Below are 55418 nucleotides of genomic sequence, written 5' to 3'. Positions count from 1 at the left end.
AAGACGATCACCGACATGGCAAAGACCACGACAACTGCCTGTGCCAACCGGGTTACAAAATAGCTGAGCATTCGACCTCGCCCATCAGACTTAGAAAATGGAGGCGCCCGCCGGCAAGCAGCGGGCGCCCGGGATGTTATCGCAGCTTATTCGACCGGGGTGATCGCATAGGCGCGGGTTTCCTGATCGACGCGGGGCGTCATGTTCAGCGTCCCGGCATCGGCGGCCCAGACAGTCTGCAGGATCACCGTCGGGATCAGCGCGCGGTCTTCCATCGCGATGAAGGAGGCCTCTTCATAGAGCTTCTTGCGCGCTTCCGGGTCGAGGGTCTGGGCGCCTTCGCCGAAGACCTTGTCGAACTCGGGGTTGGAATAGCCCGCGCGGTTGAAGTTGCCGAAGCCCTTCTCGGGGTCCTTGGTGTGCACCAGCGCGCCGTAGGTATAGGCGGCCTCGCCGGTGAGCGTGCCCCATGCGGACATGGTCATGGTGTATTCCTCACGCGCGGCGGCGGGGAAGAAGACCGTGCCGTTAAGCGCCTGTGCGTTCACCTTCAGACCCAGACGCGACCACATCTGCGCCAGCGCCTCGCAGACCACGGCATCGCCGGGCACGCGGTTGTTGGTGCAGGTGAAATCGATCTCAAAACCCTCGGGGTAGCCGGCCTCGGCCAGCAGCTCCTTGGCTTTCTCGATGTCATATTCGCGCTCGCCCAGTTCCGGGCTGTAGCCAAAGAAACCTTCGGGCATCAGCTGATTGGCGGGCGTGCCCAGACCTTCGAGCACCACGTTCACGAGCACGTCGCGGTTGATCGCCAGGTCCAGCGCCTTGCGCACGCGCAGATCCTGCAGCGGATTGCCCTCGACCTCTTCGCCGTTGACCTTGATCGGCTGCGGCTCTTCGTCCTTCACCGACGGCGCGATGTTCAGGATATAGACCGAGTCAGAGACGAATGTTTCGATGTCGCCATCGTTCTTCATCGCGAGGTAGTCGGAGGCGGGAACGTAGTTGATTAGGTCAACCTCCCCCGAACGCAGGGCCGCAACGCGCGAAGTGTCCTCGGGGATCTCGCGGCGGGTGACAGTCTCCCACGCGGCCTGACCGCCCCAGTAGTCATCGAAACGCTCGAGCACCAGATCGCCTTTCGGCTGCCAGGACACGAAGGTGTAGGGGCCAGTGCCGATTGCCTTCTCGCCCGAGTTGAACTCCTCGTTGCCCGCTTCCATGCCGGTCTCAGAGGGCACGACGAAGAGACGGGTGAAGTCGTTCGGCAGCGAAGGCGCCATGCCCTTGGTCTTCACGCGCAGGGTGTAGTCGTCGACCACTTCGACGCTGTCGACATATTTTGTGTAAAGGGTCATCGGCATTGGGCCGGTCACCTGCGGGATACGCTCGATCGAGAATTTCGCGTCCTCGGCGGTGAAGTCGGTGCCATCATGGAACTTCACGCCCTCGCGCATCTTGAATTCCCATGTGGTGTCGTCGATCGGCTCCCAGCTGACGGCGAGGCCGGGCTTGAGCTGCAGCTTCTCGTCAACGTCCACCAGCGTGTCGAAGACGTGACGCAGGGCTTCGGCCTGCGAGCCCAAGGTCGACCAATGCGGGTCAATCGAATCCGGGCCGGCGCGCAGGCCGATCACCAGATCGGCGGCCATCGCTGCTGGCGCGGCAGCGATCAGCGCCAATGCGGCGACGGCGGATTTCAGGGTAAGCTTCTTCATTGGTCAAAAACCTCCATGTGTTATATCTTGCAGTTACACTAGACAGCTATAATTGTGACGGTCAACACAAATATGTAACATTGCAACCTTCGCATGCCGTATAAGCCCAATATATAAGCTTGTCGCGCCACGGCTTTTGAGGCAGTGTTACAGACATGAGTGACAAACAGGCAAAATTTGAACGGGCAATGGATCGAATCGTACAGGCGATGGATCGCAGCTCGTCCGTATCTCTTTCCGTTCAGCTCCGCGGAGCGCTGGAATTCGGGATCGCGTCGGGCGAGTTGCCTTCCGACGCGCGCCTGCCCTCGGTCCGCGCTTTGGCCGCGCGGATGAAGATTTCCCCGGTCACGGTCAGCAATGTCTACGCCGCGCTGCAATCCTCGGGGTTGGTCGAGGGGCGCGTCGGCTCGGGTACATTCGTCAGCGGCGGTGGTAGCCGCGCCCACGACGGGCGCTTTCGTCAGCTTGATCAACAGATCGCTGAACTGTTGAGCCTCGCGAAATCCTGTGGCGTCAGCGCGTCGGAACTGGCTGTGCGCATTTCCATGGCCAGCAGCGCCAGCCCGCGCCCGCTGCGCATTCTGATGGTCGGCAATTTCATCGACGCGACCCGCGCTTATGCCGATGAACTGCGCCAGCATCTGCCCGAGGGCGATGAGATCGACGCCGCCGTTCTGGATGAGATCGCACCCAATCCGCCCAAGGACATCGACCTGATTATCGCGCCCAAAACCCTGCTGTCCAAAACGCGAGAAATCTTGCCGAATGTCGAAGTGCTGGGCCTGACACTCATCCCCAATGAAGCGACCCGCGTGGCGCTGGCCTCGATCCCGCCCGACGCCAAGACGCTCGCTTACTCCTATTTTCCCGGCTTCGTTACGATCATGAAAGCGGGCATCCTGCGGTTTGCCCCCCATGTCACGCAGTTGACCATGAAGGTTCGTGACGAGAATGGCCTGTCATCGGCCATGCGCGAGGCAGATGTGGTCATCTATGCCACCGGTGCCGACTACCTTCGTGGCGCGTTGCGCCCCGAGCAGACCGCTTTTGAATACCGTCACACCCCGGACGTGCACGCCATCCGTTCAGAAATCCTGCCCGCCATTGAGACATGCCGGGCCTCTCTCAAATCCGCAAAGGCCGCCGAAGAATGAAGATATCCGAAAGCAATTGGTTCGAGATCGAAGAATACCTCAAGACCGACGACCGCTGCGTCCTCCCCTTGGGCAGCACCGAGCAGCACGCCTACCTCAGCCTCTCGGTCGATTCGATCCTGTCGGAGAAGGTCGCCGCCGATGCCGCCGAACCTCTGGGCGTTCCGGTGTTTCCGGCCGTGGCCTATGGTCTGACGCCCTATTTCATGGGCTTCCCCGGCTCGGTCTCGCTGAAGCTTTCGACCTATGCAGCACTCCTGCGCGACATTCTCGACAGTCTCTACGCCACCGGATTCCGCCGCGTGCTGATCGTCAACGGCCATGGCGGCAACAGCCCCGTGCAGCCCGTCACGATGGAGTGGATGGAGGCCAACGAAGGCGCCCGCTGTCGCTTCCATGACTGGTGGCGCGCGCCCGAAACGTGGAACTGCGTGCAGGAGATCGACCCCGTCGCCTCTCACGCGTCCTGGATGGAGAACTTCCCCTGGACCCGCCTGCCCGGTCGTGAGCTTCCGGACGAGCAGAAACCCTTCGTCGATTTCGACCGCCTGCGGGACCGCAACGCCGCCGGCGTGCGCGCGCTCATCGGGGACGGCAACTACGGCGGCGTCTACCAGAAACCCGACGCCGACACCGCCCGCCTGTGGGAGATCGCCGTGCGCGAGACCCGCGCGCAGCTCGAGGGGGACTGGGCATGAGCGAGACCCCGATCCTGATCTGGGGCGCCGGTGCCATCGGCGGCATCCTCGGCGCCTATTTCGCCCGCGCGGGTCATGCCGTGCATATGGTCGATGTCGTGGAAGAGCATGTCGAAGCAATGCGCAGCAGCGGGCTGCGCATTGAAGGCCCCGTCGAAGCATTTACCCAAATCCTCCCGGCCAGCACGCCGGACGAACTGACTGGCCAATACGACCGCATTTTCCTCTGCGTGAAGGCGCACCATACCGCCGCCGCTTTGGAGATGCTTGCCCCCCATCTCGCGCCGGGCGGCTATGTCGTCTCGGCCCAGAACGGGCTCAACGAAAAGGTCATCGCCGCGCGCATCGGGGCCGAGAACACGGTCGGCTGTTTCGTCAACTACGGCGCCGACTGGTTGGAGCCGGGCCGCATCCTTTTCGGCAACCGCGCCGCCGTAGCTGTGGGGGAACTCGACGGGCGCATGAGCGACCGCGTGGCTGAGGTGCATCGCCTCTTGCAACTGGTCGAACCCGAAGCCGTCGCCACCGACAACATCTGGGGCTACCTCTGGGGTAAGATGGGCTACGGTGCGCTGCTCTTTTGTACTGCCCTCACCCCCGACAGCATGTCCGACGCCATGGCGCGCGACGAGCACCGCGCCGCCTACCGCGCGCTTGGCCACGAGGTGATGACACTGGCCGCGCATGAGGGCGTGTCCCCCCTCGGGTTCAACGGGTTCGACCCGGAAGCCTTCCGCGAGAACGACACCGCCGCCATCGACGCCGCGATGGAGAAGATGATCGCCCACAACCGCAAGACCGCCAAGACCCATTCGGGCATCTGGCGCGACCTCGCGGTGCGCAAGCGTAAGACCGAAGTCGACGCACAGATCGGTGTCATGGTCGAGTTGGGCCGGGAGGCAGGCATCGCGGTGCCGACACTGGCGCGCATGGTCGAGCTTATCCACGACATCGAGGACGGCAAGCGCGAACAATCCGCCGACCTCGTCGACCTGTTGGTGGCGGCATGAAGATCGATTTGACCGGCAAGGTCTTTGCCGTGACCGGCGCAGCACAGGGCATCGGCGCCGCGATCCTGTCCGAACTGCGCGCCGCCGGGGCCACCGTGGCCGCGATGGACATCGACGCCGCGGGCCTCGCCCCGCTGGAGGCCGAGGGCGTGACGCTGCATAGCGGCGATCTGGGCAACCGCGAAACAACCCTCGCGCTCTGCGCCGAGATCGTCGAACGGCACGGACGGATCGACGGGCTGGTGACCTCCGCCGGCGGCGTGCGCGGTCAGGTCGGACGCCCGCTGGAGGAGATCGGCGAGGCCGACTGGCAGGCGATCTTTCAAGCCAATGTCGATGCCGCCATGTGGTGTGCGCAAGGTTTCGCGCCCGCGATGAAGAGCGCGGGATCGGGCCGGATCGTCACCATCTCCTCCGGCGCGGGGCTGAAGCCCAGCCTTACCGGCATCCAAGCCTATGCGGCGGCGAAACACGCGCTTGTGGGTCTCACCAAGCAGCTGGCGCTGGAGCTTGGGCCGCAGGGCATCACCGTGAATTCCGTGGCCCCCGGCTTCGTCCTGTCGAACCCCTCGACAGAAAAGCAATGGGACGCCTTCGGCCCCGAGCGGCAGAAGCAGATCATCGGCGGCATCCACATGCGCCGCTTGGGCCGCGCGCAGGACATCGCGGATGCGGTCACCTTCCTCTGCTCCGACCGCGCCGGTTGGATCACGGGGCAAATCCTTTCCGTCGACGGAGGCCACGCATGAGCGAGCCGCATGAATGGGACGAGCCGCATTGGCGCGGGCTGGTCGAACAGGTCCGCGCCGGCCAAAACCTGCTGCCCAAATGCTGGCCGGGCGGTGCGCGCTGTGCCGTGGCGCTGAGTTTCGACAGCGATCACGAAACCAACGAGCTGCGCGACGGCGGCACAAGCATTGCCCGTCTCGGCTGGGGCGAATACGGCGCACGGCGCGGCATTCCGCGCATCCGCAAGGTACTGGATCGGCATGGGGTAAAGGCAAGCTTCTTCGTGCCCGCCGTCTCAGCCCTCCTGCACCCCGAAGAGCAGCGCAGCCTTGCCGAGGAGGGCCACGAGATCGGCCTTCACGGCTGGATCCACGAGCGCAATACGCAGGTCCCGCCGGAGGCTGAACGCGATCTGATGCTGCGCGCCTCGGACACGCTGGAGAAGATCACCGGCACCCGCCCCGTCGGCATGCGCACGCCGTCCTGGGACTACAGTGCCCACACGCTCTCGATCGCCCGCGAGATGGGGCTTCTCTACGACAGCTCCCTGTTCTCTGACGACGACCCCTATGAGATCGTGGAGAAAGGCGAAGCGACCGGGATCGTGGAACTGCCGGTGGAGTGGATTCGCGACGACGCCGTCTATTTCATGATGAACCGTTTCGGCGCGCAGCGGCCCTATACGCCGCCCGCGGACGTGCTCGACATTTTCCGGCGCGAGTTCGACGGCGCTTATGACGAGGGCGGGCTCTTCCTCTTGACCATGCACCCGCATGTGACAGGCTACCGCTCGCGCATCTTCATCCTCGACGAGCTGATCGACCACATCAAATCCCGCGGCGATTGCTGGATCGCCACCCATGCCGAGATCGCCGCCTATTGCGCCAAACAGGCCGGATTGAAAGGACACACATGACCTATTCCCTTGCCATTCACGGTGGTGCCGGAACCATCCTCAAGGAAAGCATGACGCCCGAGAAGGAGGCCGCCTATCACGACGCCCTCGCCCGTGCGCTGGAAGCCGGCGAAGCGCTGCTGCGCGACGGCGGCAGCGCGATGGACGCGGTGGTGGCCGCGGTCTCAGCGCTGGAGGACGAGCCGCTGTTCAACGCAGGGCGCGGCGCGGTCTATACTTCCGAAGGAGTGCAGGAGATGGACGCCGCCGTGATGGACGGCGCCGACCGGCGCGCGGGCTCGGTCGCCGGTGTTTTCGGGCCGAAGAACCCGGTGAAACTGGCGCGCGCCGTCATGGAACGGACCGAGCATGTCACCCTCATCGGCCCCAACGCGCTGGAGATCGCGCGGCAGGCGGGGCTCGAGTTCGCCGACCGTGACTATTTCTTCACCCAGTCACGCTGGGATGCCTTGCAGGAGACGCTCGAGATGCGCGCCCGGGGCGAGGTCTCCGACGATCCGGCGCGGCGGCATGGCACCGTGGGGGCCGTGGCGCGCGACGCGGCGGGCAACATTGCCGCCGCCACCTCAACGGGGGGCATGACCGCCAAGGCCCCGGGCCGGGTTGGCGACACGCCGATGATCGGCGCGGGCACCTTTGCCGACAACGCGACCTGCGCGGTCTCGGCCACCGGCCATGGCGAGATTTTCATCCGCTGGAACGCCGCCGGGGAGATCGCCGCGCGGATGCGCCACGCGGGCGAGGATCTGGCCACCGCCGCCGAACATGTGGTGATGCAGGATCTGGCACCCAACGACGGCTCGGGCGGGGTGATCGCGGTGGATGCGGCGGGCAATATCGCGATGCCCTTCAACTCGCAGGGGATGTACCGCGGCATGGTCCGCAAGGGCCGCGCGCCCGAAACCAGTATCTACTGAGCGGAAAGTACCTTCGGTTGCCTTCCTGCCACGGGAAGGGGACAAATGCAGCCGTTGTGAGCGGCCCGCCATCTAAATCTTGACATTTTGCCCCCTCCCTTTGATTGACGTTCAAACGAACTTGACGGGAGAGGGGACAAGGTGCGTTTTTTAGCAGCAATTGCCAGGGTGATCTGCGCGGTGAACTTGGTCATCGGCAATCTCTTCTCATGGCTCGCACTCGGCATCGTGTTGGTCTGTTTCACCGTGGTTGTGCAGCGCTATGTCTTCGCAATCAGCTTCGTTTGGATGCAAGACCTTTATATCTGGCTTAACGGTGCGATGTTCACGGCCGTGGCCGGTTTTGCGCTGCTGCGCGATGACCATGTGCGCGTCGACATCTTCTACCGCCCCGCCACCATGGCCCGCCGCGCGCTCATTGACCTGATCGGCGTCATCGTCTTTCTGCTGCCCTTCTGCTGGATCGTCTACACCTATTCGATCCCCTTCGTGATCCGCGCTTGGGGCTATCAGGAAGGGTCGGCCAATGTGGGCGGCATGCCGGGGCTTTACATTCTCAAAGCCTTCATCATCGGATTCGCATTTCTACTCGCAATTCAAGGGATTGCATGGATCATCCGCTCCATCCTCGTGCTCAGCGGAAATCCTGAGCTGGTGCCCAAATCCATGCAATACAGCCGGGACCAAATCCCCGCAGACCATCCGCAGGGAGCCGTTTGATGGATCCGATTTTCATTGGCGAGATGCTCGCCGCGCTCATGTTCTTTGGCGTGATCGGCTTTTTGCTGCTCGGCTTTCCGGTGGCTTTCACCCTTGCGGGCGTGTCGCTGCTGTTCGGCGCCGTGGGCATGGGCTTCGGCGTGTTCGATCCCTCGAACTTTGGCTCGCTGCCGAACCGCTATATCGGCTTCATGACCAACGAGGTGCTGGTCGCCGTGCCGCTCTTTATCTTCATGGGGGTGATGCTGGAACGCAGCCAGATCGCCGAGCAGCTTTTGCTCACCATGGGCAAGCTTTTCGGAAATATGCGCGGCGGTCTGGGGATTTCGGTCGTGCTCGTGGGCGCAATGCTCGCGGCATCCACGGGCGTCGTGGGGGCCACGGTTGTCACCATGGGCCTGATCTCTCTGCCCGCGATGTTGCGGGCGGGCTATGACCCCAAGCTTGCCACTGGCGTCATCTGCGCCAGCGGCACTTTGGGGCAGATCATTCCGCCCTCCACCGTGTTGATCTTCATGGGCGACATGCTTTCCGGCATTAACTCTCAGGTGCAGATGGCCAAGGGCAACTTTGCCCCCACGCCCGTCTCTGTGGGGGATCTCTTCGCCGGGGCGCTGTTACCGGGGATTTTGCTCGTCTCGCTTTATCTCAGCTACGTTCTATTCAAAGCCGCGACCGCGCCAGCCTCCTGCCCCGCGACGCCGGTTCCGGCGGATGAGAAAAGCCAACTGGTGCGGGATTTCTTTGTCGCCCTGATGCCGCCGCTCTTGCTGATCCTCGCCGTGCTGGGGTCGATCCTCGGCGGCATCGCGACCCCGACCGAGGCCGCCTCTGTCGGTGCTGTGGGGGCGATGGTGCTTGCGGCCATGCGCTGGCGGCTGTCCTTCCGCATCTTGCGGGAGACGATGATCGCGACGGCCACGATCACCAGCATGGTCTTTGTCATTCTGTTGGGGGCTTCGGTCTTTTCCATCGTGTTCCGCATGATGGGCGGCGACAATCTGGTGCATGAGTTCCTCAGCAACCTGCCCGGCGGCCCCTTGGCGGCGGTAGCGGTGGTGATGATCATCATGTTCTTCTTGGGCTTCATCCTCGATACCTTTGAGATCATCTTTATCGTGATCCCGATCACCGCGCCGGTGCTGCTGATGCTGGACATCGATCCGATCTGGCTGGGTGTCTTGGTCGGGGTCAACTTGCAGACATCCTTCCTGACGCCGCCCTTCGGCTTTGCGCTGTTCTATCTGCGCGGGGTGGCCCCGGCAGATCTGCCGACCAGCGCGATTTACAAGGGTATCCTGCCCTTCGTGATGTTGCAGGTGGTGGCGATTGCGATCCTCTTTGCCTTCCCGCAGATCGTGACTTGGTTGCCTAAGGTGATCGCGGGGTGAGATAGCCCCCCCGACGTTCAAAGGCCCGGCAGCAATGCCGGGCCTTTTTGGTTGAGCGGTAAGGACATCACCCTCCCTGGTGGGCGATCGAACCCGTGAAAGGGGCTGCGCCGGTGCCCATCTCGCCAACCGATCCGGCGCGGGCTACGTCGCAAAATCGCCCTCCGGGGGGAGGGAGGGCGATGCCCGGTGTGCCACCGGGCGGACAGATTTCTTAGGATTCACCCATGAAAAAGACCCGGCGTTTCCACCGGGCCTTTCCAATCACATTCAGCGCGAAGCTCAGTACTTCAGGAATTTCTGACGCGCCTGCACATAGGGGCTGTCGATGTTCTCGGTCCGGGTACGGACGAGGTTCAGCGCTTCGACAAAGCTTTCGGCGGTCTTCTTGACCAGCGGGTCGTCGCTGTTGCGCAGTTCTTCGACCACCTCGACCGAGGCTTTGGCACCGGCTTCCATGATGTCGTCGGGGAAGTTGCGCACGGTCACGCCATGCTCTTCCTGCAGGGTCTTCAGTGCGCGCGGATCGTTGGCGTAGAAGTCCGCAGCTACCTGATCGTATTCCGCTTGGCTGACGTCACGGATGATCGCCTGCAGGTTCTCGGGCAGTTCCTGATACTTCTTCTTGTCGACGACAAGCTCGGTCGCCAGACCCGATTCCACGAAGGACGGCATGTAGTAGTTCTTGGCCACCTGATGGAAGCCGAGCGCCAGATCGTTGTAGGGGCCGACGAATTCCGCAGCGTCGAGCGTGCCCGACTGCAGCGCTTGGAAGATCTCGCCCGCGGCCATGTTGGTCACGGTCGCGCCCAGTTTCTCCCACACGCGGCCACCAAGGCCCGGGGTCCGGAAGCGCACGCCTTTGACGTCATCGAGGCTCTTCAGCTCATCGCGGAACCAGCCGCCGGTCTGGGTGCCGGTGTTGCCCGACAGGAAGCCCTGAACGCCGAACTGGTCATAGATCTCGTCCCAGATCTCCTGACCGCCCATGTAGCGCATCCATGCCGTCAGTTCCGGCGTGGTCATGCCGTAGGGCACGCCGGTGAAGAAGGACAGCGCAGGGGACTTGTTCTGCCAGTAGTAGGCGGCGCCATGGCTCATCTCGGCGGTGCCGTCGATCACGGCGTCAAGCGATTGCAGCGGCGGCACCATCTCACCGGCCGAGAATACCTGAATGGTCAGCTCGCCACCCGAGGCAGCGGTGATCCGGTCGGCCAGACGCTGTGCGCCGACACCCAGACCGGGGAAGTTCTTGGGCCATGTGGTAACCATGCGCCATGTGATGTTGCCCTGCGCAATAGCGGGCGCTGCAAGTGTCGTGGCGGCGGCACCTGCCCCCATCACACCGGCTTTGCGGATAAATGAACGACGATCCATGTTTTTCCTCCCAAACGGATATTTGCTTAGCTTCCCCCGACGTCGACGCGGAGGGCCATGCGCAGCAGATAATCGTCGCTTTTCGAAAATGTCCATGGCTTAGGCAAATTGAAATCTCACCTTCTGGACAATCCCGCCCCAAGCCGCATACGTAGTGCTACTTAAAGCAGCATTATTAATGGTCTTTTGCCTTGTTTTCGGCAGAAAGGCCAATAATGTGCGAGCTGCCAGGGAGGGCTCAGATCTTGATAAAATTCATCGACCAGATGAACGAATTCGTCGGGCGCATCGTGTCGGTCGTCGCCGTCATTTTCGCCGCAATCATCATCTATGACGTCTTCATGCGCTATGCGCTGAATGACCCGACCCGCTGGGCCTTTGACGTCACGAAACAACTTTATGGCTTCTATTTCGTGATGCTGGGCGGCTATGCGCTGCGCCATCAGGCCCATGTGCGGGTCGATCTGATCACCGAAACCCTCGGCCCCAGCCTGCGCCGTTGGGTCGAAGCGGCGGGCTATGTGATCTTTTTCTTCCCCTTCGCGTGGATCTTCACCACCCGCTCTTATGAATTCGCCATGCGCTCCTATGCCCAAGGTGAGACGACATATGGCTCGGTCCAGCTGCCGGTCTATCCGCTGAAAATGGCCATGGCCCTCGCTGCCGGTCTTTTGCTGCTGCAAGGTGTGTCGGAATTTTTGAAACTCGTACTTAACCGTCAGGAACTGCCCCGTGACGCCTGAACTCATTGCTCTCACCATGTTCGGCCTGCTTTTGCTGGGCCTTTTCATGGGCCACCCGCTGGCCTTCGTTCTGGGCGGCACCGCCGTTTTGGGCGCTGTCATCGCCGGCAAACCGATGGTGCTGGGCATCGTCATCAACCGGATTTTCGGCGATGTGCTGGACAACTTCACGCTGATCGCAATTCCCCTTTTCATCTTGATGGCAAGGTTCCTGTCCGATTCGGGCGTGACGGATAAGATGTTCGAATCACTGCGGCTTTTGATGTCGAACATCCGCGGCGGTCTGGCGCTGGCGGTGGTTTTCATTTCGATCCTGCTCGCCGCGACCACGGGTATCATCGGCGCCTCGATCACCGTGATGGGCGTGATGGCCCTGCGCCCCATGCTGCAATATGGCTATAGCCCGACCCTGACCACCGGGGTCATCGCGGCATCAGGCTGTTTGGGCATTCTGATCCCGCCGTCGATCATGTTGATCCTCATGGCCTCTTATTCCCCTCTCTCGGTGGGAGAGCTTTTCGCGGGCGCCATGGTGCCGGGCGTGGTGCTGGGGCTGCTCTATGCGGTCTGGGTTTTCGTCGTCGCCGTGGTCCGGCCCGACATGGCCCCCGCCGTCGAGCCGGATGAGAAAATCTCGAAACCCGCCCTCCTGCGTATGCTGCTCATCGAAGCCGTGCCGCCGCTCGTGCTGATCCTCGGCATTCTGGGCTCCCTGCTCGCGGGCATCGCCACGGCGACCGAAGCCTCCGCCATCGGTGCGGCGCTGGCACTGGTGATCGTTATCATGCGCGGCAAGTTCAGCTGGGCCTCCTTCTACGGCGCGATGTTGGAGACCGGGCGCACCTCAGCAATGATCCTGTTTATCGTCGTTGGCGCCACCGCCTTTACGGGCGTGTTCAACATCACCGGGGGTCTGCGCGCCACGCAGGAGATCATCCGCAACCTCGACATGGCGCCTTGGCTCTTGCTTGCGATGATGATGTTCATCGTCTTCATCCTCGGGGCCTTCCTCGACTGGACTGGCATCGTGCTACTGTCCTTTCCGATCTTCCTGCCGATCGTGCAGGAGATGGACGTGAGCCTGCTGTGGTTCGTCGTCCTAATGTCGGTGGTTCTGCAAACGTCCTTTTTGACCCCGCCCTTTGGATATGCGCTCTTCTACCTGCGCGCCATCGCCCCGCGTGAGGTCAAGACGTCGCATATCATCGTCGGCGTGCTGCCTTTCATCGGTCTGATCCTGATGATGTGTGTGGCCATCGCCCTGTTCCCGCAGCTTGTCACCTGGCTGCCGGAAACGCTCTATACAAAATAATCAACGGAGGAGAGAGATTATGAAATTGAAATCAACCCTTGCCGGTCTGGCACTCTGCGCGGGCGTTGCCACGCAGGCCGCGGCCCAAGACAGCTGGACCATGACCACCACATGGCCCACTTCGCTGGAACTGATCGAGATCGACAAGCATTTCGTCGATCTGGCCAACAAGCTGACCGGCGACGACCTGACAATCGAATTCTTCGAAGGTGGCTCCCTCGTGCCCGCGGGCGAAGTGTTCGGCGCGGTTGAATCCAACACCGTACAGGCTGGCGCCGACTGGCCCGGTTACTGGGCGGGCCGCAACTCTGCCTTCTCGCCGCTGGCGACCACGGCGAGCCTGTTCAACGCGGTCGACTACGTCAACTGGATCGAGCAATGGGGCGGCAAAGAGCTTTATAACGAGATCTACGGCAAGTTCGGCATGGTCTATCTGCCCTACGGCGTGACCAACAACGAATCCGGCTTCCGCACCAACGAACAGATCGTCACGCTGGAGGACCTCAAGGGCAAGCGTCTGCGTCTGTCGGGTCTGGAGCAGGGCCGTCTGTTGGAAAAACTGGGCGGTTCGCAGGTCTCCATGGCTGGCGGCGAAATCTATCAGTCGCTCGAGCGCGGCGTGATCGATGGCGCGGAATTCTCGACCCCGAACGTCGACTTCTCGGGCGGTTTCCAGCAGGTCACCAAATACTGGGCGACACCGGGCTGGCACCAGTCCGCCTCGATCTTCGGTGTGATGATCAACAAAGGCGCATGGGACGCCCTGTCGGACGAGACCCGCGAAGCGCTTGAGATTGCAGCGCAGGCCAACCTCGTTTGGTCGCTGTCTTTCACCGAGAAGCGCGCGACCGAAGCCTACCAGCAGTTCCTCGACGCTGGCATCGAAATCAACCGCTACGATGACGAGACGCTGACCAAGGTTCAAGAGATGGCGAACGAGACCATCGAAGAGACCGCCTGCGAGAACCCCGATTCCGCTAAGGTTTACCTGAGCCAGCTGGAGTATCTGAACGACTACGCCAAATGGCGTGACGCGTCGGCTCCGTTCAACCTGGGCCGCACGCCGAATGGACCGGACATCGAGAAGATCCGCGCCTGCGCGGAGTGATTTGAGCCATCAGGTTTAAACGGAAAGGCCCGCCAAATGGCGGGCCTTTTTGCGTTTGGGGAAGAAGATCGACGGCCATCGCCTGCCCGCGGGTCGGCGATCAAACGCTAGATGCTGCCACTTTATCCCTCAGCCATGAAGTGCTTTCGCGAGGTTGCACCCAGCCTCACCAAATCGCCTACCCGGGGGGCGGGCAGGCGATGGCCCGGCGCCTGCGGCTTGATGCCGGCCCCGGTGGCAAAATCACCCTACCCCTCGACCCGTTTCAAGAACTTCTGCAACCGCGCATCCTTCGGCGCGCCGAAGATCTCCGACGGCGCACCGCTCTCAACAATCTTCCCGCCGTCCATAAAAATCACCCGATCCGCGATCTCCCGCGCGAACTGCATTTCATGGGTCACGATCAGCATGGTCTGCTTCCGCTCTGCCACCGCGCGCATCAGGTCGAGCACCTCCCCCACCCATTCAGGGTCGAGTGCCGAGGTCGGCTCGTCGAACAACATCAGTTCCGCCCCGAGCGCCATGGCACGACCAATGCCAACACGCTGTTGCTGCCCGCCAGACAACGCCGCCGGGAAACTGTCGGCCTTATCGGCCAAGCCGGTCTCAGCCAGAACCGAGAGCGCGCGTTCTTCGGCCTCGGCCTTGGGCCGTTTCTGCACCGTGACGAGCGCTTCCATGATGCTCTCTTTCGCCGTCTTATTGGCGAAAAGCGCGTAGTTCTGGAACACCATCGCCGTCCGGCGGCGCAGCGCTAGAATATCCGCCTTGCGCGCCTTGGCGGCATCGACAGTCACATCGCCAATGCGAATGACCCCCTCTTGCGGCACGTCGAGGAAATTGAGGCAGCGCAGCAGGGTCGACTTGCCGGTGCCGGAGGGGCCGATCACGACCACCCGCTCGCCCTCGGCAATCTGCAAATCAATGCCGTCCAGAACCGGCGCGCCGCCGAAATCTTTGGTCAGGCCAGTGATATCAATCATCGCACGAACGCCTTATTCAGATAGGTTTCAAGCCGCTTTTGCACTTGGCTCAGCGCTTCGACGATGACCCAATAGATCATGGCCACCACGAGATAGGCCTCGAAATAAAGGAAGCTCCCTGCGGCTTCTTTCTGCGCGGCGCCCATCATCTCGGTCACGCCGAGGGTAAAGGCGAGCGAGGTGCCTTTGATCATGTCGATAAAATAATTCACCAACGTCGGCGCGGCGATCCGGGCGGCCTGTGGCAGGATGATCCGCCACATCATCTGACCTTGGGTCATGCCGATGGACTGGGCGGCCTCCCATTGGCTGCGGTCCACCCCCATGATCGCGGCGCGGATGCTTTCGGCCATATAGGCGGCAAAATGCAGGGTCAGCCCCATGATGGCGGCAGTCACACCGCTGATATTGGTCAGGAACGACAGCACCTGCGGCAGACCGAAGTAAAAGAGGAACAGTTGCACCAGTAGCGGCGTGCCGCGGAAGAAGCTGATGAAAACGATCACGAACCAGTCGAGCACGGGCACTTTCACAACCCGTTCGACCGCCAAAAGCGAGGCGAGGATGAGTGCGAACGCCATCCCCGCCACCGCCATGAACAAGGTCAGCGGTACGTAGCCCAATATGACGGGCACCAGCCCCAGCATGTAGTCAAGGTCTAGCGCCCGCATGGGTTACTCCGCTTTGGTGATGTCTGTGCCGAACCACTTGTCCGAGATTTCGGCCAGTGTACCGTCTTCGCGCAGGGATTCCAGCGCGGTGTCGACACGGTCACGCAGCGCGCGGCCTTCGTCATTGTCTTGGAACGGCAGGGCGTTGCGGATCTCAGAGAAAGGCTTGCCCGCCAGTTGCAGCGGCAGGGGGCTTTCCTGAATGAGCTGCGCCGAGGAAACCCGGTCCATCACAAAGGCATCGACCCGGCCAAGCGCGGTATCTTGGGCGATGTTGGACTCATAGGTCTTGATCTCGATCTCATCCGCGAAGGCGAGTTCGTTCAAAAGCTGCTCGAAGTTCGACCCAAGGTTCACCGCAACGGTCTTGCCGCGCAGGTCTTCGACGCCGCCGATCTCTTCGTTGCCCTCTTTGGTCACGACCTGCGCACCGTCAAAGACATAAGGCGCGGTAAAGGCGAACTTTTCCCGACGCTCGGGCGTGATGGTGATTTGGTTGGCAATCGTGTCGATCCGGCCTGCGTCCAGCGCGCCGATCAGGCCGGAGAACGCCATAGTCTCGAACTCGACCTCAAAACCTGCCTCTTCGCCAACGGCGTTCATGACATCGACCTCAAACCCCTGAAGCACATCCTGCTTCACAAAGGTGAAGGGGAAATAGCCGCCCGACATGCCGACGCGGAGCGTGTCATTGTCTTGGGCAAAGGCTGCGGTGCCGGTGACCGCGGCGAGCGCGGTGGCGGTAACGATCTGTTTCAGCATTGAATTTACTCCTTTAACGCTTGCGCTTCAGATGTCACCGGGGGCCGCCCGCTTCAACACCATCGCTGAAACAGGAACGTTTGGCGGGTAGGATCGGTTCAGATGGAATAACGGGTCTAGGGAAACGCCTGCGGCAGGATAATCTTCTTAGATCAATACCCAGAACAGACTGATATTCCACGAAACCGACGCAGATTCCCCACACGTGGAACGGATATGCGCGTTTCGCATAGCTTTATCAGGGTCAAAGCGCCTCGATATCCAACCCTTCGGCGGCCCAAGCGGCGAGCTTGCGGTCGACGGTTTTGCGCGACACGCCCAAGCGGCGCGCGGCCTCGGCCCGGTTGCCGTTCGACAGATCAAGGATGTGCAGCATATGGCGCTGCGTGACCAGTTCGAGGTCTTCGATCGCCCGCGGCCCATCGACCGCGCCATGGCCCGCAAAGGCTTCGGGCAGGCTGCCAAGGATCACCGAGCGTTCGATCAGATTGCGCAATTCGCGCACATTCCCCGGCCAGTCGTAACGGCGCAGTTTCAGCAAAGTCTCCGCGTCCAAGCGCAGCGCGGGCATGCCGAGCGCGGTCGAAAACTGCTGCATGAACATCGCCGCCAGTTCGACGATATCCTCGGACCGGTCCTTGAGCGGCGGCATCGCGACCTCGACCACATTCATGCGGTGATAGAGGTCGGCGCGGAAACGCCCCTCTTCCACCGCCTTGGGCAGGTCGGCGTTGGTGGCGAACAGGAACCGCAGGTTCAGCGGAATCTCCCGCTCTGCCCCGTCGGGCCGGATGCGCTGGTCTTCCAACACCCGCAAAAGCGCCGCCTGTAGCTGCTCCGGCATCTGCGCCACTTCGTCAAGAAACAACGTGCCGCCGTCGGCCAAAAGGAACAGCCCCGGTTGCAGGGTCTCATTTCCCTCCACCGCGCCAAAGAGTTCGGGCGCGATCCGGTCCGGCGTGATGGCGGCGCAATTCACCGCGACGAAGGGATTATCGGCGCGGTCGGACATCTGGTGCAACTGCCGCGCGGCCAACTCCTTGCCCGTGCCGCTGGGACCGGTGAACAGCACCGGCGTCGGCACCGGGGCAAGACGGTTGAGCATGCCGCGGACCTTCGACAGCGCCTCGGACTTGCCGAGCATCTGCACCGCCGCGCCACCCTGCAACTCGCGCCTGAGCAGGGTGTTGTCGCGGCGCAGGTTCTTGCGGTCCAATGTGCGCGACACCGCGCCGAGGATTTGGTTCGCCCGGAAAGGTTTCAGCACGAAATCACTGACGCCTGCCCGCAGCGCGGCAATGGCAGTTTCAAGATCTGCATAGGCGGTGATCAGGACCGTGTCGGCGTAGAACCCCTTGCGGCGCTGTTCGACGACCCATTCCAGACCGGTCTTGCCGGGCATGACATTGTCCAGCACGACCACATCGAAATGCGCCTCGTCCAAGAGCTTGGTGGCCTCCGCAGGAGAAGCCGCTTGGGCCACGCGTTTGACGCGCGGCTCCAATATCTTGGTGAGGAAATGGCGCATCCCCGGTTCGTCGTCGATCACAAGGATCGACGCGCCTTCGAGCGTGCCGCCGTATTCATCGCCTGCCGCCATGATATGCCTCTTTGGTGTCAGTCCAGCCGGACGTTTTCACCTGAATAGACCTCGGCGGAGGAAAAGCCTATCTCATGCAGCCCGAAATAGGCCACGACGCCGATCACCGCGACGCCCAGAAACCCTGCCAACATGGCTTTCATCGCGCGACTCCTTTGATTTGAACGCCGCCGCCCGTCATTCTGCGGGGGTCCGTTTGTCTTGTTTGACCTCATCGAGCCAGAGCGAATGGTGCTGTTCGGCCCAACGCTCATCGACCTCGCCATTGCCCATGGCGTCAAAAGCGCCTTCCATGCCGAGCGTCCCGATGTAGATATGGCCCAAGATCACCGCCATCATCAGAAAGCCAATGATCGCGTGCCACAGCTGGGCATATTGCATTTCGGCGTGCGGCGTCAGATCGCCCTGAAGCGGACCAAAGCCTGCGGCCTCGGCCATGCCGATGTCATTGATGATGTTGAACGTATGCCCGAAAAGCTGGATCTCGAAGGGAAAGAGCAGCGACAGCCCCGAGAGCGAGACCGAGAAGCCCAGCAGGATCACGGCCCAGAAGACGATCTTTTGGCCGAAGTTGAACTTCTTGGCGGGCGGGTGTTTGTCACCGATGAAACCGCCGCCCTGTTTGATCCAGACCCAATCGGTCTTGTTCGGGATATTGTGCCAAATCCACATGACGAAGACCATGACGAGCGCAATCATGAAGGCCCATGAGACGTTGTTGTGGATGAACTTCGACCCGGTCAACAGGGTCGAGTTGAACTCATGCCCCAGCAAAGGGATGACGACCTTGCGGCCAAAGAGCGTGGCCAAGCCCGTCAGCGCGAGCAGGATGAACGAGCCCGCCAGCATCCAATGCGCGAAACGCTCAATGGCTTTGAAGCGGGTGACGGTGCGCCCGACCTTGCCGCCCTCGATGCGGATCCGGCCCCGCAAAAGGTAAAAGAGCAGCAGAACGGCCAGCGTCCCGGCGAGCAGCCAAGCGCCATAGGTCGCAAGTGGGCCTTCGCGGAATTGCTGCCACCACATCCCGTTGTCTTGAACAAGGACGCGGCCCGTCTTGTTCATCGTGCTCACGCGCACGGGCAATTCGTTATAGCGGATGCCGCGCCAGAGGTCGGGGTCGGAGCGTCCGCCGAGCGGGCCAAGGCTTGGCACCGTGGCCGCATCGCCGCCCAGATTGTTGCGCCGGAACCCATCGTCGATCTCTGCGCCGTTCTGACGCCGTTCGATATCGGCCAAGTTCTGCGCGCCGCCGGTGCTAGCGCGGTCGATGGCCGAGGGGGTCGCGTTCTCAGGCAGGCGCACGTCCTGCGCCGTGACGCTGACCGGCAGCGCGGCCAAGGCGAGAATGAAAAGAGCCATCAGGTGGCGCAGCATGGGAAATCCCCCGGCTAGACAGATATGGAGAAAAGGGACGGCCCGATCAGGCCGCCCCCGAAAGCCGTTACTGGCCCTTTTGCTCGTAAGCCGTGCCCCAGCCCCAAGCGCCGGAGCCGAAGCCGCGTGCGACCACGCGCTCGCGGTAGATGTCGGAGACCATGTCCCCGTCACCGGCCAGCAGCGCCTTGGTCGAGCACATTTCGGCGCAGATCGGCAGCTTGCCTTCCGCGATCCGGTTGCGACCGTACTTCTGGAACTCAGCCTGAGAGTGGTTCTCTTCGGGGCCACCGGCGCAGAAGGTACATTTGTCCATCTTGCCGCGCGACCCGAAGTTGCCAGCCTGCGGGTACTGCGGCGCGCCGAAGGGGCAGGCGTAGAAGCAGTAGCCGCAGCCGATGCAGAGGTCTTTGGAGTGCAGCACGATGCCGTCGTCGGTCTGGTAGAAACAATCCACCGGGCAGACCGCCATGCAGGGCGCGTCTGAGCAGTGCATGCAGGCGACCGAAATCGAGCGTTCGCCCGGCTGGCCGTCCTGAATGGTCACCACGCGGCGGCGATTGATGCCCCAAGGCACCTCGTGTTCGTTCTTACAAGCCGTGACGCAGGCGTTGCATTCGATGCAGCGCTCGGCATCGCAGAGAAACTTCGCTCTTGCCATTCTCTTGTCTCCTTACGCTGGCATGATCTTGCAGAGAGTCGCTTTGGTCTCCTGCATTTGCGTGACTGAATCGTAGCCGTAGGTCTGCACGGTGTTGGTGCTTTCGCCCAGCACGATCGGGTCGGCCCCGTCGGGGTATTTGTCGCGCAGGCTGACGCCGCCCATGTGCCCGCCGAAGTGGAAGGGCATGAAGGCCACGCCCTCGCCCACCCGTTCGGTGACCAAGGCCATCACCTTGATCTTGCCGCCCTCCGGGCCTTCGACCCAGACATCGGACCCGTCGCGCACGCCGAGGTTGTTGGCGTCACGGGTGTTGATCTCGATGAACATGTTCTGTTGCAGCTCGGCCAGCCATGGGTTCGACCGGGTCTCATCCCCGCCGCCCTCATATTCGACCAGACGGCCAGAGGTGAGGATGATCGGGAATTCCTGCGAGAAGTCGTTCTTTTGGATCGACGCATAGAGCGTCGGCACCCGCCAGAAGGTCTTGTCGTCATAGGTCGGATAATCCGCCACCAGATCGCGCCGGTTCGAGTAGAGCGGCTCGCGGTGTTTCGGCACCGGATCGGGGAAGGTCCAGACCACGCAGCGGGCCTTGGCGTTGCCGAAGGGGGCGCAGCCATGCGCGATCGCCACCCGCTGGATGCCGCCCGACAGGTCGGTCTTCCAGTTGATGCCGCCGACTTGGGCCACATAATCGGAATCGATCTCACCCTGTTGCGAGGTTTCACCGACCTCCGCCTGCCCGTCATCGGCGTTTTGCGGCGCTTCATAACCGGCGACGGCTTCGATGATGCGACGCTCATCCGCTGTCAGATCACTGTCCCAACCCAAGTCAATCAGCATCTGCATGGTGAACTCGGGATAGCCGTCCTTGATCTCGGACCCTTTGGAATAGACGCCCTCGGCCAGCAGGTTTTCACCATCACGCTCCACGCCGAAACGCGCGCGGAAGGTCAGGCCACCATCGGCCACCGGCAGCGACATGTCGTAGAGGTTCGCGGTGCCCGGGTGCTTCATCTCGGGCGTGCCCCAGCAGGGCCATGGCATGCCGTAGTAATCGCCATCCGCCGGGCCACCAACGGCACGCAGGGTGGTTTTGTCGAAAGTATGCTGGTTCTGCATGTGCATCTTCATCCGCTCTGGCGACTGCCCGGTGTAGCCGATGGTCCACATGCCTTTGTTGAACTCGCGCGTCAGGTCTTCGATGAGCGGCTCTTCACCATTCACCTCGATGTTGCGGAACATGCGATCTTCAAAGCCGAACTTCTTGGCGAACTTATAGAGGATCGTGTGGTCGGGCAGGCTTTCGAACAGTGGCTCCACGACCTTTTCGCGCCACTGGAGCGAGCGGTTGGATGCGGTGACCGAGCCAGAGGTTTCAAACTGCGTACAGGCCGGCAGAAGATAGGTGTCTTCGGTGCGGTCATGCAGAACGGCGGAAACGGTGGGGTATGGGTCGACCACAACCAAGAGGTCGAGTTTCTCCATCGCTGTTTTCATCTCGCCCTGACGGGTTTGCGAGTTCGGCGCGTGGCCCCAGAGCACCATCGCTTTGGTGTTGTCGGGCTGTTCGAGGTTCTCACGATCCTCAAGCACGCCGTCGATCCAACGCGACACCGGGATGCCGGTGAGGTTGATCATGCGCTGCTCTTCGCCTGCGCCATCGGTCCAAGCGGCGAAACGGCTCTGGATCCACTCTAGATCCTCGCCCCAAACGCGCGCCCAATGCGCCCAAGAGCCATCGGACAGACCGTAGTAGCCCGGCAGCGTGTCGGCCAGAACGCCAAGGTCGGTGGCACCCTGCACGTTGTCGTGGCCGCGGAAGATGTTGGTGCCACCGCCCGCGGTGCCCATGTTGCCAAGGGCCAGCTGCAGAATGCAGTAGGCACGGGTGTTGTTGTTGCCATTGGTGTGCTGCGTGCCGCCCATGCACCAGATCACGGTGCCGGGACGGTGGTTGGCCAGCGTGCGCGCGACGCGCTCAAGCTGGGAGCCGGGCACGCCGGTGACGCGCTCGACCTCGTCGGGCGTCCAGTTGGCGACTTCCTTGCGGATCTCATCCATGCCCCAGACACGGGTACGGATGAATTCCTCATCCTCCCAACCGTTCTCGAAGATGTGGTAGAGAAGGCCCCAAACCAGTGCCACGTCCGAACCGGGGCGCATCCGCACATACTCATCCGCGTGGGCTGCGGTGCGGGTGAAGCGCGGGTCGCAGACGATGAGCGGCGCGTTGTTTTCTTCCTTCGCCTTCAGCACGTGCTGAAGCGAGACCGGGTGCGCCTCGGCTGGGTTGCCGCCGATGATGAAGATCGCACGCGACTTGTGGATGTCGTTGTAGCTGTTGGTCATGGCGCCGTAGCCCCATGTGTTCGCCACGCCCGCCACGGTGGTGGAGTGGCAGATCCGTGCCTGATGGTCGACGTTGTTGGTGCCCCAGTAGGCCGCGAACTTGCGGAACAGATAGGCCTGTTCGTTGGAGTGTTTCGCCGAGCCCAGCCAGTAAACCGAATCCGGGCCAGAGGTGTCACGGATCGACAGCATCTTGTCGCCGATCTCGTTGATCGCCTGATCCCAAGAGATCCGCTGCCATTCGCCGCCGACCTTTTTCATCGGGTACTTCAGGCGGCGCTCGCCATGGGCGTGCTCACGGACCGAGGCGCCCTTGGCGCAGTGTGCACCGAGGTTGAAGGGGCTGTCCCAACCGGGTTCCTGACCCAGCCAAACACCGTCCGACACTTCGGCGATGACGGTGCAACCGACCGAGCAATGGGTGCAGACGGATTTCTTGACTTCCATCTTGCCGCTGACGGCGGCGGTGGCGGCGCTGGCCTGTTGCACGCTGCCCGCGGTGCCCGCGATTGCGGCAAGTCCACCGATGGCAAGGCCCGAGCCGCGCAGGAACGCGCGCCGGTCAATACCGCTGCGCGCCACATCGGACAAGATGCCTGTCCGCTGCGCAGACCGGGCGACCCCATTGGTCTTTTTCCTCAACATATCTTCACTCCCTATGCGCGGGCTGGCCCCGCCTGAGGTGGCTATTGAACGGCGGGCGTTGTCGCCCTGCCAATTTTCGGGGCCGCGCCCCGGTTATCTGGTCAGAACCGCGCAGCGGCGTAATAGGCCCGCGTGTGTTCGGTGTCTTGGATACGGTCCGAAGACAGGTCGGGCGCCTTGGCCGCTTCGGCCTCGGTCCCGGTGGTGGCCACGGCGACGGCGGCCAAAGGCGCGGCGCTGCCCGCGAATTTCAGGAAGTCGCGCCGATCCTTGCGAACGGCTGTGTCGGTGGATCCCTCTGGCTTGCGTGTCATCTTCTCTCTCCTGTTACGTCTCTTGTTCAGGGGCGCGCGGCCCCGCCTGTCTCATCCCGCTTGGTCTAGTCGTCTTTGCTCAGCCGGAAGGCTTCGGCCTCGATCTGCATGAAGGCGCGGCCGATCTTGCCCACCGGGGCGTAGAAGACCGAGTTTTTCGCGCCTTCGAGGTCGGCAAAGAAATGCCCGGCCCAAGGCGCGATATGCCGGTTAAAGAATGTCTTTTGCTGCGCCACCGTGGCGGGGGCCGAGAAACGGCCTGCGATCATCGCGCCCATCATCTCCATCAATGAGGCGATGTTGTCTTCGGGCTCGAACACATTCGCTGCACGCTCCAACCCGCGCGCGACCATGTCCTGGCGCAGTGCCGCCAGCGGCTTTTCGTTAAGAAAGCCGGTGAGGTAGAAGCTGGCATAGGGCAACAGTTCGCCCCGCCCCAAACCGATAAAGAGCCGGTTGAACTCGCTCTCGGCCCCCGCGGGTTTGGTCTTGGTGGCCAGTTTGGAGAGCGCTTTAAACCCCTGCCCCAATTCGCTGTCATCGCCCGACAGGGCGGCACATTGATCCAGCAGGATCTGATCCGGCGGGCCGGAAAGGATCAGCCCCATGAAGTTGTAGAGGTCCGCGCGCAGGCGGTCTTCTTCGGGCAGGGGCGTCGCGGCCAATTGGGTCATGCGCTGCTACCTTCCATGTCCTGTGCCAGATCGCTGGCGAAGTGAAACCGCATGCGGCGGTGGGTTGGCGCAGGCTGCGCCTCGGCGTCTTCTTCGGGGGTCACCGTCTGCGCCTCGTAAGGTGCGTCTTGAGCCAGAGCCGTTTCGGTCCGGCGTGGGCCCGGCACGACGACATCATGGGTCGGTGCCAGCGCGGGCGCTTCTGCCTCAGCCACCTCTTCCGGCGCGTCGCCCTCGGCGGTCAGCACCTCTTCGACCTTCGCGACCATGCCCCGGCCCACTTTGTAGATCGTATTGACCGGCTTTCCAGCGGTGGCTGCCGCTGAGTAATCGTCGTCATAGTCGTTCAACCCGTCGAGGCAGGCGAGCACCGGATTGGTTTTCCAAAAACTGCGCAGCGCACGGGTCTTGAGCCGTTGCGGCAGTTGCGCCTTGAGAAAGGCACGTAGCTGTTCGCCGCTCACCAGATCCTCAGGCGCGGGCAGGTCGAACTCGGCCAAGAGATCATCATCGCTGCGCTCAGCCAGCGCGGCCTCTTCGGCGGCAGCGGCGCGGGCTTCGTGAAGCCGCGCTTCGGCCTCCGCCTCGGCGGCGACGGCGGCGCGGCGCTTTTGCCAGAAACCGCTCATGCCAGACGCTTTCGCTTTAACGCGGGCGAGGCGTAGATGTCAGCGGGCTTTTCGATGCGCGGGTCGCCGATACCGTCTTGCTTGCGATCGGTGCGCAGACGATCCCGGCGGCGTTTGACGAAGGCTTCCTCTTGATGGAACTCTTCGACGAATGCCTGCACCCATGCGATCAACCCCGGCGTCATCGCGACCTTTTCCACGACCTCTTCGGCGCTGTCGCAATAGTCCTGCGCCTCATAGGGCGATGCGGTCACAAGGGCGAGTTTGAAGGGTCGGTCCGTCGCGCCGGGGATGGGGCGCATGACGACATAAACACACGGCACATCCGCGCCCAGCCCGTGCACATAGGCTTCGGTCTCGGCGCCGTGGAGCTCCAGCTTGAGGGTCGCGGCGTGGTATTCGACAGTCTCACCCTCGCGGCGCAGCTCACGCCAATCCGCTTTTTCAGCACCGGGCAGCACGGCGGTCGCTTTCCAGCTCCACTTGGCCCAACGGGTCACACCCGGCGCGCGCCGCAGCACAATGCCCAAGGGCATCGTCCGATACATTGTCGGGTTGTGAATCAAGTCGCTCCTCCGTTTCGAAGACCTTCGCCGGAAAGCCCGGTCCGGGGGAAGCGCTAATCCGCGCCGAGGCCCGAAAAACCCGGCTTTCGAGACAAGATGGCCCGCCGGTTCTGCCCGTCAATGGTGCCTCGGCCTATTTGTCTAACTTGAGTATTTTGATCGGAAAACAGGCAAATCGCCGATATCGAATCACCCGGGCGGCAAGGAGCCGCGCCGCCCCGCCGATCGCCCCTGTCGCGACGCGGTCGCGGGGCGAATTTCGGTTGTAGGGGGTGGCAAATCCCGTCTAGCTTGGGGCCTCAGCCGCCGCCGGAGAGGCTGCGGATTGACGGGCGAGATAAGGGAAAATTCATGGCCAAGACATTGATAACATGCGATTGCGCAGGGTCGCAGCGTATCGATTCCGATGCATTGGCCGAGCGTAGCGGTTTGGCGGTCTCCCCCCCCTGTTCGGCCCTTTGCACCACCCAGATCGACCGCGCGGCCAAGGCGCTCACCGCTGGCGATGCGATTTTATGCTGCACCCAAGAAGAGCGGGTCTTTACCGAATTGGCCGAGGAATTGGGCCTGCCCCCTGCCCCCCTATTGGACCTCCGCGACAGGGCCGGATGGTCCGATGACCCCCGGGACAAACTACCCAAAATGTCCGCCCTCGCGACGGAAGCGCTGTTGGACGTTCCGGCTGAAAAAACCATCGACGTCGCCTCGGAAGGTCTTTGCCTGATCGTCGGGCGTGGCCCGGCGGCTCTGGAAGCGGCGGCGCAACTCAAGGACCACCTCAGCGTCACGCTGTTGATGGACGACGCGGTGACCGAGGCTGACGACAGCCTGCCCGAGGTTCGCGATTTTGATCTGATCTCCGGCAAGCTGCGCCGCGCCAAGGGTGCGCTTGGCCAGTTCGAAGTGGTGATCGACGCGCTGCGGCAGGTCGATCCGCGCGGCCGTGGCCCGCTAAGCTGGACCGAACCGCGCGACGGCGCGCGCAGCCAATGCGACATCATCCTCGACCTGCGCGGCGAGACGCCGCTCTTCCCCGCACATGAGAAACGCGAAGGCTACCTGCGCGCCGATCCGGGCCACCCGCCCGCCGTGGCCGCTGCCGTGCTCGCCGCCTCGCATCTCACCGGCACCTTCGAGCAACCGCTCTACGTGCGCACCGAGCCGCTGCTCTGCGCCCATTCCCGCGCCGGGCAGATCGGCTGCACCGCCTGCCTCGACCTTTGCCCCACCGGCGCGATCACCCCCGACGGCGATCACGTCACCGTCGATCCGATGATCTGCGCGGGCTGCGGCGCCTGTTCCTCGGCCTGCCCCTCGGGCGCGATCAGCTATGACGCGCCGCCCGTCGATTTCACCATGCGCCGAGTGCAGACGCTGGCGCGCGCCTATCTCGAAGCGGGCGGCGACGCGCCGCGCCTCTTGGTCCACGACGCCCACGGGGCCGAGATGATCCGCCTCGCCGCGCGCCATGGCCGCGGACTGCCCGCCGACGTCATCCCGATGGAACTCGACGCGCTCGCCGCCTTCGGCCATGCCGAGGCGCTCGCCGCCCTCGCCGCCGGTTTCGCCCATGTCTCGCTCCTCCTCGGCCCCAAGGCCGACCGGGATGCCATCGAGACCCAGACCGCGCTGGCCCGCGCCATCGCGGGCGAGGCGCGGATGTCCCTCATCGACACGCCCGACCCCGAGGCGCTGACCGACATCCTCTACGACGCCGAAGCGCCCGCGCCTGTGGCCCAACCGGTGCGCCCCATGGGCAGCCGCCGCCAGATCGCCCGCCAATCCGCGCGCGCGCTGAACCCCGAGGCCGAGGTGCTCGACCTCCCCGCCGGCGCGCCCTATGGCGCCGTGCTCGTGGACAAGGAGGCCTGCACGCTCTGCCTCTCCTGCGTCTCGCTCTGCCCCTCGGGCGCCTTGGGCGACAACCCTGACCTGCCGCAACTGCGGTTCCAAGAAGACGCCTGCCTGCAATGCGGCCTTTGCGCCAATGTCTGCCCCGAGGACGCCATCGCGCTGGAACCGCGCCTTGACCTCACGGAGGCGGCGCTGAGCCAGCGGGTGCTGAACGAGGAAGAACCCTTTGCCTGCATCGAATGCGGCAACCTCTTTGGCGTGAAATCCACCGTCGAGCGGATCACAGACAAGCTGCGCAGCCATTCGATGTTCGCCGACGAGGCCAAGCTGCGGATGATCCAGATGTGCGATGACTGCCGGATCAACGCGCAGTACCATAGCACTAATAACCCGATGATGGGCGCGGAGCGTCCCCGCCCCCGCACCACCGACGATTACCTCTCCAAACGGCGCGACCACTAGGCCGCCCCCAACACAGGAGCTACCCATGAGCGAAGACTTCAACATGTCGATGCGCAAGTTTCTCAAACAGGTCGGCGTGACCTCGCAGCAGGCCATCGAGAAGGCCATGCGCGACCATGACACCGCCGGTAAGACCTTCCCGGTCAAGGCCGTGATCTCGATCCCGGAACTGGGTCTCGAACATACGGTCGACGGCACCATCGCCGGTGCGGACAAGGGCGAGGCATAAGCGACGTGACTGCCAGCAGAGACGCGGTTCTGACCGCATTGAAGACCGTGACCGATCCGGCCACGGGCACCGACATCGTGGCCAGCGGCGTGATGCGCGCGTTAAACGTGGACGCCGAAGGCGCGGTGCGTTTCGTGATGGAAATTCCACCCGCGCAGGCCAAGGCTTATGAGGAAGCCAAGACGCAAGCAGAAGCTGCATTGGCGCAGGTCGAGGGGGTCTCGAAAGTCTCCATCGTGCTGACCGGCCACAGCGAGAAGGCTCCGCCCCCGGACCTCAAGCCGCAACGCAAGGCAGAGCCCGCGGGCCCGCAGAAGATCCCCGGTGTCGACCGGATCATCGCCGTGGCCTCGGGCAAGGGCGGTGTCGGCAAATCCACCGTTTCGGCGAACCTCGCCTGTGCGCTCGCGGCCCAAGGCCGCCGCGTGGGCCTCTTGGACGCGGATGTCTACGGCCCCAGCCAGCCGCGGATGCTCGGCGTTTCGGGCCGTCCGGCCTCGCCCGATGGCAAGACCATCCTGCCGATGCGCAACCACGGCGTCACCATGATGTCCATCGGTCTCATGACCAACGAGGATCAGGCCGTGGTCTGGCGCGGGCCGATGCTGATGGGCGCACTGCAGCAGATGATGACGCAGGTGCAATGGGGCGCGCTCGACGTGCTGATCGTGGACCTGCCGCCGGGCACCGGTGACGTGCAGATGACGCTGGCGCAAAAGGCGCAGGTCGACGGCGCGGTGATCGTCTCTACCCCGCAGGATGTGGCCCTGATCGACGCCCGTAAGGGCATCGACATGTTCAACCAACTCAAGGTGCCGATCCTCGGCATGATCGAGAACATGTCGACCCATGTCTGCTCCAACTGCGGCCACGAGGAGCATGTCTTCGGTCACGGCGGTGTCGCCTCCGAGGCCGAGAAATGGGGCGTGCCGCTGCTCGCCGAAGTGCCGCTCGACCTGCAGATCCGGCTTGCTTCCGACGGCGGCGCGCCGATCACCGTGAGCCAGCCCGACAGCAAGCAAGCCGCGGCTTTCCACGCCATCGCCAAGACATTGGTCGACAGCGGCGCGGCATGAGCGAAGACCTGTCCTTTCCCCCGTTGATGTCGGGCGAGGCGGTGACGGGCGATGCCCTCGCCGCCGCCTGCGCCCGCGCGGCCGAGGGCTGCGACGCGGGGCTGATTTGCTACCGGTTGGGCGAGACGGAGATCGAGGCCGCGCTGGTCTTCGCCCCCGAGGTGCCGCTGGCGCGCGCCGTGGCGATGCTGCCGCTCTGCGGGGTGGGCTTCCAAAATGCACTCGGCGCGCTGTCGCCGCCTGAGGTGGCGGTGCAGCTCGACTGGGACGGCGGCATTCGCCTCAACGGCGCCTCCTGTGGCCGCTTTCGCACGGTGGCGTCCACGAGTGACGCTGAGGCGGTCCCCGACTGGCTCGTCGTGGGCTTCACCCTGCCGCTCTTCCCCGCCGACGATCCCGAGATGACTCAAACCGGTCTTACCCCCGACCGGACCGCGCTCTATGCCGAGGGCTGCGCCGAAGTGCAGCCCCCTGCCCTCGTGGAATCCTGGGCGCGGCACAGTTTGCATTGGATCAACCGCTGGGAGGACCTCGGCCCGAAAGCGCTGCATAGTGAATGGCGCGGGTTGGTTTTCGACCTCGACACACAGGTGACCGTGCAGGGCCAAAGCGGTAGATTCATCGGTGTCGACGAGGACTTCGGCATGTTACTGCGGGACAAAGAGACCACCCGTCTCATCCCGCTCACCACCCTATTGGAGCCCGCCCCATGACCCTCAAACTCGCCCGCGCGATCCATTTCGACGAAAGCGACCGCAACGTCTTCGCCTCCCCCGCCCGCACCGGCGAATGGTGCATCTCGGGCGGGTTCGAGTTCTCGGACTGGACCGAGGGTGATCTCACCGGCAAGGCACGCCAAGCTTTCGCCAACGGCTGGCTGGGGCTGGAGACCCTCGGCCGCGTCACCTTCGTCGCCGTCACCCAGATCGAAGAGGCCGAGGTCGAGGCGCTCGCCGCCCTGCTGGCGCAGCATTTCGTGACATACTACGGCGCGCCCTCGGTCGATGCGGCACGCCCCGTGGCGAAGGAGGAACTGGCGCAGATGGTCGATCTCTGCGCCGACCACGCGCCCAATTGCCTGCTCACCGTCGCGCGCGAGTTGACCGAGGCGGGCGTGCGCGAAAGCTTCCGCATGATCCAGCCGCAGGACGCAGGCCTCGAGCAATTCGCGATCCACGGCGACCTGCCCGAATGAACCACCCGCGCCCCGGCTGGCGCGGATGGTCTCTAACAAAGGCTATTTAGCCTCTGCCGCGTTGAAGACAAAGAGCGTCTCACCGTTGATCTTGTAGTCATTGATCAAGGTTTTCGCGCGATCTGATGTCAGCCAATCCTCTAGCTTCAGGGCCAGTTCGTTTTTCACATGGCCGTGCATTTCGGGATTTACCGGCAGATAGGCATATTGGTTGAACAAAACTGGATCGCCCGCGTAGAGCAGCGTCAGATCGCCTTTGTTTCCGAAGTTCAGCCAGCTCGCGCGGTCCGACATGACATAGGCGGGCATCCCCGACGCGGTGTTGAGCGCGGCGCCCATGCCCGCGCCGACAGCGTTGTACCAATCCCCGAATGCCGCCGGGTCAAGGCCCGCTTCGGCCCAGAGGGACAGTTCCTTTTTATGGGTGCCGCTGTCGTCCCCCCGGCTCACGAAGGCAGTCTCCGCCTCGGCGATTGCGCCCAAAGCAACCGTGGCCGCATCTGATCCTTCGATGCCCGCCGGATCGTCTTTCGGCCCGATGAAGACGAAATCGTTATACATGATCTCAGTCCGGTGGCTGCCGAAGCCACCTTCGACAAAGGCTTCTTCCGCCTTGCGCGAATGGACGAGAATCGCATCCACGTCGCCCGCCTCGCCCAATTTGATCGCTTGGCCGGTGCCGACGACCAGCAGTTGAACGTCCAGATCCAGGTCCGCCGCGATCTCGGGTAGGAGCACGTCGGCAAGGCCCGAGTTGTTGAACGAGGTGGTCACCGCCATCTTCATCACATCCGCGGCTTGCGCGGCACTGCTCATCGCCAGCGCGGAAATTGCGCCAATCATCCAATGTTTCATTCTACGATATCTCCTCTTAGAAATGCCTGAGCCTCTGCGGTCTCAGGTCGGTTGAAAAACACATTTGCGGGACCGGCCTCATGCAGACGCCCCCCCAGCAGAAACAAAACGTCATCGGCCAAACGGCGGGCTTGGCCAAGGTCATGTGTCGATAGGATCAGCCGCGTGCCGGTCGATTTCGCCGATTGCAAAATCGCCTCGATCTCTCGCGTCGCGCGCCCGTCCAATGCGGCACAGGGCTCATCCAGAAACAGCAATTTAGGCTTGCAGATCAGCGCACGGGCAAGGGCCAGCTTTTGCTGCTCACCGCCCGAGAGCACCGGGGCCGCGCGGCCCAAAAGTGGCTCTAACCCGACGCGGTTGGCCCATTCCTCGGCTTCTTTTCGTGCGTGGGCCTTTGACACGCCGCGCAGGCGCAAGGGGTAGATGAGGTTCTCAAGCACCGTACGTCGCAGCATGACCGGGCGCTGAAAGACAAATGCTTGGTGATGCCGCGCCTCCTCGGTCGAGCAAGCCCAGTCAATCTTTCCAGCCGACAGCCGCGCCGTGCCGTGCAACAGTTGCAACAGCGTGGTCTTCCCTGCGCCGTTCGGCCCCATCACAACCGTAGCGCCCTGCCCGTCCAGCGTCAGATCGATCGGCCCGACCAGCCGCTGCCCACGCCTGCGGCTTTCGATCGCTTTGGTTTGCATCGGGAAAAGTTGCGTCACCACCGGCCCTCCCGCTCCGTCCGGCCCAGCCAATGGATGGCGAGGTTCACCGCCACCGCAAGCCCGATCAGCACAAACCCAAGGGCGAGCGCCAGGGCGAACTCCCCCTTCCCGGTTTCAAGCGCGATGGCCGTGGTCAACACACGCGTCGCATGGTCGATATTGCCGCCGACGATCATGATCGCTCCGACCTCACCAATCGCGCGGCCAAACCCCGCAAGTGCCGCAGTCAGCAACGCGCGGCGAGAGTCCCAGAGCAGGGTGCGTATCTTCTGGCCCTGCGTGACATTCATCGAAATCAGAAGGTCATGATATTCCTGCCAAAGCTCACGGATCGACTGATGCGCGATGGAAGCGATCAGGGGCACGATAATGATCACCTGCGCGATGATCATCGCCGTGGGAGTGAAGAGCAGTCCGAATACCCCAAGCGGCCCGGAGCGGGAGAGAACCACATAGACGATCAGCCCGACCACGACCGGCGGCAGCCCCATGAGCGCGTTCAATATCGCAATGACCAACCGCCTCGCGCGGAACCGTTTGACGGCGACCAAAGCGGCGAGGGGCAGCGCGATCAGGCAGGCAACAGCCAAGGCAGAGAGGGTGACACGAAGAGACCGGCCGGCGATCTCCACCAGCTCGGCATCAAAGGTAAAGACAAGCCAAAAGGCCTGCGTGATACCGCTCCAAATATCGACCATCTCGCGGAGGCCTCCCCCGAATAGGAGCCCGCGGCCCCATCGCCCGCGCAGAGTGTCAGGACTATCATTCGGACGCCAGAGCCTGCCGGCGTGAAAATACCCAGGAAGACAGGCTGGCTTTGATTTACCTCGCTCAGAAGGACAGAAGGTCAAGTTGACCCACCTGTGATTCCCGCGAAAGGAAGGATGTGGCTCTAACAAGGGGGAGCGGACGCGCGCGTGGGGTTCACTCGTGGTTGGCGAGGGCCTTTTGCCGCAAGAATAGTTTTATTGTTTATCTACAGTCACTTCTGTCGAGTGGGACATTCTATCTTTGCGTTTGGCCAGATAATTAATGCCGCCTTGCCCTCTCCTTCCGCAAGAATCTATTGCAAGCTTCGCTCCAATCGCATTAAGTAACGGAAACAAAAGCGCTACCGAATAATAGCGTTACTGAGAGCGAGGGCAGATGTGACGGACACGGTACACATCAATACACGGATCCGTCGTAATGCGGAAACGCTTTCCGAGGCGTTGGAAAGTCACATGCTGAAGGTCTTTGCGCCCGACGCGCGCAAGGAGTTGCGCCGCTTCTCCGCCGGGGAAGCCGCTGAATTACTTGGCATTTCTACGAGCTTCCTTCGCAAACTCCATTTCGACAATAAGATCGTCGATGTCCAGACCAGCCCCGGCGGGCGGCGGCACTACAGTGCGGACGATCTACTGTCGATCCGACGGACATTGGAATCCACCGCTAAAACCCGCGGCGCCTATCAGCGCGGTCGTCGTGAGGGGGACAAACTACAAGTATTGTCCTTTTTGAACTTCAAAGGCGGCAGCGGCAAAACCACGAGCGCGATCCACGCGGCACAGCGGTTGGCCCTTAAAGGCTATCGCGTGCTCTGTGTCGATATCGACCCGCAAGCGTCTTTAACAACTCTGTTTGGCTATCGGCCGGAGTATGATTTCCTGAATTCTGGCACCATTTACGATGCGATCCGCTATGATGATCCCGTCCCCTTGGCCGATGTGATCCAAAACACATTCTTTACCGGCATTGATTTGGCCCCGGGCGGCTTGATGCTGCAGGAGTTCGAGCACGAAACGCCTCAGGCACTGCTTAACAATACGCAGCCTCCATTTTTCGCGCGTCTGGCGACATCCTTGCAGGATGTAGAGCAGAATTACGACGTGGTTATCTTCGATTGTCCGCCGCAATTGGGCTATCTGACCATGTCGGCGCTCTGCGCCTCGACGGGTGTGTTGATCACAGTGGTCCCGAACATGCTCGACGTCGCATCCATGTCGCAATTCCTTCAGATGAGCGCCGATCTGCTCGATGTCGTCTCTAACGCGGGGGCAAGCATGGAGTTCGACTTCCTGCGCTTCCTTATCAACCGCTATGAGCCGAATGACGGGCCGCAGCAGCAGGTTCTATCCTTCTTGCGGCAACTCTTTGACGAGGAAGTCATGGTGGCCCCGATGCTGAAATCCACTGCGATTTCTGACGCGGGGCTGACCCATCAGACCATCTATGAGGTCGACCGGTCGCAGTTTCATCGGACAACCTATGACCGCGCGGTGGATTCACTCAATCTTGTGAATGATGAGATCGAAAGCATGATCCAGAAAGCATGGGGGCGGTAATGGCACGTAAAGGTATTCTATCATCCGCGCCAGCGAAATCTCCAAAGACGGAGCCGCCGAAAACGCCCACGTTAGAGCCGAAGAAGAGCCGGAGCAAGCCTAGCCTCATGCCCCGCGGAGCGGTTGGGGCGCTTCAGTCGTCGTTGAACCGGATGCAAGAGAATGCAGTTCAAGAATTGGACTGCAACCTGATTGATATGGCCGGCGTCGAAGACCGGCTAGGGACTGATACGCAGGCTCAGAAGCAGCTTCATGACAGTCTAAAGACCTATGGCCAGCAGGTCCCGGTTCTGGTTCGGCCGCATCCGGACACCCCGGGCCGGTTCGAGATTGTCTACGGGCGGCGGCGACTTCAGGCTTTGAAAGCGCTTGGGATGCCGGTCAAAGCGATGGTGCGTCAGTTGGATGACCACGCTTTGGTGATGGCGCAGGGCCAAGAGAACACGGCCCGTCAGGATCTCTCTTTTATCGAGAAAGCGAGTTTTGCGGCGCAACTCGATGCGGGGGGGCATGACCGGCAGACAATTGCGGATGCGCTTTCGATCGACCTGCCAATGGTCAGCCGGATGCTCAAGGTGGGCCATGCGTTCGATCTGCCCTTTCTGCGTCAGATCGGGTCGGCGCCATCCATCGGGCGTGATCGCTGGATGGCACTGGTCAAATTGTTTGAACAAACGAGCGCGAAAGAACGGGCAGAAAAACGAATGGCGCGGCCCGATTGGGACGGGTTCACCTCGGATGAGCGGTTTGAGGCGATTTTCGCCGAGGCTTCGACGACCCCTGAAAAGTCTGCCGCCTCCCCTGCCCCATCGGCCAAGCCCCGCACGCTTCGGAGCAGGGATGGCAAGGCGCTGGCGGACATTCGCAGCGGCAAGCGTGGTGTCACGGTCACCGTGCCCGCCCGCGCAGCGGAAGGTTTTGATAAATGGCTCGATGCACATGCAGAAGAGCTTTTGCAGGAGATTCACGACCGCTGGCAAAAGACCCGCGCGTGAGACATTGAGGAAGTAGCAACAGGAGGCACATCCAAGACCACAAAAAAAAGCCCCCCAGGATAAATCCCGGAAGGCCCTTCTCAAACTTTGCACCTTCGAGATAGCCCCAAAGATTTATCGATGTCAACTCTACCCGATGGGATAGGGCCGGTATTTTGTTGTCTTTCGTGATTTTAGATGGAAAACACGTTCCGAACTGCGTTCGGGCGGCCGAAATCGGCTACCCAAGTGGAATGCAAGGGGCCGGATAAATGGGCTTTGCTCGACCGGCTGACAACCGCGGCAGAGGCTTTCGAGCTGTCTCACCGCACTCTCACCGTATTGAAGGCTTTGCTGAGTTTCCTACCAAGCCGGCATATTCCACATGGCGCTGAAGGCATTGTATTCGCCTCAAACGCCCGACTCTCTGAACGGCTTCACGGTATGCCCGAGAGCACTCTGAGGCGGCATCTGGCGCAGTTGGTCCGCGTGGGCCTGATTGCGCGGCATGATAGCCCCAACCGAAAGCGTTTTGCGCGAAACCAAGGGGGCGCGATTGCGCTGGCCTTTGGGTTTGATCTCGCCCCCCTCGTGGTGCAGGCAGAAATGATCGAGACGGCAGCTCAGGCGGCCGAGGCGGAGCGGGATCGCTTGCAGGCGCTGAGGGACCGCGTTCTGGTCCTCCGGCATGCGCTGATCCGTGAGGGTTGCGGCGAGGGATTGGCTGATGAGGCGGGCCGGATTCTGCGGCGCAAATCGGATGAAATGGCGTTGTCTCAGCTTGAGACGGCGCTCCTAGTGGCACTTGAAAATGCCCGTGGAAAGGAGTCTATGGGTGAAACAGCACCCGTCCCCCCTGCCCCGCTTACGGATCAAATGAGCGCCAACGACGGCGAAAATGAGCGGCACATACAGGATTCAGATAAATCCTATTTTGACTCTGAAGAGCGCGGCAAAGGCAATAAGAACCAGCGTACGGCTGACAAAGACGAACCTGATTATTCTGAGAAAGAAGAAGGCGTATCATTGGCGGTTGTCGTAGATGCCTGCACAGAGGCTCGGAGCTTTTTCCCGGACGCGATGCGTAACTGGGGAGACCTTGTGCAGGTCGGAGACCGGATTGCGCCGATGCTTGGGATTGACCCACCTGTGTTAAATGAGGCAAAACGAGACATGGGCGCGGAGAGCGCTGCGGTGACGGTCCTTTGCTTGCTTGAGAAAGCCGCGACGATCCGTAGCCCCGGAGCTTATCTGAGGCGTTTGACGCAGATGGCCCGAAATGGTGCGTTTTCCCTTGGTCCGATGGTCTCAGCTTTGGCAAACCAGCGAAATTGTCAGCTGACAATTTGAAAATCATAGGTTTTACAGTGACTTAGGTTAACTTTCGTCTGGCAATTTAAGAAACTGGGCCTTCTAGCGGGCAAAATCCCTCCATATGCTTCACCCTCCTCGGCTCACCAGCTAACTTAGGTGAAGCTCTCCGGGAAAACCCATGACCTCTGTCCGCCTCCGCCTGCTTATCCTCGCGCTCACACCGCTCATTGTGCTGATGCCGCTTCTGTTGGTTCTGGGCATGTCACGCTGGACGGCGGATTATGACGAAGTCCTCATCGCGAATGTTGAAAGCGAATTAAGGATCGCCAACCAGTATCTCGCGCGGTTGTTGGCGCAGACGGGGAATGAGTTGGACGCCGTCGCGGGGTCCGTTGAATTCGCCCGGCAGCTTGAAAGCCCGGCGGCAGAACAGGTGGCTTTCTTTGCCGAGATACAGGACCGGCTGGGTTTGGATTTTCTACAGTTTCTCCCCATTGAGGCCGCCATCGAAGACGGAGAGGATTGGCCGGTGATCGCCCGCGCCGCCCGAGGGCGAAGCGGAGCGGAGATCGATGTATTCAGCAACGCACGGCTGACAAGGTTGAACGACGCCCTCGCGGTCCGCGCGCAGGTGCCGCTGATCGATACGCCCGCCGCCGTGCCCACGGACCGAAAGATCGAAGACCGCGGCATGGTGGTTCACGCAGCAAGCCCGGTTGATTTGGACGGCACGCAGGGGGTCTTGGTGGGCGGGATGCTGTTGAATCGCAACCTCGACTTTATCGATACGATCAATGACCTCGTTTATCTCAACGCGGTGACCGGTGGGGACAGGCAGGGCACGGCGACGCTTTTCCTAGATGACCTGCGCATCTCGACCAATGTGCGTCTTTTCGAAGATGTGCGCGCCCTCGGCACCCGGGTCTCGGCAGAGGTGCGGGAGGCCGTGTTGATTGAGGGGCGCACTTGGCTCGACCGGGCCTTCGTAGTGAACGATTGGTACATCTCTGGCTACCAGCCGATCACGGATAGTTTCGGCGAGCGGGTGGGGATGCTTTACGTCGGCTTCCTCGAAGCACCCTTTGCGCAGGCGAAGCGGGAGGCGTTCTGGTGGATGCTGGCTGCTTTCTTTGCCGTGCTTGCGCTGTCGGCGCCGGTGTTCCTTTGGCTGGCGCGCGGTATCTTCTCGCCGCTTGAACGAATGACAAAAGTCATGCACCGGGTCGGCAAGGGGGAACTCTCGGCGCGGATCGGCGCGGTCCCCGCACGGGATGAGATCGGGGCGGTGGCGCATCACCTCGATTGGTTGCTGGAGCAGGTGCAGGAACGCGACCGGCAGTTGCGCAGCTGGAATGACGCGTTGAACCAGCGTGTCGATCAGCGCACTGCTGAACTGCGCGAGGCGAACGAGAAGCTCGAGCAGACCTTCCGCCAATTGGTGATGAGCGAAAAACTCGCCTCCATCGGGGAAATCACCGCAGGGGTGGCCCATGAGATCAACAACCCCGTCGCGGTCATCATGGGCAATGTCGATGTCATCCGGGAGACGCTTGGCCCGGATGCAGAACCGGTGGCCACGGAACTCGGCTTGATCGACCGGCAGCTGTCACGGATCGAGGTCATCGTCGGCAAATTGCTCAAGTTCGCCGCGCCATCCGAGTTTTCTGATTGTGAACATAATATTGCGCTGCGGCCCTTGGTGCAGGACTGTCTCGTGCTGGTCGATCACCTCATCAGCCGGGGCGGGATCGAGGTGTATTGCGATCTGGACGAGGTGCCGCCAGTGCGCGCGGACTCCGGTGAGATTCAGCAGGTCGTGGTGAACCTTGTGGTCAATGCGGTGCAAGCGATGCAAGGGGCAGGGCAGCTGGCATTGTGCCTCAAAGACGAGGATCGCGACGGCGTAGCCGGTGTGGCGCTATCGGTCCATGACAGCGGGCCGGGGGTGCCTGAGGCGCTGCTCGGCTCGCTTTTCGATCCCTTCTTCACCACCAAACCGGGGGAGGGGACGGGCTTGGGCCTGTCGATCTCTCAGACGCTGATCCAGCGGGCCGGCGGGATCATCACGGTCCGCAATCGGGCGGAAGGGGGCGCGGCTTTTACCGTTTGGCTGCCGCAAGCCCCCGAGGATGCAAGCCCCCCTGACCACGCGTGATGCGCAGGGGGGCGGGGGGCTTTAGGCTGCGTTGCCGTCAAAACCCTCAAGATAGGCCACGAGGATGTCGAGTGCGGCTTGCAGGTCGCCTTTCGACACCATCTCGGTCACCGTGTGGATATAGCGGGTGCCGACCACGATCCCCACAGCCCGCGCGCCAGCGGCGGCTTGCTGCGCCGCAGCGCCGTCTTGTCCCCCTGCGGCAAGCATGGTGCGTTGGAAGGGGATGTCGCGGGCTTCGGCCAGCTTTTCGATGTCGCGCACGAGGTCCACATCGGCGATGAAGCTGCTGTCGCGGACGTGCAGGCCAAAGCCTTTACCGAGCCGCGTGGTCGAGAGGTGCTCGGGCACGCCGGGCGTGTCACAGGCCAGCGTCGTGTCGATGCCAAGGCCGATGTCGGGCTGCACCTTATAGGCCGCCGTGCGCGCCCCGCGCAGGCCGACTTCTTCCTGACAGGTGAAGGCCACATGAATCTCCGCGCCACGCCCCTTTTCGGCCAGCTTGCGGATCGCCTCGATCCCGAGCCAGCAGGCCACGCGGTTGTCGAGCGCCTTGGAGACGAACTGCTCACCCATCTCAAGGAAAGGCTCGTCCATAACCACGAAGTCACCGACCTTGACGATGTCCTTTGCTTTTTCGCCCAGCCCGAGGTCGACGAAAAATTCGGATACTTCGGGGATCTTCTTGCGGTCTTCGGGGGAGGAGATGTGAATGGGCTTGCCGCCGGGGTTCATCACGCCCTTCAGATCGCCCTGATCGGTGCAGACCAGCACCCGGCGCGAGAAAAGGTTGCGCGGATCGAAACCGCCCACGGGCTGCAGGTAGAGGAACCCGTCTTTCGACACATGGCTGACCAGAAAGCCGATCTCGTCCATATGGCAGAGCAGCATGATCTTGGGCGCTTTGCCATCGCCCGCCGTCGCATCCCGGCGGCAGAGGAGGGAGCCCATGGCGTCGGTCTCCACATGGTCGAACAGCCCTTCGATCTCACGGGTGATCAGATCGCGCACGCGGTGTTCGCGCCCCGGAACGCCGGGGGTTTCGCAAAGGTCTTTGAGTAGGTCGATGTTCATGCTGGCCTCATCCTTGGTGATTTGGCCGCACTATCGCGCCGCGCCTGCCGAAGTGCAAACAGGCGCGGCGCGATGAGGCTGAGAGGGCAGGGGGCTACATCTGACCCGGCAGGAACAGCACCAGCGCGGGGAAGACGAGCAGCAGGATCAGCCGCAGGATATCGACCAGCCAGAACGGGGTGACGCCGCGAAAGATCGTGCCGGTGGAAACATCGCCCACCACGCCTTTAAGGACAAAGACGTTAAGGCCAACAGGCGGGGTGATCAGGCTGATCTCGGTCACGACAACGACGATGATGCCGAACCACACCGGATCGAAGCCAAGGCTCGTGACCAGCGGAAAGAAGATCGGCACCGTCAGCAGCAGCATCGACATGCTCTCAAAAATGCAGCCGAGCGCGATGTAGATCAGAAGGATCAGACCCATGACCACCCAAGGCCCGAGGTCGAGCGCGGTCACGGTGGCCAGCAGCCCTTCGGGCAGCCCCGCGAGGTTCACGAAGTTGGAGAAGATCCACGCCCCGATCAACACCGAGAAGAGTGAGGCAGAGGTGAGCGTCGTCTCCTCCAGCACCTCCCGCAGGCCCCGCCAGCTAAGCCCGCCGCGTGCCCAAGCGATGAGGAAGGCCCCCGCCGCCCCCATGCCCGCGGCCTCGGTCGGGGAGAAGGCAAGGTGGATCGGCCAGAAGTCCAAGACCCCATAGAGCCCGCCGATAACCAGCGCAAAAAGCGCCAGCACCGACCAGACGTGATTGAGCGCGCGCAGCCGCTCGCCCCAAGTCGCACGGGGGCCAGCAGGGCCGGCCTCGGGGTTCATGGCGACGGAAAAGCGCACCGCGCAGAGATAGAGCAGGATGCCGAGCGCGCCGGGCACGATGCCCGCGATGAACAGCGCGCCGATCGAGGTCTCGGTCAGCAGGCCATAGATCACGAGGATCACCGAGGGCGGGATCAGGATGCCGAGCGTGCCCCCGGCAGCGATGGAGGCGGTTGAGAGGCTGTCGGAATAGCCGTATTTGCGCATCTCCGGCATGGCGACCTTGGACATCGTGGCGGCGGTGGCAAGCGATGAGCCGCAGATCGCCGCGAAGCCCCCGCAAGCGACGATGGTGGCCATGGCTAGACCGCCCCGGAAGTGGCCCAAAAAGGCGTTGGAGACTTGGTAAAGCTCACGGCTGATGCCGCCTTTGTTGACGAAAAGCCCCATGAGGATGAAAAGCGGGATCACGGATAGCCCGTAGTCTTGGCTGGTGTCGATGATCAGCCGCGACACCATGGAGATCGATGCGCGGTAGCTGGTCTCATAGACCAGCCCGATCATCCCGACGAGGCCCATGGCAAAGGCAATCGGCAAGCGCAGCAAGACGAGGACGAAAACGGCGGCAAAGCCGATAGCAGAGGCGATCATGTGGCAGGGTCCAGAAGTTGCGGCGCAAAGAGGCGCAGAAGCCCGCGCAGGATCAGCACGACAGCAGTGAGATAGGTCATCACCGCGATGAACATGCCGATGTAGAAGGTCGGGATTTCAAGATATTCGGTCACGTCGCCATAGCTCAGCGCGCGGTAGGCGAGGTCGACGACCCGCCCCGCCGGAAACCACAGCATCACCCCGCAGCCCAGTGTCACCAGCCCGTCGCGCCAGCGTTGCAGCCCCCAGTTTTCAAAGGGGCGGTCTAAAAGGTCGGCGGCGATATGCCCTTCGCGGCCCGACAGGACCGGCAAGGCAGAGAAAACGATCAGCGCGATGCCGATGCGGATCAGCTCGGTTGCAGCTTCGATGGGTGCATTGAAGACCGACCGCATGATGACATCGGCAAAGGTCAGCACCATCAGCGCGAAGAGCGCGAGAGAGGCCATCGTCATCGGCAGGGCCGAGAGGGCGGTGGTTAGGCGGATTAAAGAGCGCATGGCGGTTCCCTGGCTGGGGGCCGACCGCCTCTGCGCCCGGCCCCTTTGGCGGTGGGGGTTATTTGCTGGCCTTCGCCATTTCCTCACGCATCATCTCATAGGCGGCCTGCCCATCGACACCGGCCTCGTCGAGCTCTGCGATCACCTTGTCGCGCACTTTGGCGGCCATCTCGGCAAAGCGGGCTTGATCCTCTTCCGAGGCGGTGACGATCTTGTTATCGCCCGCGGCCTCGGTCGCCTCACGCGCGTCGACGTCGCTCTGGTCCCAAACCGCACCCATCATGCGGCTCGCCGTCTCGCCAAAGACTTCGCTGTCGAGCTTTTGCTGCACGTCTTCGGGCAGGCTGTCGAAGGTCTCTTGGCTCATGATGACCGAGAAGGAACCGCGGTAGAACCCGCCGGGCATCTCATAGACGTTCTTGGCCACTTCGTTGAGCTTGAAGCTGATCCGCTCGCCCATGTTCATCGCCACCGCATCGGCGGCCCCGGAATCGAGTGTTTCGTAAACCTTGGGCGCGGGCACCTGAATGCCGACGAGGCCAAGCTCCGCCCCCACATCCGCCGAGACACCACCGCCGAGGCGGGTTTTCAGTCCTTGCAGATCGTCGAGGGTGTTCACCTCTTTGTTGGAGTGGATTTGCCCCGGGCCGTGGGTTGTGAGCGCGATCACCTTCACGCCGCGGTGCTCGTCCAATTCAGACAGCATCGCCTCATGCACGCGCCAATGGGCGACCGATGCGGCCTCGGCATTGCCTTCGTAGCCGGGGATTTCCACCAGTTTCGTGCCGACGAAACGACCGGGCGTGTAGCCGTGGAACAGAATGGCGATATCGGCGGCCCCGTCCAGCAGCAGGTCCATCTGCGCGGGCGGCGGGGCGAGGCCGTTTTTCAGCTCGGTCTCGATCAGCCCATCGCTGGCCTCGGCCATCATGTCGGTCAATTGGGTGAACATGCCGGTGTTGACCGGGTGGCTTGGCGGCAGCCATGTGGAAATGGTCAGCGTCTCGGCGGCGAAGGCGCCGGTCGCGGTGCAGAGCGCAAGCGCACTCGTCGTGAAAAACTTGGTGAATTTGGTCATTTTGGGCTCCTCCCCATACCGTTCGATATGCCTTGGCGGGGTTCTCCCAAACCCGCATCGCCAAGTATATGCTTTTTCATGTATTCACATTTACAGCACGATTGGAACCATTTTTTGCGCCCGGGGCAAGGGCGCTGATCAGCCGCGAAGATCGCCCGTGTCATCCAAGGCGGCGAGCAGCGATTTCAGCGCGGGCTTCAACTGCGCCCCCTCGTTGCCCTTCAGCATTTCCATCAAGGCCGCCTCATGGCGGCGCGCTTGCGGCACCAGTTCGGCGGCCAGCGCGCGGCCCGCGTCGGTCAGATAGACCCGCACCCGGCGGCCATCGGCAGGGTCGCTGCGGCGGATCAGCAGGCCGCGTTCCTCCATCTGGGCGATGATCCGTGTGAGGCGGGATTGTTCGGCCAGCGCCCGGCGCGCGAGCTGCGTGATCATCGCGCCATCAGTGTCCGACAGGCAGGCCAACACGCGCCATTCCGGCACCCGCAGCCCCGCCTTGCGCACCTGCGCGTGGAACTGCGCACTCGCCACATCGCTGGCCGCCGCCAAGAGATACAGCAGGTAATCCGAGACGAATCCCCCCTCCTGACCCGTCTCCTTTTGGGCGGTTGCATCGGTCTTTTGCTGCGTCACACCAGTTAACCCTTTGATGGAAAGAGGGCTCCTTGCGCCTCGGCCTCTCTAAATGGCGGGCAAATTGGCGCTTGGCAAGAAAACCCTTGACCGAAACTATATGAAAAATCATATTGTTTGGCAGGGGAGGACATCACATGTCGAAGATCAACGCCATCGTGCGCAGGGTCACAGCGCTGACCGACCGCATCAGCGAATTCGAGATTGCAGCCGCCGACAGCAGCCCGTTGCCGAACTGGGATGCCGGGGCGCATGTGCTTTTCGATCTGCCCGATGGCGACAGCCGCGCCTATTCCCTGATCACCTTCGATCCGATCCCCGAGGCCCCGGAAAGCTACCGCATCGCTGTCCAGCGTGAGCCCGAGGGCAAGGGTGGCTCGACCCATATGCACGGGCTGAAACCGGGGGCCGATATCACCTGCGCCGCGCCGAAGAACGATTTCCCCCTGTCCCCGGACGCGCCCGCCGTGCTGCTGGCGGGGGGGATTGGCATCACGCCGATGATCTCGATGGCGGCGACGCTCAAGGCCGTGGGGCAGGACTTCGCCTTTCATTATACGGGCCGCAGCGCGCCCGTCATGGCCTACCGCGATGCCCTGCGCGACAATTTCGGCGATGCGCTGCATCTGCATTGCGATGATGACGCCACGGCGCTGGATCTCGGCGCGGTGATCGACAGCCTCGGGGCCCGCGCGCATCTCTATGTCTGCGGCCCCAAAGGGTTGATCGACGCGGCCAAGGCAAAAGCCGAAGCCGCGGGCATCGCCGCCGAGCGTATCCATTTCGAACTCTTCGACGCGCCACAGGAGCAAGAGGGCGACAGCGCCTTTGAGGTCGAAGTTGCCTCAAGCGGGGAGGTTTTCACCATCCCCCCCGGCCAGTCGATCATCGACGTGCTGGAGGCGGGTGGTGTCGATGTCATGTACGACTGCCAGCGCGGCGATTGCGGCATCTGCCAATGCGATGTGCTCAGCGGCACCCCCGATCACCGCGACGTGGTCCTGTCCGAGGCCGAGCGCGCGGCAGGGAATGTCATGCAAATCTGCGTCAGCCGCGCGAAATCTCCGCGCCTTGTGCTCGACATCTGAGGGAGGAACTCATGGGACGTTACGACAGCCCGGCGGCCTTGGCCGCCCTCGTGCAGCCACATCAGGTGCACCGCGATATCTACACTGACCCAGAGGTGTTCCAGCAGGAGATGAAGCATCTCTTCGCCAATGCTTGGGTCTTTGTCGGCCATGAAAGCCAGACCCCGAATAAGGGCGATTATTTCAGCACCCATATCGGCACCCAGCCCGTCATTCAGGTGCGCCATTCGACGGGCGACATCCATGTCCTGCTGAACCGCTGCCCCCACAAAGGCACCAAGATCGTGATAGACCGGCAAGGCAACACCGGCAAATTCTTCCGCTGTCCCTATCACGCATGGAGCTTCAAGACCGATGGCTGCCTCTTGGCGATCCCGCTCAAGAAGGGCTACCAGAACACCGGGCTGGAAGAGACCGACAGCGGCAAGGGGATGCGCAGCGTCGGCGATGTGAAAAACTACCGCGGCTTCATCTTTGCCCGTTTGGCCGAAGAGGGCATGAGCTTCGAAGAGTTCTTTGGCGAAAGCCTGTCCTCGTTCGACAATATGGTTGACCGCTCCCCCGCCGGACGGCTCGAAGTGGTCGGCCCGCCGCTGCGCTACATGCATCATTGCAACTGGAAGATGCTGGTCGAAAATCAGACCGACACCTGCCACCCGATGGTGGCGCACGAGAGCTCGGCCGGGACGGCGGTGAAGCTCTACGAAGAACTGGGCCTGCCCGAGGACGCGCCCAAACCCCCCGCGATGGAGATCATCGCCCCCTTCATGTCGCCTTACGATTTCTTCGAAGGCATGGGCATCCGCACATGGCCCAACGGGCATGGGCACACCGGCGTAAACCACTCTATCCACTCGGATTATTCCGCCATCCCCGGGTATTTCGAAGCGCTCTGCGACAGCTATGGAGAGGAGAAGGCCAAGGCGATCCTTGATGAGAACCGCCACAACACGGTCTATTTCCCAAACATCATGATCAAGGGGCCGATCCAGCAATTGCGGGTTTTCATCCCCATCGCCGCCGACCGGACCGTGGTGGAAAGCTACATCTACCGCCTTGTCGACGCACCCGATGAGTTGACCGCCCGCACCGCGATGTACAACCGCATGATCAACGCGCCCACCTCCATCGTCGGCCATGACGATCTGGAAATGTACGAACGCGCGCAGGAAGGGCTGATGGTTGACGGGCTGGAATGGGTGAACATCCAACGCCTGATCGAAGAGGACGAGGATTTCGAGGTCGAGGCGGTCGAAAACGGCACCACCGAACGCCAGATGCGCAACCAATTCCACGCATGGGTCAAGTTCATGACCATGGGCCAAAAGACGGAGGCGCCGGAATGAGTGTGACGCGCGAAAGCCTGATCGACTTCATCTATGATGAAGTGCGCATGTTGGACGAGGGGCGCTATACCGAATGGCTCGACCTCTGGCTGCCGGATGGGCACTATTGGATGCCGTTGGACTATCAACAGCAAGACCCGATCAACGAGACCTCGTTGATGTATGAAGATATGTTCATGCTCAAGCTGCGCGTCGAACGTCTGAACGGCGCGCGCACCTTCAGCCAAAAGCCCAAGAGCCGCTGTCACCATGTTATCCAACGGCCCTACGTGGATGAAATGGATACGGACGCCGGGCGTTTCGTCACGACCACCTTCATGCACTACGTCGAGACGCGGCTGGATGAGCAGCAGTTGCTCGCCGTCACCGCGCGGCATGAGCTGGCGCTGGTCGACGGGCGGTTGCGCATTGCCAACAAACGGGTGGATATCGTCAATTGCGACGCGGCCTTCCGCAATATCCAGTTGCTGCCATGATCGGGGCAGAGACTAAGACGGTCTTCGCAGCCTTTGAAGACACCGCCGCGCGGCACCCCGAACGGGGTTTCCTGAATGTCTTGCCGGAAACAGCGGGCATCTACGGCATCGCGGCGGGGGAGGTGAGTTATGCCGAAGCCGCGCGCGAGGTTGCCGCCCTGCGCAAGCGCATTTCGGCGGCGGGCTATTTGCCCGGGCAGCGCGTGATGCTGCTGATGGAGAACCGCCCGGCCTTCTTCCTCTGGTGGCTTGCGCTGAACGGTCTGGGCCTGTCGGTCGTGCCGGTGAACCCCGATCTGCGTGCGGCGGAGCTGAGCTATATGATCGACCATGCCGAGCCGGTCTTGGCCGTGGCGATACCCGCGCGCGGCGACGACCTGCGCGCCGCGGCACGGCAAGCGGGACGCGACATGCCGGTGATCGCGCCGGAGGATTCCTTGCCCGCGCCCGCCACGCGTGAGGCCATCGCGGCACGGCAAGGCGGGGCAGAGGAGGCCGAGGCGGCGTTGCTCTACACCTCAGGCACCACCGGTCAGCCCAAGGGCTGCATCCTGACGAATGCCTATTTCCTCGATGCCGGGCGGTGGTACGCTGACACCGGCGGGCTTTGCGCCCTCTCGCAAGACGGCGAGCGGATGATCACGCCGCTGCCGATCTTCCACATGAACGCGATGGCCTATTCCTTCATGGCGATGATCGCCGTGGGCGGCTGTCTGACCGCGCTTGACCGCTTCCATCCCCGCAGCTGGTGGGCCTCGGTCCGGGCCTCGGGGGCGACCTGCCTGCACTACCTTGGTGTCATGCCATCCATGCTGATGGGGGCCGAAGAAAGTGAAGCCGACCGCGACCATGCCGTGCGCTTCGGCTTCGGCGCGGGGGTGGACCCGAAACTGCACGCCGCCTTCGAGGCGCGTTTCGGTTTTCCATTGGTCGAGGCTTGGGCCATGACCGAAACCGGCGCGGGGGCGGTGATCTGCGCCAACCGCGAACCGCGCCGCGTGGGCGAAAGCTGCCTCGGCACGCCCGAAGGGGGGCTGGAGGTCCGGCTGCTCAACGATGCCGGGCAAGAGGCCGATCAAGGCGAACTGCTAGTGCGCCGCGCCGGTGCCGAACCCCGGCGCGGGTTCTTTGTGGGCTACTTTAAAAATGCCGAAGCCACGGATGAGGCTTGGGCGGGCGGTTGGTTCCACACCGGCGACATCGTGCGCCGCGCGCCGGATGGTGCGATGTATTTCGTCGACCGCAAGAAAAACGTGATCCGGCGCTCGGGCGAGAACATCGCGGCGGTCGAGGTGGAATCGACCCTGATGCGCCACCCTGCCGTGGCCAGCGCCGCCGTGGCCGCCGTGCCTGACGCGGTGCGCGGGGATGAGGTTTTCGCCTGTATCGTGCCGAAGGACGCCGGTGCTGACCCTGCCGTCTTGGCCCGTGAAATCACCGAATGGTCCCTGACCCAGCTTGCCTATTACAAAGCCCCCGGCTTCATCGCCTTTGTCGAGGCGCTGCCGCTGACGGCGACGCAGAAACTCCAACGCGGGGTGCTGAAAACGCTGGCCGCCGACCTACTGGACGATCCCGCCACGCAAGACTTGCGCGGGCTAAAGAAACGGACGGCAGCATGAGGCGCAGGGGCTATGACGGCGTCGTGCTCGCGGCGCCTACCTCGGTGCCCTATGCCCGCTATAGCAATGAGACCGCCCATTGGTGGATCGCCCGCGCGCTGCGCGCGATGCTGGGCAAGGCTGGGATCGCGCCGGGCGAACTGGACGGGTTCTCGGTCTCCAGCTTCTCGCTCGCGCCGGACACGCCGGTCGGGTTGACCCAGCATTTGGGGCTCAGCCCGCGGTGGCTCGATACCGTGCCGACGGGTGGGGCCAGCGGGGTCATCGCGCTGCGCCGCGCGGCGCGGGCGGTGCAGGCGGGCGATATGGATGTGGTGGCCTGTGTGGCGGGGGACGCGAACCGGATCGACAGCTTTCGCAGCCTGCTCAGCGGCTTTTCGCGCTTTTCGATGGATGCCACCTTTCCCTATGGTTTTGGCGGCCCGAACGCGAGTTTCGCCCTGCTGATGGACCGCTACATGCAGGAATACGGCGCCACGCGAGAGGACTTTGGCCAGATCGCCGTGGCGCAACGGGCCAATGCGCTGCACTATCCCGATGCGCTGATGAAGACCCCACTCACTCTCGACCAATACCTCGATGCGCGGATGATCTCGGACCCCATCGCGCTTTTCGACTGCGTCATGCCCTGCGCCGGGGCCGAGGCGTTTCTGGTCATGCGCGACGACGAGGCCGCGCGCCGCAATCTACCCTTCGCTCGGATCAGCGGCACAATCGAACGGCACAACGCCTACCCCGAAGATCCGATGCAACTGCGCGGCGGCTGGGGCGTCGACATTGGTGAGCTCTATGACATGGCGGGCCATGGGCCGGAGGGGGTCGATCTGTTGCAAACCTATGACGACTACCCGGTGATCTCGATGATGCAATTCGAAGACCTCGGGTTCTGCGCCAAGGGGCAGGGGGCCGCCTTTGTCCGGCAGCGGGATCTGACGATTGAGGGGGACTTCCCCCACAACACCTCGGGCGGGCAGCTGTCGGTCGGCCAAGCCGGGGCCGCGGGCGGCTATCTGGGACTGGTCGAGGCGATCCGGCAGGTGACCGGGCAGGCCGAGGGCACACAGGTGGCCAACGCCCGGCGGGCCTTGATCTCGGGCTTTGGCATGATCAACTATGACCGGGGCGTCTGCTCTGCCGCGGCGATCATCGAGGGGCGCGGGCCATGACCGATCCACTGACGCCGCCCCGAAAGAAAAACCCGCAAAAGCGCAGCAGGGTGCCGACGCTGCCGCCCGCGCAGCGGTCGCGCGCGGCCCTCGGCCTTGCGATTGCCGCCGGGCGCGGCACCTTCGTCTTGCAACACTGCGCCGATTGCGGGGCGGTGCAATACCCCCCGCGCGATGCCTGCTGCAAATGCCTGTCCGTCGCGCTGGACCGGCGCGAGACGGACCGCGCGGGCGAAGTCTTGGCCGAAACCACGATCCGCGTCTCGCCCGACCCGTATTTTCGTGAGCGGCTGCCGTGGCGCATCGGCACGGTGCAACTGGCCGCAGGGCCGGTGGCCGTGTGCCATCTGCATGGCGAGGTCGAGCGCGGTGATGCCGTGCGGCTGGCGTTGAAACTGGACCGGGCCGGGCAGGGGGTCATGGTGGCCCTGCCGCGAGAGGGAAGCGAATTGATGCAAGACGATCCGATGCTGCGCGAAATGTCGAGCGATCCGAAACATCGGCGGGTGTTGATCACCGATGCCCGCTCGCCCTCGGCCCTGCCGCTGGCCCAAGCGCTCCTGAGCGCAGGTGCGGCGGAGATATTCCTGGGCGAGCCGGAACATTGGCGTCGGTGGGAAGGCCGCGCGGCCTTCGAGGGGATGGAGAGCGTCAGCCTCATGCCCCTTGATGTGACCGATACGGCCTCCGTCTCGCGCCTCGCCGCTGAGATCGGTGGCAAGGTCGACATCCTGATCAACACCGCCCAATTCATCCGCCCCGGCGGGGTACTGGGCAGTGACACGGTCTTTGCCCGGGAGGGGATGGAGACCAATGTGCTGGGCCTGATGCGATTGGCGCAGGGCTTTGGCCCCGCGATGGCCGCGCGCACGGCGGATGGGGTCAATGCCGCGGTGGCTTGGGTCAATCTCCTGTCGGTCGGGGCCTTGGCGCCCGAGGCTGGGTTCGGTGGCTTTGATGCCTCACAAGCGGCGGCGCGGTCGCTCAGCCAGACGATGCGGGCAGAGTTTGCCGGATCGGGGCTGCGGGTGATGAATGTCTACACCGGCCCTGTCGATGACGAATGGCGCCAACCTCTGCCACCGCCCAAAGTCGCCCCCCGCGCGCTGGCGCGGACAGTGGTGCGCGGGCTGGTCGACGGGTTGGAAGAGGTCGCATGCGGTGACGTGGCCAAGGACGCGCTGGCCCGCTGGCTGGACAATCCAGCCTTGATGGAACGCGAAACGCGGGGGGGCGGCGCATGAGCGATGCAATCACGACACTGGCCCAGGCACTGGCAAGCGGTGCGGCAAAGGTCGTCGATCTGACCCACAGGCTCGACCCGGACTTCCCGGTCATCGTCCTGCCGCCAGAGTTCGGCCAATGCGCGCGGTTCCGGATGGAGGAGGTCTCGGCCTATGATCAACGCGGCCCGGCGTGGAAGTGGCATAACCTCACGCTGAACGAACACACCGGCACCCATTTCGACGCGCCCATTCACTGGGTCTCTGGCAAGGACGTGGCTCATGGCGCGGTGGATGAAATCCCGCCCGAAGCCTTCATCGGCCCGGTCGTGGTGATCGACTGCTCGGCGGGGGCGGCGCAGAACGACGACTTTGAGCTGACGCCCGAGATCATCCGCGATTGGGAGACCCAGCACGGGCCGATCCCCGCCGACGTTTGGGTGTTGATGCGCACCGATTGGTCGAAACGCAGCGGCGCGGATTACCTCAACATGCGCGAGGATGGCGCCCATTCGCCCGGCCCCGCCCCCGCCGCCATCGAACTGCTGCTAGAGCGCGGCATTCGCGGCTTTGGCACGGAAACGGTCGGCACCGACGCGGGGCAGGGGATGCATTACGACCCGCCCTTCCCGGCGCATTACCTGCTACATGGGGCGGGGAAATACGGGCTGCAATGCCTGTGCAACCTCGACCAACTGCCGCCCACCGGGGCCATGCTGATCGCACCGCCGCTCAAGATCAAAGGCGGCACCGGCAGTCCACTGCGGGTGCTGGCGCTGATACCGGGAGAGAGACAATGACCGAATACACCGCCGTCATCACCGGGGGTAGCAAGGGCATCGGCGCCGATCTGGCGCAGCGGTTGCTGGAGCGCGGCTATCGCGTGATCTCGATCGCGCGGGGCAAGCCGGAATGGGAGGCGGAGGGCTGCGAGCATATCGAAGCCGACCTGCTCGACCCCGCCTCCGTCGCCGCCGTTGCTACGGATATCGCCGCACGCCATGAGGTGACCCATCTGGTGCATAACGCCGGGCTGATCTGGCCCAATCTGGTTGAAGAGGCCAAGCCCGAAGACATCACCGGCCTTGCGCAACTGCATCTCGGCTCGGCCCTGACGCTGCTACAAGCCTTCCTGCCCGCCATGAAGGAACGCGGTTTTGGCCGGGTGATGTTCAACGCCTCTCGCGCCGCCTTGGGCGCGCCGACGCGCACGGCCTATTCGGCCTCGAAAGCGGGGATGATCGGCATGGCGCGCACTTGGGCGCTCGAGCTTGCGCCGCATGGCATCACCGTCAATGTCGTGGCCCCCGGCCCGGTGCAGACGGATAACTTCTGGGGCATCATCCCGAAAGAAAGCGAACGCGAAGCCGCGCTGGCCAAACGCATCCCCGTGGGGCGGTTGGGGCAGGTGGAGGACGTGACCAACGCCTTCCTCTTCTTTTGCGATCCGGCCAGTAGTTTCGTCACCGGCCAGACGCTTTTCGTCTGCGGCGGGTCGAGCATCGGGACGCTGACGCTCTGACCCCTCGGGCTTAACCCTTTCGGAAATGCTGCACCAATTCAGGGACATAGGCGTCGCCCGCGCCCTTTTCGACGACTTGGGATAGGGCGCGATAGACGCCGTCGGCAATCTCGACCTGCGCGCCCGCTTGGGCGGACATCTGGCGGTAATAGTCGAAATCCTTCAGCGCGTTGCTGATCGCGAAGGGCAGCGCCTCACGGTCGCCGCTGGTGATGAAGGGCGACAGCCGGTCGAGCGCGACACTGGCACCGCCGCCGCCCGCCAAGACATCCACGAGGCTCTGCGGATCGATCCCCGCATCCGCCGATTGCGCAGCCGCCTCGGCCAGCAGGGACATGAAGCCAACCGAGACATAGTTGTGCAGCAGCTTCAGCCGATGGCCCGCGCTGACCGCACCCACATGTTTGACCTCTTCGGTAAAGGCCGCGAGCACCGGAGAGACCTTTTCGACCGTGGCCGCGTCACCGCCGACGAGCAGGTTCAACTTCCCCTCATGGGCAAACTGCGCGGTGCGGGTCATCGGCGCATCGACAAAATCGCCCCCCGCCGCCTTCACCGCCTCGGCCATCTTCAACGTTGAGGCGGGCAGGGAGGTTGAGCAATCGACGACCACAGCACCCGGTTTCAGCCCCGCGATGACGCCGCCCTCTCCGGTCAGGATCCCTTCGACCTGCGGCGAGCCGGTAACGCAGAGGATGATCACATCGGAGGCGGCGGCCAGATCGCTCAGACTGTCGAAGGCCGTAGCCCCCAGCCCGTCCAACTCATCGGTCGGCTGGTTGCCGGGGTGGTCGAAATAGCCAAGCGCAAATCCCCCGCGCCGCATCACGTTGCGGGCAATTCCGTGGCCCATCAGGCCGACACCGATCATACCGATTTTCATGGATTTTCCTTCGCTTGCCACCGCCACCCCTGCGCGCGGTTCCCTTGGGGAAAGTTCTAGCGATCCGCCCGGCACGGTGCAACGCGGCAGGGCCGGATTTCTTGCCCAAACAGGGCTTTGTATATTTGAAACCGACAATTCGATTGATAGGAATGGCGCATTAATGGAATGAGGCTGAAATGACTTTGACCCGCGACCCCCACCAGATTGCCGAAACGCTTTACCATGGGCAGTTTTGCCCGATGTTCATCGATGGTCAGGACGTGCCCGCCTACTCCGGCGCGGTGATCGAGGTGAAAGATCCCGCCTCTGGCCGCAAGCTGGCGGAAGTGCCGCGCGGCGGGGCGCGGGATGTCGATCAGGCCGTGGATGCCGCGCGCCGCGCCTTCGAAGGCGTCTGGTCCACCTTCACCCCCTACGACCGGCAAGAGGTGCTGTTGCGCATCGCCGATGTGATGGAGCGGGATTGGGAGAAGCTCTGCATCTCCGATACCGCCGACATGGGACTGCCGCTAGCGCGCACCCTTGGCAACAAGCGGCGGGTGATCGGGATGCTGCGCTTCTACGCCGGCCAAGCGGTAGCGCTGCATGGCGACGTGATCGAGAATTCGATCTCGCAGTCGATGCTGTCTTTCACCACCCGAGAGCCGGTCGGCGTGGTGGGCGCGATCATCCCTTGGAACGCCCCGACCGCCGCCTCGATCTGGAAAATCGCACCGGCGCTGGCCACCGGCTGCACCGTGGTTCTGAAACCCTCCGAAGATGCGCCGCTGACGCCCCTGATGATCGCCCGGCTAATGCAGGAGGCGGGCGTGCCCGACGGCGTGGTCAACGTGGTCACCGGCACGGGCCGCGAGGCCGGCGCGCGGCTGGCCGAACATCCGGATGTTAACAAGGTGGTCTTCACCGGCTCGACCGCGACGGGCAAGACCATCGCGCGGGCGGGGGTGGAGAACCTCAAGCGGATCACGCTGGAGCTTGGCGGGAAAAGCCCGCTGATCATCTGCAAGGATGCCGACCTCGACAAGGCGGTGCCGGTGGCGGCGATGGCGGTCTATGCCCACTCGGGGCAGATCTGCATCGCGGGCTCGCGGCTTTTCGTGGCGCGGGAGATTCAGGATGAGTTCATCGAGAAACTGGCGGCCTTCGCGCGGGGGCTGAGGATTGGGCATGGCCTCGACGAAGGCACCGATCTCGGCCCGCTCATCAACGCCGTGCAGACCGAGAAGGTCGAAGCCTATATCGCCAAGGGCAAGGCCGAGGGCGCGCGGCTGGTCACGGGGGGCGGTCGGCCCGAGGGGGAAGGCTACGCGGGCGGCAACTTCCTCGAACCGGTGATCTTTGCCGATGTGACCGACGACATGACTATCGCGCGGGAAGAGATTTTCGGCCCCGTGATCTCGGTTCTGCCTTTCGACACGATGGAAGAGGTGATCGCGCGCGCCAATGCCACGCCCTATGGGCTGGCGGCGGGCATCTTTACCCGCGATCTAAGCACGGCGCACCGCACGGTGAAACGGCTGAAAGCAGGCTCGGTTTGGGTGAACATGTACCACGCGATCGACCCGGCGGTGCCCTTTGGCGGGCTGAAGATGTCGGGCTACGGCAAGGAAGGCGGCGTGGAGCACCTGCAGGCGTATTTGGATACCAAGGCGGTTTGGATTCAGACGGAGTGAAGAAACGCGAAGGGCAGCGCCGCCCCAGGGGGGCGGGTCATGCCACAGGCATGCCTTCGGCATGACGCTGCCCGGCTTTCAGCCGGGCGGTACATTTCTAGAAGCCGCTGATGCTCGGTAGCCAAGTGCTCAAAGCAGGCACAAACGTCAGCAACATCAACACGACGAAATTCGCCAAAAAGAACGGCGGCATCTCGCGGATCAGCGCGGCGGGCTTCAGGTTCACCGCCGAGGAGACCACGAAGATCAGGCTCCCCACCGGTGGCGTCGTCAGCCCGAGCGTCAGGTTCACGATCACCACGATGGCGAAATGATCCGGCGCGATGCCGAGCGCGTGGCTGATCGGCGCGAGGATCGGGACGAGGATCATAACCCCCGGCAGCGGATCCATGAACAGACCAAAAAGCAGCAATAGCACGTTCACCGCCAAGAGGAACAGGATCGGCGAAAGCTCCCACGCGATGATCGTCTCGGCTAGAAACTGGGGCACGCCTTCGATCACCAAGACCCATGCGAAAGCCCGCGCGGCCCCAAGGATCAGCAACACCGCGGATGAGATCAGTGCCGCGCGTAGGATCAGCCCCGGCAGATCGCGCAGGCGCAGGGCGCGGTAAACGAAGAACCCGCAAAACAGCGCATAGAACACGGCGATGACAGAGGCTTCGGTCGGGGTGAAAATGCCGCCCCGGATGCCGCCGACGATCAGCACGATCAGCCCAAGCGCGGGCAGCGCCATCAGGCTGTTGCGCCACATCTGCGCCCGCTCGGGCCGGGCCTCATCACTGCGGTAATCGCGTTTCCAACTGACCCAACCGTTGGCCGCAAGGCTCCCTCCGGCGAGCAGCAGCCCCGGAATGACACCCGCCATGAACAGCGACCCGACCGAGACTTCCTGATCCTGCAAGGCATAGATGATCATCACGATCGAGGGCGGGATGATTGGCCCCACCACGGCGGAAGAGATCGTCAGCGCCCCGGCGTAAGAGCGGTCGTAGCCGCCTTTCTCCATCATGCGGATCATCATCGCGCCGGGGCCTGCCGCATCGGCCAGCGCCGAGCCGGAGATGCCTGCGAACATGGTCGAAGAGATCACATTGGCATAGCCCAGCCCCCCGCGCAGATGGCCCACGAACTGTGCGGCAAAGCGCAAAAGCGTGTGGGTGATCGCCCCGCCGGTCATGATCTCGGCGGCGAGGATGAAAAAGGGCACGGCCAGCAGCGGGAAACTGTCGAGGCCCGAGAACATCTCCTTCACCACGACGATCTGCGGGTAGGAACTGCCCAGACCGATGGCGGCAAAGACGGAAATGGCCATGGCAAAGGCGACGGGCAGCCCCAGCACCATAAGAACGAAAAGCGAGATGAAGAGGATCTCAGCCATTGGCGGCTCCCGGCATGTTTTCGGTCTGACCTTCGGGCTGGTGATAGCGGCCCGCCATGATGAAGGGCCGCGCGATCAGCAACAGATGTACGATCAGCAGTGTGAAGCCGACTGGCATGGCGGCATAGACATAGCGGAACGACAGGCGCATCGCCGGG

55 protein-coding genes (2 of these 55 running past the window's edge) are annotated in these 55418 nt (G+C 62.8%); 29 read left to right on the top strand and 26 right to left on the bottom strand.

Going from position 1 to position 55418, the window contains the following annotated elements; all coding sequences use genetic code 11:
* Positions 1-71 carry the start of an ABC transporter permease gene (locus tag ACGYLD_RS13680; protein ID WP_209219238.1) on the bottom strand. It extends 904 nt beyond the left edge of the window, so 71 of the gene's 975 nt are visible here — the first part of the coding sequence; its start codon is at positions 69-71; the stop codon falls past the left edge of the window.
* A gap of 75 nt (positions 72-146) precedes the next feature.
* A complete protein-coding gene (locus ACGYLD_RS13675; protein WP_271693964.1) occupies positions 147-1718 on the bottom strand; it encodes an ABC transporter substrate-binding protein in 1572 nt (523 codons plus the stop codon).
* Between the two features lie 188 nt (positions 1719-1906).
* Here ACGYLD_RS13675 and ACGYLD_RS13670 point away from each other — a divergent pair, with 188 nt between their 5' ends.
* The 8 genes from ACGYLD_RS13670 (at position 1907) to ACGYLD_RS13635 (ending at position 9256) form a co-directional block, all read left to right on the top strand.
* On the top strand, positions 1907-2875 hold the full coding sequence (locus ACGYLD_RS13670; protein ID WP_271693963.1) for a GntR family transcriptional regulator: 969 nt from the start codon (positions 1907-1909) through the stop codon (positions 2873-2875).
* Positions 2872-3573 carry a creatininase family protein gene (locus ACGYLD_RS13665; protein WP_271693961.1) on the top strand — a complete coding sequence of 234 codons (702 nt, stop codon included), beginning with the start codon at positions 2872-2874 and terminating at the stop codon, positions 3571-3573. Before ACGYLD_RS13670 ends, ACGYLD_RS13665 begins: the two co-directional genes overlap by 4 nt.
* Complete coding sequence (locus ACGYLD_RS13660; RefSeq protein WP_271693960.1) at positions 3570-4583, top strand: ketopantoate reductase family protein; 1014 nt, start codon at positions 3570-3572, stop codon at positions 4581-4583. The genes ACGYLD_RS13665 and ACGYLD_RS13660 overlap by 4 nt, the downstream gene beginning before the upstream one ends.
* Positions 4580-5332, top strand: coding sequence for an SDR family NAD(P)-dependent oxidoreductase (locus ACGYLD_RS13655; protein WP_271693957.1), 753 nt, complete (start codon positions 4580-4582; stop codon positions 5330-5332). The genes ACGYLD_RS13660 and ACGYLD_RS13655 overlap by 4 nt, the downstream gene beginning before the upstream one ends.
* The gene (locus tag ACGYLD_RS13650) at positions 5329-6228 is read left to right on the top strand and encodes a polysaccharide deacetylase (RefSeq protein WP_271693956.1); all 900 of its coding nucleotides are present in this window, start codon (positions 5329-5331) and stop codon (positions 6226-6228) included. Before ACGYLD_RS13655 ends, ACGYLD_RS13650 begins: the two co-directional genes overlap by 4 nt.
* Positions 6225-7145, top strand: coding sequence for an isoaspartyl peptidase/L-asparaginase family protein (locus ACGYLD_RS13645; protein ID WP_394402848.1), 921 nt, complete (start codon positions 6225-6227; stop codon positions 7143-7145). Before ACGYLD_RS13650 ends, ACGYLD_RS13645 begins: the two co-directional genes overlap by 4 nt.
* Before the next feature lie 141 nt (positions 7146-7286).
* Positions 7287-7865 (top strand): TRAP transporter small permease subunit, encoded by a 579-nt coding sequence (locus tag ACGYLD_RS13640; protein ID WP_394402846.1) that lies wholly within the window; start codon positions 7287-7289, stop codon positions 7863-7865.
* Complete coding sequence (locus tag ACGYLD_RS13635; RefSeq protein ID WP_209219229.1) at positions 7865-9256, top strand: TRAP transporter large permease subunit; 1392 nt, start codon at positions 7865-7867, stop codon at positions 9254-9256. Before ACGYLD_RS13640 ends, ACGYLD_RS13635 begins: the two co-directional genes overlap by 1 nt.
* Positions 9257-9538: 282 nt before the next feature.
* Here ACGYLD_RS13635 and ACGYLD_RS13630 read toward each other — a convergent pair whose 3' ends face one another.
* Positions 9539-10633 (bottom strand): TRAP transporter substrate-binding protein, encoded by a 1095-nt coding sequence (locus tag ACGYLD_RS13630; RefSeq protein WP_271690295.1) that lies wholly within the window; start codon positions 10631-10633, stop codon positions 9539-9541.
* A 242-nt stretch (positions 10634-10875) separates the two neighbouring features.
* Between ACGYLD_RS13630 and ACGYLD_RS13625 the strand changes: the two genes are divergently transcribed.
* The 3 genes from ACGYLD_RS13625 to dctP are packed head-to-tail and all read left to right on the top strand — an operon-like array spanning position 10876 to position 13796.
* Positions 10876-11376 carry a TRAP transporter small permease subunit gene (locus tag ACGYLD_RS13625; protein ID WP_067266598.1) on the top strand — a complete coding sequence of 167 codons (501 nt, stop codon included), beginning with the start codon at positions 10876-10878 and terminating at the stop codon, positions 11374-11376.
* A gap of 16 nt (positions 11377-11392) precedes the next feature.
* Complete coding sequence (locus ACGYLD_RS13620; protein ID WP_394402907.1) at positions 11393-12688, top strand: TRAP transporter large permease subunit; 1296 nt, start codon at positions 11393-11395, stop codon at positions 12686-12688.
* A gap of 19 nt (positions 12689-12707) precedes the next feature.
* Complete coding sequence (gene dctP, locus ACGYLD_RS13615) at positions 12708-13796, top strand: TRAP transporter substrate-binding protein DctP (RefSeq protein ID WP_067266589.1); 1089 nt, start codon at positions 12708-12710, stop codon at positions 13794-13796.
* Between the two features lie 248 nt (positions 13797-14044).
* On the opposite strand, the gene ACGYLD_RS13610 is transcribed toward dctP, so the two are convergent.
* The 12 genes from ACGYLD_RS13610 to ACGYLD_RS13555 form a co-directional block, all read right to left on the bottom strand.
* A complete protein-coding gene (locus ACGYLD_RS13610; RefSeq protein ID WP_394402844.1) occupies positions 14045-14779 on the bottom strand; it encodes an amino acid ABC transporter ATP-binding protein in 735 nt (244 codons plus the stop codon).
* Positions 14776-15450 carry an amino acid ABC transporter permease gene (locus ACGYLD_RS13605; protein WP_394402842.1) on the bottom strand — a complete coding sequence of 225 codons (675 nt, stop codon included), beginning with the start codon at positions 15448-15450 and terminating at the stop codon, positions 14776-14778. Before ACGYLD_RS13605 ends, ACGYLD_RS13610 begins: the two co-directional genes overlap by 4 nt.
* Before the next feature lie 3 nt (positions 15451-15453).
* The gene (locus ACGYLD_RS13600; protein ID WP_394402840.1) at positions 15454-16212 is read right to left on the bottom strand and encodes an amino acid ABC transporter substrate-binding protein; all 759 of its coding nucleotides are present in this window, start codon (positions 16210-16212) and stop codon (positions 15454-15456) included.
* Between the two features lie 244 nt (positions 16213-16456).
* Positions 16457-17812 (bottom strand): sigma-54 dependent transcriptional regulator, encoded by a 1356-nt coding sequence (locus ACGYLD_RS13595; RefSeq protein ID WP_271693948.1) that lies wholly within the window; start codon positions 17810-17812, stop codon positions 16457-16459.
* A gap of 17 nt (positions 17813-17829) precedes the next feature.
* On the bottom strand, positions 17830-17955 hold the full coding sequence (locus ACGYLD_RS13590) for a hypothetical protein (RefSeq protein WP_259950196.1): 126 nt from the start codon (positions 17953-17955) through the stop codon (positions 17830-17832).
* A gap of 34 nt (positions 17956-17989) precedes the next feature.
* Complete coding sequence (locus ACGYLD_RS13585; protein ID WP_276154053.1) at positions 17990-19189, bottom strand: formate dehydrogenase subunit gamma; 1200 nt, start codon at positions 19187-19189, stop codon at positions 17990-17992.
* A 67-nt stretch (positions 19190-19256) separates the two neighbouring features.
* Complete coding sequence (gene fdh3B, locus ACGYLD_RS13580; RefSeq protein WP_067266580.1) at positions 19257-19850, bottom strand: formate dehydrogenase FDH3 subunit beta; 594 nt, start codon at positions 19848-19850, stop codon at positions 19257-19259.
* A gap of 12 nt (positions 19851-19862) precedes the next feature.
* Positions 19863-22850 (bottom strand): formate dehydrogenase subunit alpha, encoded by a 2988-nt coding sequence (locus ACGYLD_RS13575; protein WP_271693946.1) that lies wholly within the window; start codon positions 22848-22850, stop codon positions 19863-19865.
* Positions 22851-22951: 101 nt separating this feature from the next.
* Positions 22952-23164: a twin-arginine translocation pathway signal protein gene (locus tag ACGYLD_RS13570; protein WP_067266573.1), complete on the bottom strand. Its 213-nt coding sequence runs from the start codon at positions 23162-23164 to the stop codon at positions 22952-22954.
* Positions 23165-23229: 65 nt separating this feature from the next.
* A complete protein-coding gene (locus ACGYLD_RS13565; RefSeq protein ID WP_271693945.1) occupies positions 23230-23838 on the bottom strand; it encodes a molecular chaperone in 609 nt (202 codons plus the stop codon).
* A complete protein-coding gene (locus ACGYLD_RS13560) occupies positions 23835-24467 on the bottom strand; it encodes a DUF3306 domain-containing protein (protein WP_271693944.1) in 633 nt (210 codons plus the stop codon). The genes ACGYLD_RS13565 and ACGYLD_RS13560 overlap by 4 nt, the downstream gene beginning before the upstream one ends.
* Entirely contained in the window at positions 24464-25003 is a 540-nt protein-coding gene (locus ACGYLD_RS13555) for a DUF3305 domain-containing protein (RefSeq protein ID WP_271694054.1), read from the bottom strand. Before ACGYLD_RS13555 ends, ACGYLD_RS13560 begins: the two co-directional genes overlap by 4 nt.
* 381 nt (positions 25004-25384) lie before the next feature.
* Here ACGYLD_RS13555 and ACGYLD_RS13550 point away from each other — a divergent pair, with 381 nt between their 5' ends.
* The 5 genes from ACGYLD_RS13550 to ACGYLD_RS13530 are packed head-to-tail and all read left to right on the top strand — an operon-like array spanning position 25385 to position 29849.
* Positions 25385-27349, top strand: coding sequence for a 4Fe-4S binding protein (locus ACGYLD_RS13550; protein ID WP_271693943.1), 1965 nt, complete (start codon positions 25385-25387; stop codon positions 27347-27349).
* 25 nt (positions 27350-27374) lie between these two features.
* The gene (locus ACGYLD_RS13545; RefSeq protein WP_271693942.1) at positions 27375-27578 is read left to right on the top strand and encodes a DUF6494 family protein; all 204 of its coding nucleotides are present in this window, start codon (positions 27375-27377) and stop codon (positions 27576-27578) included.
* A 5-nt stretch (positions 27579-27583) separates the two neighbouring features.
* Positions 27584-28654 (top strand): iron-sulfur cluster carrier protein ApbC, encoded by a 1071-nt coding sequence (gene apbC / locus ACGYLD_RS13540; protein WP_271693941.1) that lies wholly within the window; start codon positions 27584-27586, stop codon positions 28652-28654.
* The gene (locus tag ACGYLD_RS13535; protein WP_271693940.1) at positions 28651-29367 is read left to right on the top strand and encodes a biotin/lipoate--protein ligase family protein; all 717 of its coding nucleotides are present in this window, start codon (positions 28651-28653) and stop codon (positions 29365-29367) included. The genes apbC and ACGYLD_RS13535 overlap by 4 nt, the downstream gene beginning before the upstream one ends.
* Positions 29364-29849: a DUF6505 family protein gene (locus ACGYLD_RS13530; protein ID WP_394402836.1), complete on the top strand. Its 486-nt coding sequence runs from the start codon at positions 29364-29366 to the stop codon at positions 29847-29849. Before ACGYLD_RS13535 ends, ACGYLD_RS13530 begins: the two co-directional genes overlap by 4 nt.
* Before the next feature lie 42 nt (positions 29850-29891).
* On the opposite strand, the gene ACGYLD_RS13525 is transcribed toward ACGYLD_RS13530, so the two are convergent.
* From ACGYLD_RS13525 to ACGYLD_RS13515, 3 genes are read right to left on the bottom strand one after another with little or no spacing between them, the layout of a single operon-like run.
* On the bottom strand, positions 29892-30704 hold the full coding sequence (locus ACGYLD_RS13525) for a substrate-binding domain-containing protein (RefSeq protein WP_394402834.1): 813 nt from the start codon (positions 30702-30704) through the stop codon (positions 29892-29894).
* Complete coding sequence (locus ACGYLD_RS13520; protein WP_271693937.1) at positions 30701-31414, bottom strand: ATP-binding cassette domain-containing protein; 714 nt, start codon at positions 31412-31414, stop codon at positions 30701-30703. Before ACGYLD_RS13520 ends, ACGYLD_RS13525 begins: the two co-directional genes overlap by 4 nt.
* Positions 31411-32115 (bottom strand): ABC transporter permease, encoded by a 705-nt coding sequence (locus ACGYLD_RS13515; RefSeq protein ID WP_271690280.1) that lies wholly within the window; start codon positions 32113-32115, stop codon positions 31411-31413. The genes ACGYLD_RS13520 and ACGYLD_RS13515 overlap by 4 nt, the downstream gene beginning before the upstream one ends.
* Positions 32116-32565: 450 nt before the next feature.
* On the opposite strand from ACGYLD_RS13515, the gene repA reads away from it, so the two are divergent.
* The 4 genes from repA (at position 32566) to ACGYLD_RS13495 (ending at position 38184) form a co-directional block, all read left to right on the top strand.
* Positions 32566-33741 (top strand): plasmid partitioning protein RepA, encoded by a 1176-nt coding sequence (gene repA / locus ACGYLD_RS13510; RefSeq protein WP_067266546.1) that lies wholly within the window; start codon positions 32566-32568, stop codon positions 33739-33741.
* Positions 33741-34736 carry a plasmid partitioning protein RepB gene (gene repB / locus ACGYLD_RS13505; RefSeq protein WP_271693936.1) on the top strand — a complete coding sequence of 332 codons (996 nt, stop codon included), beginning with the start codon at positions 33741-33743 and terminating at the stop codon, positions 34734-34736. The genes repA and repB overlap by 1 nt, the downstream gene beginning before the upstream one ends.
* 177 nt (positions 34737-34913) lie before the next feature.
* Positions 34914-36065 (top strand): plasmid replication protein RepC, encoded by a 1152-nt coding sequence (gene repC, locus ACGYLD_RS13500; RefSeq protein WP_394402832.1) that lies wholly within the window; start codon positions 34914-34916, stop codon positions 36063-36065.
* 142 nt (positions 36066-36207) lie between these two features.
* A complete protein-coding gene (locus ACGYLD_RS13495; RefSeq protein WP_394402830.1) occupies positions 36208-38184 on the top strand; it encodes a cache domain-containing protein in 1977 nt (658 codons plus the stop codon).
* A gap of 21 nt (positions 38185-38205) precedes the next feature.
* On the opposite strand, the gene ACGYLD_RS13490 is transcribed toward ACGYLD_RS13495, so the two are convergent.
* The 5 genes from ACGYLD_RS13490 to ACGYLD_RS13470 form a co-directional block, all read right to left on the bottom strand.
* A complete protein-coding gene (locus ACGYLD_RS13490) occupies positions 38206-39258 on the bottom strand; it encodes a M42 family metallopeptidase (RefSeq protein ID WP_394402828.1) in 1053 nt (350 codons plus the stop codon).
* A gap of 94 nt (positions 39259-39352) precedes the next feature.
* Positions 39353-40666: a TRAP transporter large permease gene (locus tag ACGYLD_RS13485; RefSeq protein ID WP_067266538.1), complete on the bottom strand. Its 1314-nt coding sequence runs from the start codon at positions 40664-40666 to the stop codon at positions 39353-39355.
* The gene (locus tag ACGYLD_RS13480; RefSeq protein WP_067266537.1) at positions 40663-41166 is read right to left on the bottom strand and encodes a TRAP transporter small permease; all 504 of its coding nucleotides are present in this window, start codon (positions 41164-41166) and stop codon (positions 40663-40665) included. The genes ACGYLD_RS13485 and ACGYLD_RS13480 overlap by 4 nt, the downstream gene beginning before the upstream one ends.
* A 58-nt stretch (positions 41167-41224) precedes the next feature.
* Positions 41225-42244, bottom strand: a complete 1020-nt coding sequence (locus ACGYLD_RS13475) for a TRAP transporter substrate-binding protein (RefSeq protein WP_271693933.1) — start codon at positions 42242-42244, stop codon at positions 41225-41227.
* A gap of 138 nt (positions 42245-42382) precedes the next feature.
* Complete coding sequence (locus ACGYLD_RS13470) at positions 42383-42877, bottom strand: MarR family winged helix-turn-helix transcriptional regulator (protein WP_276154051.1); 495 nt, start codon at positions 42875-42877, stop codon at positions 42383-42385.
* A 137-nt stretch (positions 42878-43014) separates the two neighbouring features.
* Here ACGYLD_RS13470 and ACGYLD_RS13465 point away from each other — a divergent pair, with 137 nt between their 5' ends.
* From ACGYLD_RS13465 to ACGYLD_RS13430, 8 genes are read left to right on the top strand one after another with little or no spacing between them, the layout of a single operon-like run.
* On the top strand, positions 43015-43965 hold the full coding sequence (locus ACGYLD_RS13465; protein WP_271693930.1) for a PDR/VanB family oxidoreductase: 951 nt from the start codon (positions 43015-43017) through the stop codon (positions 43963-43965).
* 11 nt (positions 43966-43976) lie between these two features.
* Positions 43977-45311, top strand: a complete 1335-nt coding sequence (locus ACGYLD_RS13460; protein ID WP_271693928.1) for an aromatic ring-hydroxylating dioxygenase subunit alpha — start codon at positions 43977-43979, stop codon at positions 45309-45311.
* Positions 45308-45787, top strand: coding sequence for an aromatic-ring-hydroxylating dioxygenase subunit beta (locus ACGYLD_RS13455; protein ID WP_271693927.1), 480 nt, complete (start codon positions 45308-45310; stop codon positions 45785-45787). Before ACGYLD_RS13460 ends, ACGYLD_RS13455 begins: the two co-directional genes overlap by 4 nt.
* Entirely contained in the window at positions 45784-47409 is a 1626-nt protein-coding gene (locus tag ACGYLD_RS13450) for an AMP-binding protein (RefSeq protein WP_271693926.1), read from the top strand. Before ACGYLD_RS13455 ends, ACGYLD_RS13450 begins: the two co-directional genes overlap by 4 nt.
* Positions 47406-48575 carry a thiolase family protein gene (locus ACGYLD_RS13445; RefSeq protein WP_394402825.1) on the top strand — a complete coding sequence of 390 codons (1170 nt, stop codon included), beginning with the start codon at positions 47406-47408 and terminating at the stop codon, positions 48573-48575. The genes ACGYLD_RS13450 and ACGYLD_RS13445 overlap by 4 nt, the downstream gene beginning before the upstream one ends.
* Complete coding sequence (locus tag ACGYLD_RS13440; RefSeq protein ID WP_394402823.1) at positions 48572-49819, top strand: SDR family NAD(P)-dependent oxidoreductase; 1248 nt, start codon at positions 48572-48574, stop codon at positions 49817-49819. The genes ACGYLD_RS13445 and ACGYLD_RS13440 overlap by 4 nt, the downstream gene beginning before the upstream one ends.
* Entirely contained in the window at positions 49816-50598 is a 783-nt protein-coding gene (locus tag ACGYLD_RS13435) for a cyclase family protein (protein WP_394402821.1), read from the top strand. Before ACGYLD_RS13440 ends, ACGYLD_RS13435 begins: the two co-directional genes overlap by 4 nt.
* Positions 50595-51320, top strand: coding sequence for an SDR family NAD(P)-dependent oxidoreductase (locus ACGYLD_RS13430; protein WP_394402818.1), 726 nt, complete (start codon positions 50595-50597; stop codon positions 51318-51320). Before ACGYLD_RS13435 ends, ACGYLD_RS13430 begins: the two co-directional genes overlap by 4 nt.
* A gap of 10 nt (positions 51321-51330) precedes the next feature.
* Here ACGYLD_RS13430 and ACGYLD_RS13425 read toward each other — a convergent pair whose 3' ends face one another.
* Positions 51331-52203, bottom strand: a complete 873-nt coding sequence (locus ACGYLD_RS13425) for an NAD(P)-dependent oxidoreductase (protein WP_394402817.1) — start codon at positions 52201-52203, stop codon at positions 51331-51333.
* 179 nt (positions 52204-52382) lie between these two features.
* On the opposite strand from ACGYLD_RS13425, the gene ACGYLD_RS13420 reads away from it, so the two are divergent.
* A complete protein-coding gene (locus tag ACGYLD_RS13420) occupies positions 52383-53879 on the top strand; it encodes an aldehyde dehydrogenase family protein (RefSeq protein WP_394402815.1) in 1497 nt (498 codons plus the stop codon).
* 97 nt (positions 53880-53976) lie between these two features.
* Here the strand turns inward: ACGYLD_RS13420 and ACGYLD_RS13415 are convergent, their stop codons facing one another.
* Positions 53977-55260, bottom strand: a complete 1284-nt coding sequence (locus ACGYLD_RS13415) for a TRAP transporter large permease (protein WP_067266506.1) — start codon at positions 55258-55260, stop codon at positions 53977-53979.
* Positions 55253-55418: the final stretch of a TRAP transporter small permease gene (locus ACGYLD_RS13410; RefSeq protein WP_209219195.1), read on the bottom strand. Its footprint extends 353 nt past the window's final position; 166 of the gene's 519 nt are visible here — the last part of the coding sequence; its start codon lies beyond the right edge, outside the window — the gene reads right to left on this strand; its stop codon occupies positions 55253-55255. The genes ACGYLD_RS13415 and ACGYLD_RS13410 overlap by 8 nt, the downstream gene beginning before the upstream one ends.

Origin of the sequence: Sulfitobacter sp. 1A12056 (assembly GCF_043558125.1) — a bacterium.
Lineage (GTDB): Bacteria > Pseudomonadota > Alphaproteobacteria > Rhodobacterales > Rhodobacteraceae > Sulfitobacter > Sulfitobacter faviae.
This window is presented reverse-complemented; position numbering and strand designations above follow the sequence as displayed.

Excerpts from the sequence above, each read along its gene's own strand:
- ACGYLD_RS13480 (WP_067266537.1), bottom strand. The coding sequence starts at position 41,166 with ATGCGCTCTTTAATCCGCCTAACCACCGCCCTCTCGGCCCTGCCGATG.
- ACGYLD_RS13545 (WP_271693942.1), top strand. The coding sequence starts at position 27,375 with ATGAGCGAAGACTTCAACATGTCGATGCGCAAGTTTCTCAAACAGGTC.
- ACGYLD_RS13655 (WP_271693957.1), top strand. The coding sequence starts at position 4,580 with ATGAAGATCGATTTGACCGGCAAGGTCTTTGCCGTGACCGGCGCAGCA.
- ACGYLD_RS13675 (WP_271693964.1), bottom strand. The coding sequence starts at position 1,718 with ATGAAGAAGCTTACCCTGAAATCCGCCGTCGCCGCATTGGCGCTGATC.
- ACGYLD_RS13450 (WP_271693926.1), top strand. The coding sequence starts at position 45,784 with ATGATCGGGGCAGAGACTAAGACGGTCTTCGCAGCCTTTGAAGACACC.
- ACGYLD_RS13485 (WP_067266538.1), bottom strand. The coding sequence starts at position 40,666 with ATGATCGCCTCTGCTATCGGCTTTGCCGCCGTTTTCGTCCTCGTCTTG.
- ACGYLD_RS13650 (WP_271693956.1), top strand. The coding sequence starts at position 5,329 with ATGAGCGAGCCGCATGAATGGGACGAGCCGCATTGGCGCGGGCTGGTC.
- ACGYLD_RS13620 (WP_394402907.1), top strand. The coding sequence starts at position 11,393 with ATGTTCGGCCTGCTTTTGCTGGGCCTTTTCATGGGCCACCCGCTGGCC.
- ACGYLD_RS13635 (WP_209219229.1), top strand. The coding sequence starts at position 7,865 with ATGGATCCGATTTTCATTGGCGAGATGCTCGCCGCGCTCATGTTCTTT.
- ACGYLD_RS13420 (WP_394402815.1), top strand. The coding sequence starts at position 52,383 with ATGACTTTGACCCGCGACCCCCACCAGATTGCCGAAACGCTTTACCAT.
- ACGYLD_RS13600 (WP_394402840.1), bottom strand. The coding sequence starts at position 16,212 with ATGCTGAAACAGATCGTTACCGCCACCGCGCTCGCCGCGGTCACCGGC.
- repC (WP_394402832.1), top strand. The coding sequence starts at position 34,914 with ATGGAAAACACGTTCCGAACTGCGTTCGGGCGGCCGAAATCGGCTACC.
- fdh3B (WP_067266580.1), bottom strand. The coding sequence starts at position 19,850 with ATGGCAAGAGCGAAGTTTCTCTGCGATGCCGAGCGCTGCATCGAATGC.
- ACGYLD_RS13570 (WP_067266573.1), bottom strand. The coding sequence starts at position 23,164 with ATGACACGCAAGCCAGAGGGATCCACCGACACAGCCGTTCGCAAGGAT.
- repB (WP_271693936.1), top strand. The coding sequence starts at position 33,741 with ATGGCACGTAAAGGTATTCTATCATCCGCGCCAGCGAAATCTCCAAAG.
- ACGYLD_RS13630 (WP_271690295.1), bottom strand. The coding sequence starts at position 10,633 with ATGGATCGTCGTTCATTTATCCGCAAAGCCGGTGTGATGGGGGCAGGT.
- ACGYLD_RS13530 (WP_394402836.1), top strand. The coding sequence starts at position 29,364 with ATGACCCTCAAACTCGCCCGCGCGATCCATTTCGACGAAAGCGACCGC.
- ACGYLD_RS13645 (WP_394402848.1), top strand. The coding sequence starts at position 6,225 with ATGACCTATTCCCTTGCCATTCACGGTGGTGCCGGAACCATCCTCAAG.
- ACGYLD_RS13460 (WP_271693928.1), top strand. The coding sequence starts at position 43,977 with ATGGGACGTTACGACAGCCCGGCGGCCTTGGCCGCCCTCGTGCAGCCA.
- dctP (WP_067266589.1), top strand. The coding sequence starts at position 12,708 with ATGAAATTGAAATCAACCCTTGCCGGTCTGGCACTCTGCGCGGGCGTT.
- ACGYLD_RS13475 (WP_271693933.1), bottom strand. The coding sequence starts at position 42,244 with ATGACCAAATTCACCAAGTTTTTCACGACGAGTGCGCTTGCGCTCTGC.
- ACGYLD_RS13435 (WP_394402821.1), top strand. The coding sequence starts at position 49,816 with ATGAGCGATGCAATCACGACACTGGCCCAGGCACTGGCAAGCGGTGCG.
- ACGYLD_RS13595 (WP_271693948.1), bottom strand. The coding sequence starts at position 17,812 with ATGGCGGCAGGCGATGAATACGGCGGCACGCTCGAAGGCGCGTCGATC.
- ACGYLD_RS13590 (WP_259950196.1), bottom strand. The coding sequence starts at position 17,955 with ATGAAAGCCATGTTGGCAGGGTTTCTGGGCGTCGCGGTGATCGGCGTC.
- ACGYLD_RS13605 (WP_394402842.1), bottom strand. The coding sequence starts at position 15,450 with ATGCGGGCGCTAGACCTTGACTACATGCTGGGGCTGGTGCCCGTCATA.
- ACGYLD_RS13515 (WP_271690280.1), bottom strand. The coding sequence starts at position 32,115 with ATGGTCGATATTTGGAGCGGTATCACGCAGGCCTTTTGGCTTGTCTTT.
- ACGYLD_RS13585 (WP_276154053.1), bottom strand. The coding sequence starts at position 19,189 with ATGCTGCGCCACCTGATGGCTCTTTTCATTCTCGCCTTGGCCGCGCTG.
- ACGYLD_RS13415 (WP_067266506.1), bottom strand. The coding sequence starts at position 55,260 with ATGGCTGAGATCCTCTTCATCTCGCTTTTCGTTCTTATGGTGCTGGGG.
- ACGYLD_RS13555 (WP_271694054.1), bottom strand. The coding sequence starts at position 25,003 with ATGCCCTTGGGCATTGTGCTGCGGCGCGCGCCGGGTGTGACCCGTTGG.
- ACGYLD_RS13495 (WP_394402830.1), top strand. The coding sequence starts at position 36,208 with ATGACCTCTGTCCGCCTCCGCCTGCTTATCCTCGCGCTCACACCGCTC.
- ACGYLD_RS13660 (WP_271693960.1), top strand. The coding sequence starts at position 3,570 with ATGAGCGAGACCCCGATCCTGATCTGGGGCGCCGGTGCCATCGGCGGC.
- ACGYLD_RS13465 (WP_271693930.1), top strand. The coding sequence starts at position 43,015 with ATGTCGAAGATCAACGCCATCGTGCGCAGGGTCACAGCGCTGACCGAC.
- ACGYLD_RS13455 (WP_271693927.1), top strand. The coding sequence starts at position 45,308 with ATGAGTGTGACGCGCGAAAGCCTGATCGACTTCATCTATGATGAAGTG.
- ACGYLD_RS13440 (WP_394402823.1), top strand. The coding sequence starts at position 48,572 with ATGACCGATCCACTGACGCCGCCCCGAAAGAAAAACCCGCAAAAGCGC.
- ACGYLD_RS13560 (WP_271693944.1), bottom strand. The coding sequence starts at position 24,467 with ATGAGCGGTTTCTGGCAAAAGCGCCGCGCCGCCGTCGCCGCCGAGGCG.
- ACGYLD_RS13610 (WP_394402844.1), bottom strand. The coding sequence starts at position 14,779 with ATGATTGATATCACTGGCCTGACCAAAGATTTCGGCGGCGCGCCGGTT.
- ACGYLD_RS13425 (WP_394402817.1), bottom strand. The coding sequence starts at position 52,203 with ATGAAAATCGGTATGATCGGTGTCGGCCTGATGGGCCACGGAATTGCC.
- ACGYLD_RS13670 (WP_271693963.1), top strand. The coding sequence starts at position 1,907 with ATGGATCGAATCGTACAGGCGATGGATCGCAGCTCGTCCGTATCTCTT.
- ACGYLD_RS13490 (WP_394402828.1), bottom strand. The coding sequence starts at position 39,258 with ATGAACATCGACCTACTCAAAGACCTTTGCGAAACCCCCGGCGTTCCG.
- ACGYLD_RS13665 (WP_271693961.1), top strand. The coding sequence starts at position 2,872 with ATGAAGATATCCGAAAGCAATTGGTTCGAGATCGAAGAATACCTCAAG.
- ACGYLD_RS13445 (WP_394402825.1), top strand. The coding sequence starts at position 47,406 with ATGAGGCGCAGGGGCTATGACGGCGTCGTGCTCGCGGCGCCTACCTCG.
- ACGYLD_RS13430 (WP_394402818.1), top strand. The coding sequence starts at position 50,595 with ATGACCGAATACACCGCCGTCATCACCGGGGGTAGCAAGGGCATCGGC.
- ACGYLD_RS13575 (WP_271693946.1), bottom strand. The coding sequence starts at position 22,850 with ATGTTGAGGAAAAAGACCAATGGGGTCGCCCGGTCTGCGCAGCGGACA.
- ACGYLD_RS13525 (WP_394402834.1), bottom strand. The coding sequence starts at position 30,704 with ATGAAACATTGGATGATTGGCGCAATTTCCGCGCTGGCGATGAGCAGT.
- ACGYLD_RS13535 (WP_271693940.1), top strand. The coding sequence starts at position 28,651 with ATGAGCGAAGACCTGTCCTTTCCCCCGTTGATGTCGGGCGAGGCGGTG.
- ACGYLD_RS13550 (WP_271693943.1), top strand. The coding sequence starts at position 25,385 with ATGGCCAAGACATTGATAACATGCGATTGCGCAGGGTCGCAGCGTATC.
- ACGYLD_RS13565 (WP_271693945.1), bottom strand. The coding sequence starts at position 23,838 with ATGACCCAATTGGCCGCGACGCCCCTGCCCGAAGAAGACCGCCTGCGC.